Raw genomic sequence first — 46,896 nt, 5'->3', positions numbered from 1 at the left:
CGCGATGAAATTGCGCTGGAAGGCGTGGGCGCCATTACTCAACGCAAAAAACATTCAATACGGCCTCCTGCTGCCAATCCTGCTCTACTGCGCCGACGAACTGGCTATCCCCGCCGGGCCGCCGCCCAAAGGCATCGACATAAAATCGTACCTCAAGACCGCCTATCACGACATACCCATCGTCGTGCCAGCAATCAGAGACTTCTGGATGCCCCAGCGCGTCGCAGAGACATCACGGTAAAGTCCAGCCCCATGCAGTGGGGGCCTCGCATCGGTTACAGTTGATCCCGGCCCGGCTGCGCGGGCGCGTCGCCCTCGGGCTCAACGGCACCTATTGGCTGGGGGCGGTGATCGGCGCCGGGATGAGTCTGGTCCTGCTCAACCCGCATTGGTTGCCGGAGAATCTCGGCTGGCGGCTGGAATTTGGCATCGGCGCGGTGATCGGGCTGGGGGTGCTGGCGCCGCGCCGGATCATCCCTGAGAGCCCGCGCTGGCTGATCACCCATGGGCGCGCGCAGGAGGCCGAGGCGCTGATGCGCGAGATCGAGGCACGGACGGACAGCGCGGGGCCGGAGGATCTGCCGAAACTGACACTGCAGCCGCGCAAGAGCTTCGGGCTGGGCGTGATCCTGCCGGTGCTGCTGCGCACCTACCGCGCCCGCACGGTGCTGGTGCTGGCACTGATGGCGGCGCAGGCGTTTTTATATAATGCGCTGTTCTTCACCTACGCGCTGATGCTCACGCGCTTCTACCACGTCCCGCAGGGGCGCGCCGGCTTGTATCTGTTGCCGCTGGCGGCAGGGAATTTTCTCGGGCCGCTATGGCTGGGCTGGCTCTTTGATACGCTGGGGCGGCGGATCATGCTGGCCGCCACCTATATCCTCTCCGGCGCGCTGCTCGCCGCCACCGGCTACGGGTTTCTGCACGGATGGTTCGATGCGACGACGCAGACCCTGGCCTGGGCGGCGATCTTCTTCATTGCCTCCTCCGCCGCCAGCGCCGCCTATCTCACCGCGAGCGAGCTGTTTCCGCTGGAAATCCGGGCCCTGGCGATCGCTTTGTTCTACGCCTTCGGCACCGCGCTGGGGGGCGTGCTGGCACCTTTGGTCTTTGGCCGGCTGATCGGCGACGGCTCGCCGCTGGCCATTTGCGGGGGCTATCTCTTCGCCGGGGCGCTGATGGCCGGGGCTGGCGTGCTGGCGGCGGTCCTGGCGGTTCCCGCCGAGGGGCAATCGCTGGAGGCGCTCTCAACACCGCTCTCCGCCACGGCTGCCGACTGAGCTTCTTGGCAGGAGGCTACCCCCTGCGTTCAGGCCTCGGCGCCCATCAAACGGCATTGGGTCTCGAAGGAAAACAGCGCCTCCAGCGTCATCCCCGGCCGCGTCTCCGCCTTCGGCACCGCCCAATCGCGCCCAACGCCGAAGCGGCGCAAGGACCGCCGGGCCGGGCCGAAGCGCGCCGCCAGCCTGGCGAGGCTGGCCGCCGAAAGCCCGGGCGCCTGTTCGCCCAGAGCGGCGGCGAGCGCCGCGATCTGCGCCAGCTGCGCCTCTGTGAGCGGCAAGGCCAGCCGCGCCGCGTAGAAATCCCGCAGCGCATCGCCCGGCGCGCGCGCGATGTTCAGCCGCTTGTCATCGAATTCATCCAGCCTCAGCCCGGTGACATGCCGGAAATCCGAAAGGCTGGAGCCGCCGATCAGCGCCTGATAGTCGCGCAGCACCACCCGCCCGGGAAAGCCGCGCCGCAGCCTGGCGGCGAGGCGGGCATAGTCGAACTGAAACCGCCATTCCCGCAGATCGAAATGCCCGGCGGCGAGGATCTGCGAGATCACCAGCCTCGCCTCCTCGGCGATGCCGGCCTGGGTGAGTTCGAGATAGAGCGAGCGCAGATAGGCGCAGGGTTCGCGCAGATAGACCAGCAGCGCGATCTCATGCCCGGCCAAGGCGGGATGGCGCGTGAGCGGCGCGAATATCTCAGGCCGGTCCAGGAAGGTTTCAAAATCCTCCGCCGAGATGATGGCGTGGCCGCCATGCGCGGCAATCTCGCGCGCCGCCTCGTCGATAGTGCCCCAGGCGCTGTGATAGCGCCTGTCGCGCATCAGCTGCCAGGCAAGATTATGCTGCCCGGCCGCACTCACCGGCCGGCCGGCGCGCACGAACAGCACGCCCTGGCCCAGCAGCGCCTGTTGCTGCGCCGCCAGCGCCTCCTGCAAGGCGGTGGTGCCGGTTTTGTGCAGCCCGGCATGGAGCAGCAGCAGCGGCCGGCGCGCGGCGGTGAAAAGCGGCGCCGCGCGGCGTGGTCCGAACATCAGCGCCGCCTTACAGATCCGCCGCGACGCGGGCGATCACATCGTCCCACTGGAAGGGCACGCGCTGCCGGTAGAGGCGCATGTTCGGATACCAGGGCGTGTCCTCGCGGTGCAGCAGCCAACGCCAATCCGGCGCGTAGGGCAACACGATCGAGGTCGGCACGTTGCTGGCCCCGGCGATATGCGCGACCGAGGTATCGATCGTCACCAGCCGGTCGACATGCTGCAGGATCGCCATCGTATCGAGAAAATCCTCGATCTCCGGGCCGAGATTGACCAGCGGCGCGCGGCCGAAATAGCCGCCGGCCTGGGCGATCTGGTCGCCCTTCTGCACGGTCAGGATCACCACATCATCGCGCGCGAACAGCGGGGCGAATTGCGAAAGCTTCAGGCTGCGCTTCTTGTCGTTCTTATGGGTCGGCCGCCCGGCCCAGACCAAAGCGATGCGCTTCTTGCCCTTCGGCGCCAGCCGGTCCAGCCGCGCGCGCCACTCTTCCACCAGCGCCGGCTTGGCCGCCAGATAGCCCGAGGGCGGAATAGTCTCGGTGGTGGTGCCGGCCAGGCGTGGCAGGCCGGAGAGCGGGATATAGGCGTCGTAATCCCCGGCATCGTCCCAGCGCGTCACCACCTTGCCGATATGCGGCAGCTGGCTGAGCAGCGGCAGCAGCTCGCCCGAGCAGGCGATGATCGGCTGCGGCGCCAGCATCGCCGCCCAGGGGATGTAGCGGCCAAACTGGATGCAATCGCCAAAGCCCTGATCGCCGATGATCAGCAGCTTGCCGGGTGCGAGCGGCTGGCCATCCCATTGCGGCTTCTCGGTCTTGGGCAGCATGCCTTCGGCCTGTTTCAGCTTGAAGCGCCATTCATAGCTGTCCCAGCCTTCCTTCAGCTTGCCGCCGAGCAGCAGCGCCTCGGCCTTCTCAAAATGCGCCTCGGCGAATTCAGGGTCGAGCGCGATCGCCTTGTCAGAGACGGCGACGGCCTCATCCAGCTCCAACCGTTCATAATGGATCAGCGCGCAGTTGAAATGGCTGCGCGAATCCTCGGGCGAGAGCTCGATGGCGCGTTTGGCGGCGGCCAGCGCATCGTCCAGCCGGCCAGCGCCGCGGTAGATCTCGCAGATATTGCGCGGATAGAGGGCGACATCCGGCGCCAGCGCCTGGGATTTCTCCATGCGCTCGATCGCCTCCTGCACCCGCCCGCTGCGATAGGCGACGATGCCGGCGAGCTGCAGGATATGCGGATGCTCCGGCATCGCCGCCAGCATGCGCCTGGCGAGATCATCGGCCTCGGGCAGCTTGTTGGCTTGTTCCAGCTTGGCGAGCTTGTCCAGCGCATCCGCCAGCTTCATCACCACCTTGCCGTTTTCCTGCGCAGCACTCATGGCGTCGGCTCCTCATAGCCCAGCTCTCGCACCCAGGGATCAAGGATCGCCGCCACCTCGCTGAAGAGTTTCGGCAGCGCCTGCTGATAGGCCTGGTAGCGGCCGGCGGCGTTGGGGTGCACCGGGCGGCGCAGCGCGAAATGCGCCGGCCAGGGTTCGGGGACAGCGCCGTTATTCAGCCCGAAGCCGCCGGGCAGATCGCTCTCGGCGCCGATGAAATCGAGGATTTTGCGCACCTCGCCATCCGGGTCGCGCACCAGCTCTTCGTAGCGCACCGGCAGATAGCGCAGCGTCAGCTCGCCGCGATAATGTTTGAGCATCTGCGCCTGCATGTCGAAATAGCGCGCCAGGGCGGGCAGCCCGGCATGGGCGTTGGTCTCCAGCCTGCGGTCCTGGGCAGCGTTGGCGAGCACGAGGTCGTAAGGATGGCGCAGCACATGGATGATCGGCGCCTCGGGATAGAGCAGCTTGATCAGCCCGAGATGCCAGACATTGCCCGGGGCGCGGTCGGTGATGAAGCGCACGCCGGGGCGGGCCAGGGCGCCGCGCGGCGCCTCATACAGCGCCCGCAGCCGGTCAGGCACCTGCGCCGCGTCGCCCACCAGCACATTGTCCAGGGCCTCCGGATAAGGCTGGTTGCCGAGCATGCCGGGGATCGCGTCGATCAGCCGGGAGATGGGTGCAAGCTCGTCCCCCGCCGCGAATTGCGGAAGCTGGGCGAGCAGCTGTTCCAGCAGCGAACTGCCCGCGCGCGGGAAGCCGAGCAGGAACACCGGCATGAACGCCCCCGGCCCGGCCTTGGGCAAAGGCCGCAGCCGGTCGCCGGTGAAATAGGCCTTGTCGCGCGCGATCTGCGCCTGCAGCGCCTCGGGCTGGAAGCTGAGCCCGCCGCGCTCGCGCTGGATGTTGCGGGCGGCGGCGATGGCGTTGATCGCCTCCTGCGGCTGGCCGAGCTGCATGTAAGCGCGGCCACGGGCGAGTAGCTCGGGCGGCACCATCGGCTCGGCCGGGTTCAGCCGGTCCAGCACCGCTTGCGGGCGGTCCTGCGCCAGATCCGCCATCACCCGCAACAGGCGCAGCATCTTATCCTCGGGCCAGCGCGCCAGGGCGCCATCCAGCACCGCCTCGGCCTCGCCCCGCGCGCCCAAGGCGAACAGCACCTGCGCCTTGCCGCCGGTGCCGCGCATATTATCCGGGCGCAGCGCCAGGGCCTGTTCATACAGCGCCAGTGACTCGGTGAGCCGGCCCTGCTGTTTCAGGTTCCAGGCCAGATTGCCCAGCACCATGCCATCCTCGACCGGGGACAAAGCGGCCGCCTTGCGATAGTGTCGCTCCCCGGCCTCCAGCGCGCCGGTTTCGGTGAACACCACCCCCATCACGTGATGCGCCTGGGCGGCGCGCGGTGTGGCTTTCAACACTTCGGCCGCGAACGGAATCGCCGCCTCATACCGCGCCTGGCCGATCAGATATTGCGCATAATGGCCATTGGCCTGGGCCCGCTGGCCGGCATTGCCGGGCAGGCCGGCCAGCCTGGCCCCCAGCGCATCCGCCGCCTTGCCGCGCTTCTGCGCATTGCGGATTTCAAACAGCACGCGCAGCGCGATGCGCTGATTGGGGGCCGCATCCAGCACCGCCAGCGCCAGCGCCTCCGCCTCTTCATATTTCTTTTCGTTGAAAAGCTTGGTCGCTTCCTCGGCCTTGGGGGTGAGCAGCGCCAGCGCCGCCTCGCCCGGCCATTCTGCAGAGTCCGACTGGCAGCAGCGCAAAGCGCGCAATCCACTTTCGCATGGGCAAAGCCCGTTCTGATCCCGCACCCTGCCCACCGCCTCAAAGCTGTTCCTTGCCCCTTCATTTTACAGGCTTTCCACCCTGCCGCAACGCCGCTCCGGACTGTAAAAAAACTGTCTTTTCAACGATCTATGCAACAGCCATTCATTCTCAAATGTGATAAATTTCTTGACGCGCGGCGCCGTGCGCGTCAGATGAGCGGTTGCTAAACGGAGTGTTTCAATGCGTGAATTTTCCCAGCTCTCGGAGCGCGAGATCCTCGCGCTCGCGATCAGCAATGAAGAAGAGGATGGGCGCATCTATCTCGACATCGCTGAGCGCATGCGGGAGGATTTTCCCAGCACGGCCAACATCTTCAAGGAGATGGCGGCGGAGGAGAGCGAGCATCGGCGCATGCTGCTGGATCTGTTCCAGGAAAAATTCGGCGAACATATCCCGCTGATCCGCCGCCAGGATGTGCGCGGGTTTTTGAGCCGCCCTTCGATCTGGCAATTTCCAAAGCCGAACATCAATGATGTGCGCAAGCTGGCCGAGGGCATGGAGCACGAGGCGCAGCGCTTCTACCGCAACGCCGCGGCGCGCACGAGCGATGTGTCGATCCGCAAGCTGCTGGGCGATCTGGCCGATGCGGAAGCCGAGCACGAGCACCGCGCCGACGAGCTTTCCGCCCAGAACCTCACCGCTGATACCCGCAAGAGCGAGGATGAGGAAGCCAAGCAGCAATTCATGCTGCAATATGTGCAGCCCGGGCTGGTCGGGCTGATGGATGGCTCGGTCTCGACCCTGGCGCCGATTTTCGCCGCGGCGTTCTCGACGCATAATCCGTTCTCGGCCTTTCTGGTCGGCGCGGCGGCCTCGCTCGGGGCGGGCATCTCGATGGGCTTCGCCGAGGCGCTCTCGGATGACGGCTCGCTGACCGGGCGCGGCACGCCCTATGTGCGCGGCATCGTCACCGGCCTGATGACGACGCTGGGCGGGCTGGGCCATACGCTGCCCTTCTTGATCCCGAACCTGCATCTGGCGCTGATCGTGGCGATCATCGTGGTGGCGGTGGAGCTGGCCACGATCTCCTGGATCCGCTGGCGCTTCATGGAGACCTCGCCGATCCGCGCGACACTGCAAGTCGCGCTGGGCGGTGTGCTGGTGTTCGCGACCGGCGTGCTGATCGGCGCGGGGTGAACGTTTTTGGAGGGGTGGTGGCAACGCGGTTGCCACCACCCCAAACGGTTTTGCCGCTTTTTGAAAAAAAGCGGCACCAAAAAACGTTTGGTTTTTAAAGCTGCAATACCCAGCCGGTGTTCCAGAACGCCGCTTCCAGCTTCGTCGCCTGGGTGAAAATCCCCTGCAACTGCGCCGCCCGGCCCTGCGCCCCGCAGGCAGCCCCCACCCGGTCGATCATCGCCAAGGATGACGCCACCGCTTCGAGATAGTCCGCGCCGGTATAGGTCTCGATCCAGGGGCGGTAAGGATTATCCGCCTTGGCCCGCGCCGCCGCCTCGGCGCCAACCTCGGCATAGCCGGCGATGCAGGGCGCCAGGGCCGCCAGCAACGCCAGCGCGTCGCCGCTATAGCCCACCTCCAGCACGTAGCGCGTATAGGCCAGCATCTCCAAGGACGGTTCGGCGGCGCGCATCTGCGCCTCCGTAATCCCCCAGCCTTCGCAATATTTTACGTGCAACGGCATTTCGGTTTCGATCAGCGCCTGGGCAGTGGCGAGGGCCGCCTTGATATCCTCCAGCGCCTCCAGCTTCGCCGCCAGCAGCGCGTAGGCGCGGCCATATTGGATCAGGAAGAGATAATCCTGGATCAGGAAATTCCGGAAGGCTTCGGGTTTCAGCCTGCCCTCGGCCAAAGCCTGCACGAAAGGATGGCGCACATACGCGCCCCAGGCGGCGCCGGCCCCTTCGCGCCACTGTGCGAACAGCCGCGCCATGTTCAGGCCGGCTCGCGCGCGTAGGTGATGATGGAGAGATAGGTCATCGGCTTCACCAGCAGTTTTTCCGGCCCGTGCGGGGCGGCGCTGTCGAACAGCAGCGCGTCGCCAGGGGTGAGATGGTAGGATTGATCGCCATGGCGATACAGCACCTCGCCGGTGAGCATATAGATGAATTCCGTGCCCTCATGCTGGAAGGCGGGATAAGGGGCGGCGTCACCGCTCAGCGTGATCAGATAGGGCTCCACCACCACATTGCCGCCCAGCGCGTGGCCGAGCAGCGCGTATTGATGCCCGGCCTTGGAGCCGCGCCGCTCGATCACCACGCCGGTGCCGGCTTTCACGAAGGAGCAGTCCCGCTTTTCCTCGAAGGTGGAAAAGAAGGTGGTGATCGGCACGTTCAGCGCCAGCGCCAGCGATTGCAGCGAGGCGAGCGAGGGCGAGATCTGCCCGTTTTCGATTTTTGAGAGCATGCCGCCGGAAAGATTGGCGGCGGCGGCGAGTTCGGAGACGGTGATGCCGACACGCCGGCGCAGCTGGCGCACCTGCACGCCGATCGCCTGTTCCAGCGTCAGATCCGAGACGGCGGCGGCGTTGCTGCCGGTGCTGTAAGGCTCGGCGATGTCGGCGGGCAGACCGGCCTGCGCCAGCGCCTCCGGCAAGGGAGCCTTGATGATCTGGGCCTTTCGGGCGCTGGGCTTGGCCTGGCTTCGCATCTTCTCCCCCTCCTGCACCTGTTTGTCTTAGGGGGGCGGGGCAAAAAAGGCCAGAAGGTTCAGGCCGCGCAAGCAAAAGCCTTTTGCTTCCTGCTGTGAAGCGCCCCCGTGAAGTCACAAAAATTTTTGGGGGTGTGGGGGCTTTTTGCAAAAAGCCCTCACGTCTTTCGCCGCTGTTTGCAAAAAGCGGCACCAAAAAACTTTTATAAATTTTCCAGCCGCTTCGCCGCCGTCAGCGTGTTGCGCAGCAGGCAGGCGATGGTCATCGGCCCGACCCCGCCCGGCACCGGGGTGATCATCCCCGCCACCTTATCGGCCCAGCCGAACTCGACATCACCCACCAGCTTGGTCTTGCCCTCAACGCCGGACGGCACGCGGTTGATGCCGACATCGATGACCACCGCACCCGGCTTGATCCAGTCGCCCTTCACCATCTCCGGCCGGCCCACCGCCGCCACCAGAATATCCGCGCTGCGGCACAGCCCCGGCAGATCCTTGGTCTTGGAATGCGCCATGGTCACGGTGCAGTTCTTCTGCAGCAGCAGCTGCGCGATCGGCTTGCCGACCAGGTTGGAACGGCCGATCACCACCGCGTGCAGCCCGGTCATGTCCTCGATCCTGTCTTCCAGCAGCAGGATGCAGCCGAGCGGCGTGCAGGGCACCAGCCCCGGCAGCCCGGCGGCCAGCCGCCCGGCATTCACCACCGTCAGCCCGTCCACATCCTTCTCCGGGGAGATCGCGGCCACCACCTCATCCGCGTTCAGATGCTTGGGCAGCGGCAGCTGCACCAGGATGCCATGCACCTTCGGGTCGTCATTCAGTTTTCGCACCAGCGCCAGCAGCTCGGCCTGGGCGGTGTCGGCTAGCAGTTTATGCTCGAAGGAGGCCATGCCGACCTCCACCGTCTGCTTCGCCTTGTTGGCGACATAGACTTTCGAGGCCGGGTCCTCCCCCACCAGCACCACGGCGAGGCCGGGCTGATAAGGCAGCGTGGCGACCTCCGCCGCGATCTGGGCGCGCAAATTGGCCGCGAAGGCCTTACCGTCGATGATCTCAGCCAATTTACGTGTCCTCTCGGGTTGGGGCGGTGCTGCGCGCCCTTCTATCGGAAACGCGCGCCCACCGCCAAGCCAGGGCGCTCAGCTCCCGAACACCACCGTCTTGCTGCCATTCAGGATCACCCGGTCCTGCAGATGGTAGCGCACGGCGCGGGCCAGCACCCGGCGCTCAATATCGCGCCCCTTGCGGACCAGATCATCCGGCGTGTCGGCATGGGAGATCCGCTCCACATCCTGCTCGATGATCGGGCCTTCATCCAAATCCGCGGTCACGTAATGCGCGGTGGCGCCAATCAGCTTCACCCCGCGCTTATGCGCCTGGTGGTAGGGCTTCGCCCCCTTGAAGCCGGGCAGGAAGGAATGGTGGATATTGATGCAGCGCCCGGAGAGCTTCTGCGCCAGCGCGTCCGAGAGGATTTGCATATAGCGCGCCAGCACCACCAGCTCCGCCCCGCTTTCCTTCACGATGGACCAGATCTGCCCTTCCTGTTCCATCTTGGTCTCCTTGGTGATCGGCAGATGGTGGAAGGGGATGGCGCCGAAATCCAGCCCGTTATAGGCCTCGCGCGGATGGTTGGAGATGATGCCGACCGGCTGCATCTCCATCTCGCCGATGCGCCAGCGATAGAGCAGATCCTCCAGGCAATGGTCGAATTTCGAGACCATCAGCAGCACTTTGCGCGGGGTGGAATGGTCGGAGAAGCGCCAGGCCATTTTGAAGCTCTCGGCAACCGCGCCGAAGCCCTCGCGCAAGGGCAAAATATCCGCCCCGTCCACTAAAGTGAAAGCGATGCGGGCGAAGAATTTGCCGGTCTCGACATCGTCGAATTGCTGGGCCTCGCGGATATCCGCGCCCTTTTCGAACAGATAGGTGGAGACGGCGGCGACGATCCCCGGGCGATTGACGCAAGAGAGGGTCAGCACGAACTGCGATTTGGACATGTTGGATTCCTGAATGAGGGGAAGGGCGAGGGAGGCGCGCGCCGCGCTGCCCTCAACCTCGCCCTGAATGCTCTGCCGCTTGCATGAGGGCGTGATGTAGCGCCCCGGCGTAGGAACGCAAACAGGCCAGGATGAAATGCTCCCCCTCCCGCCAGACCCGCACGCCGATATGGCCGGCGAGGGTAATGGCGACATCATCCGGGGCGAAGCGGGCAATATCGATCGGCAGGAGTTTTTTCAAAATCTCGATCTGGTGCGGGCCGGAGAGGCTGAGCAGGCAGAGCCCGTCCGATTGCGCGGTGATGGCGGCAAGGCCGGTGGGGAGGTCCAGCTCGCCCAACACCAGCCATTGGCCGGGGCCGTTCCAGATTATGTCCGCGCCCTGGTGCGAAAGGCGCTTGGGCGTGGCCGGCAGGCTCACCCCCAAAGCCGCTTCCAGCGCCGCCGGGCCGGATTTGAAGGCGGCCAGGCTGCGCACCCGCCGCTGCGGGGCCAAAGCGATGAAAGGGTGCGCCGGCACGGCCGGGTCGAGCGCGTCAAGCATGCAAACGGTGGCCTTCCGGGTCGAGATGCACGGGATGGGTGACGATGGCGGTGAAATCCCCGCCGCGCAAAGGGTCATAGACGCGCAGGGTCTCGCCATGCCGCGCCGGGCCGTTTTCCAGCAGCGCCAAAGCGATGGAGCCGAGTGTCGGGCTGCGCGCGGCGGAGGTGACATGGCCCTGGTCGCTCGCCGCCACGGCCGGCGCGCCCACGGGCAGCAGATGGCTGCCGGCGCGGATGATGTCCTGCGGGTTGACCGGGCGTAAGCCCACCAGGGTCTGGCGGATCGGGGCGGTTAAAGCCGGGCGCGCGGCCATGGCGCGGCCGATGAACTCTTTCTTCTTCGAAAGCAGCTTGCCCATGCCCAGATCATGCGCGCTGGTCTGGCCGTTCAGCTCCGGCCCGGCCGGGTGACCTTTTTCGATGCGCATGATGCCCAGCGCCTCGGTGCCGTAGGGGGCGATGCCGAATTCCGCGCCCGCCTGCATCAGCGCCCTGGCCAGCGCATCGGCCTGGCGGGAGGGCACCGCAAGCTCATATGCGCGCTCGCCGGAGAAGGAGATGCGGAATAGCCGCGCCGGCACGCCCCCGCATACCGTGAGCTCCATGCAGGCCATATAGGGAAAGGCCTCGTCCGAAAGATCGAAGGGCGAATCGACGATCTTCGCCAGTGTCGCGGCGGATTTCGGACCCGCCACGGCGATCTGCCCCCATTGGTCGGTGACCGAGATCAGCGAGACATCCAGCTCCTTCCAGATCACCTGGGCGCAGAATTCCAGATGCTGCATCACCCGCGCCGCGTTGGCGGTGGTGGTGGTCATCACGAAATGCGTCTCGCCGAGGCGCGCGGTGGTGCCGTCATCCATCACGAACCCATCTTCGCGCAGCATCAGCCCATAGCGGACCTTGCCGACTGGCAGATTGGCCCAGCTATTGGTATAGACGCGCTCCAGGAAAATCGCCGCGTCCGGGCCTTGGATGTCGATCTTGCCCAGCGTGGTGACATCGCAGATGCCCACAGCGTTGCGCACCGCATTCACCTCGCGCTGGGCTGCGGCCAGCCAATCCTCGCCGGGTTTGGGGAAATATTGCGCGCGCAGCCAGAGGCCGGTTTCCACGAAGACCGCCCCCAGCCCGGCCGCCCATTCATGGGTGGGGGTAAGGCGCGTTGGCTTGAACTCCTTGCCAGTATGCGCCCCGGCCAGCGCGCCGATGGCAACCGGCACGTAAGGCGGGCGAAAGCGCGTGGTGCCGGTCTCGCCAATGCCCTTGCCCAGCGTCTGCGCCAACACGCCGATGGCATTGACATTGCTGGTCTTGCCCTGGTCGGTCGCCATGCCCAAAGTGGTGTAGCGCTTGAGATGCTCGACGGCGGCGAAGCCTTCCTGCTCGGCCAGCTTCACATCCTTCACCGTCACGTCGTTCTGCAGATCCAGGAAGGATTTGCCCGGGAAGAAGCCGGAGTGAAACACCGGCTGGATATTGGCATTCAGCCCCTGCCCCGCCGCCTTGCCGACGACGCTCATGCAAGGCGGCAGGCTGCCCGGCACGAAAGCGGCAATCGCCGCATCCCAGACCGGCTTGCCGTCGAAATGCGAGGTCAGCGCCAGATTGGGGTTGAAGCCGCCGGAGACGGCGATGATGTCGCAAGGCAGCGCCAGATCCCCACCTTTGGCGAGACGGATTTTGGCACCGGAAACACCCTGCCAGCCGGTGGCGCGGATGATCGCCGCCCCGGCATAGACCGGCGCATTGGCGGCACGGGCGGCTTCATGCACGACATCGGAGCTGGCAGGGCGCGCATCCACCACGCCGGCGATGTTCACCCCGGCCTGATGCAGCACCGGGATCAGCCCGGCCGCGTCATCATTATTGAGATAGAGCAGGATGTTGCGGCCCGGGGCGACGCCATAGCGGGTGACGTAATCCCCCACCGCGCGGCTCAGCATCACGCCGGGCAGATCATTATTGCCAAAGGCGATCGGCCGCTCCAGCGCGCCGGTGGCCAGCACGCTGCGCCCGGCGACGATGCGCACCAGGCGCTGGCGCGGGGCGTTGGAGGATGGCAGATGGTCGGTAAGGCGCTGCAAGGCGGCATAGGTGCCGCCATCATAAACCCCAAACACCGTGGTGCGGGCGAGGAATTCCACACCGGCCGGCAGATCAATCGGTACTAGCGGGGCGTTTTCATCGCATAGGATCACGCGCTGGCCGGTGGCGGCGGCCTGCGTGGCAGCTTCAATTCCCTCCGCCCCGGCACCGATCACCAGCACATCGCAAAATTCCGTGGTCTTTTCGTAAATATCCGGGTCCGGCAGACCGGCATTGCGACCCAGCCCCGCCGCGCGGCGGATCATCGGCTCGTAGAGTTTCTCCCAAAAACTCGCCGGCCACATGAAGGTCTTGTAGTAGAACCCCGCCGAGAGGAAGGGCGAGAGCAGATTGTTCACCGCCAGCGGATCATATTTCAGCGAGGGGCCGCGATTCTGGCTGGCGGCTTCCAGACCTTCGAAAATCTCCGCCATGGTGGCGCGGGTGTTCGGCTCGCGCCAGGCGCCGGCGCGCAGCTCCACCAGCGCGTTCGGCTCCTCGGAGCCCGAAGCGAACACACCGCGCGGGAGGTGATATTTGAAGGACCGGCCAACGAGTTTCACGCCCGACGCCAGCAGCGCTGAGGCCAACGTGTCACCGGCAAAGCCGGTATAGGCTTTGCCATCGAAATGGAACTTCACGGGGCTGGCGCGATCCACCAGCCCGCCTTGCGCCAATCTAAAGCCGGTCATGGCAGGCGCACCGAGAGGATTTCATGGGTTGAGACATCGCGTTCCACGATCAGCCAGGCATGGCACCCGGCGCTGTGATACCAATATTCCTTGCGCGGGCCTTTGAGATTATCGCGCAGATAGATGTAGTCCGCCCATTCCGGCGTCGGCGTGGCGCCGCCATCGGTCGGTCGGGTGCGTTCGGCGTCCTGGGTGTAGGTGAATTCCTCCAGGCCACGATTGCCGCAATGCGGGCAGGTGATGCGCATTAATGCAGATTCGGCTGCGCGCCGACTCCCTTTTCGTCGATCAATTTGCCCTCGGCGAAGCGCGCCAGCCGGTAGGCGCCAGCGACCTCATGCGGCGCCCCGCGCGCGATCAGATGCGCGAAGCAGAAGCCCGAGGCCGGTGTCGCCTTGAAGCCGCCATAACACCAGCCGGCATTGATGAAGAGATTCTCCACCGGGGTTTTATCGATGATCGGTGAGCCATCCATGCTCATATCCATCAGCCCGCCCCAGCTGCGCAAAAGCCGCGCGCGGCCGATCATCGGCATCAGCGCCATGCCGCCCTCGCACACATCCTCGATCACCGGCAGATTGCCGCGCTGGGCGTAGGAATTATAGCCGTCAATATCCCCGCCAAACACCAAACCACCTTTGTCTGACTGGGAAATATAGAAATGCCCGGCGCCGAAGGTGATCACCGTATCGATCAACGGCTTCAGCCCCTCGCTCACGAACGCCTGCAAGGCGTGGCTCTCGATCGGCAGACGCAGCCCCGCCTTTGCCGCCAGCAGCGAGGAAGCACCCGCCACCGCCATGCCGATCTTGCCGGCGCGAATGACACCGCGCGTCGTCTCGACCCCGACGGCCTTGCCATCTTCCTGCAAAATGCCGAGAACTTCGCAATTCTCGATGATGTCGACCCCGCGCTGGTCAGCGCCGCGCGCATAGCCCCAGGCCACCGCATCATGGCGCGCCGTGCCGGCCCGGCGCTGCACCAGCGCCCCTTGCACCGGAAACCGCGCATTGTCGTAATTCAGGTAGGGCAGCTCGCGGCGCAGCTGCGCCCGGTCCAGAAGCTGCGCATCCGCGCCATGCAGCAGCATGGAATTGCCGCGCCGCGCATAGGCATCGCGCTGCGCGTCGGAATGGTAGAGATTATAGATGCCGCGCTGGCTGACCATCGCGTTATAGTTGAAATCCTGCTCCAGCCCTTCCCAGAGCTTCATCGAGAATTCGTAGAAGGGCTCATTGCCCGGCAGCATGTAGTTGGAGCGGATGATGGTGGTGTTGCGGCCAATATTGCCGCCGCCCAGCCAGCCTTTCTCCAGCAGCGCGATCCGCCCGACCTCCGGGTGGTTCTTCGCGAGATAATAGGCCGTGGCCAGCCCGCCGCCGCCGCCGCCAATGACGATGACATCATAGGACGGCGCCGGCGCGGCCTTGCGCCAGGCTGGTTTCCAGCCGGTATGGCCACGCAGCGCCTGGGTGAGGACAGAGAAAGCGGAGTATCTCATCGGGGCAAATAAATTTCCTGCCAGTTAAACAGAGTGATGCACAAGAACTATTTTGCTGTCAAACCCTGATGACGCGGATCAGATCTCCAAAATTCCCGGCTCATAGGACGCCACCGCCTCCGGCTCCTCTTTGGCATAGCCGCGCGGCGCGGAGACCACCCAGAAACCGTGGCTGAAGGTCTCGTGCCGATGATGGGTATGGCCATGCACCCAGAAGCCCGGGCTGTAGGGGGCGAATTCCGCCAGCAGATCGGACCCATAGGCCGGGCCGATCGCCCCGCCCCGCCGGCCGAGGAACGCCGCCCCGGGGGCGTGGTGGGTGACGATCATCCGCACCGTCTGCGGATCATCCTTCTGCAGTCGCGCCAGCTGGGTATGCAGCCAGGCGCGGGCGGCGAAATGCATCTCCATCGTCTGTTTCGGCCGCAGGCGTTTGCTGCCGGCATTGATCAGCCGGTAATCATTCATTCGCTCGCCGGCATGGGCGCTGGAGAGGGCGGGGTCGTGATTGAGATTGAAATCCGTCCAGAGCGTGCTGCCCAGCACATGCAGGCGCTGGTCCTGTTTCTCGAAGGTAAACAGCGCATTGTCCAGCAGCCGCACCCGCCCCTGCGTGGCCGCCGCGGCCTTGACCATCTGCGCGCCCAGCGGCTCCAGATTATGGAAGTAATATTCGTGATTGCCGGCCACCAGCACCACCGGCACCTCAAACCGCTTGGCCAGGCTGTCGGCATAGGCGACGCTGAGCAGACCGTTATGAATGTCGCCCGCCAGCACGATCAGATCCGGCGCCGGCACGTCCTTCAGCGCCGGGCGGGCCTGCAGAGCCGGGCGGCGCAGCATCACGTCCAGCAGATGCCGGCGATGCTCCATCTCCAGATGCAGATCGCTCATATACAGCACCCGGATCATGTCAGCGTCCGCACCAGCAGGACGGCACTGAGCAGGGCGAAAAACAAAGTCAGCCCCTGCCAGAGATGCAAGGAGCTGAAGGCGAAGCGGCGCAAGCGCGGGGGCTCGTCGCGCCCTTCGGCCAGGCCCAGCTGCAGCAGCTGCGCCAGCGCCCCGGCATCGGCCAGCCGGTCCTCCGGGCGCACCGCCAGCCCTTGCGCCAGCGCCTCGCCCAGCCAGGAGGGCAGATCCGGGCGCAAACGCTGCAGCGGGCGCTTCTCATGCTGGCCATAGGGAAAGGCACCGCCGGCGAACATGCGGTAAAGGGTCACCGCCAGGGCGTAGAGTTCCGTGCGCGGATTGGCCTGGGTGCCTTTCAGCAGCTCCGGCGCCATGTAGCGGATGGTGCCGCCCGGCCGGGCGGCGTTGGCGGCGTCGATCCCCGGCAGATAAGCGAGGCCGAGATCCAGCAGCTTCACCTCCCCGGTTTCCAGCAGCATCACATTCTCGGGCTTGAGATCGCGATGCACCACGTCGATCGCCGCCAGATCCTGCACCGCCTCGCAGAGCCGGAAGGCGATGCCCATGCCCTCGGGCAGGCTCATCAAGGGGGCGCGATTCAGGCGCTTTTCCAGCGTTTCGCCGTGATAGAGTGGCATCACCAGATAGAGCGCGCTGCGCCGGCTGGCCGGTATGTCGATATATTGCACCACGCTCGGGCTGCGCACGGCGGTGCCGATCCAGGCCTCGCGCATGAAGCCGGCGGCGAAAACCTCGTCCTGCAACATCGAGGGCAGCGGCAGTTTCAGCGCCACATCCTGGCCGGAGAGCGTATCGCGCGCCGCCACCAGCATGGTGTAGCGGCCACGAAACAAAGTCTCGCCGATGACAAAGCCGTCCCAGTTATCGCCTGGGCGCGGGGCGGGGCGGATGGGCAGTTGCGCCAGAGCGGCGCGGGCGGCCTCGTCCTGCCCGGCAGCCGGCACGGCATGAACCCGCAGCGCCATCACCGCCTTGTCGTGAGCCGGCAGATGCGCCAGCGCCGCCAGCGCCGCCTCGGCCAGAGCTTCGGGCTTGTGCTGGGTCAGCGGCGCCAGCGCGGCATAGACGCCCTCCAGCGCCGCCAGCCCGGCGATGAGCAGATAGGCATCGCCCGGCTGCGCCTCCTCCTCCGCCAGATCCAGCGCCAGCTCTGGCTCCAGCCCCAGCGCCCGGGTGGGCATGAAGGGCGCGGCCTCGGGCGGGCGGATATGCGGGTGCAGCAGCGGGCTCAGCACCTGGCCGCGCAGCCGGTAGATCTGGCAGGCGCCGAGCTGGGCGACGAAAATCCTTGCATCCTGCAGCAGCAAGGCCGAGAGCGAAACCGGGGTAAGCCCGCTCTCCCCCTGCAACTGCCCCGCCAGCCAGCGATTGACCGCCGCCAGCGCGCCGGAGGCCGCCTTGCGCGGGGAAAAGGTGCGCTTGGCGCCGAAATAGCCTTCCGCGAAGCTGGCCACGGCGGTCTGCACCGCATCGCGCCCGCCGCTGGGTTTGGCCCGCTGATCCGCGTGGGCGCGGGCGATCACCGCCAGCGCCCCGCGCCCCGGCACGCCAAAAGCCGCGCCCTCATACAGCGCATAGAAATTCCGCGACGACGCCCCTGCCCCTTGCAGGCTGGCGGCAAATTCCGTGCCCAGCGACCAGCCAGAGGCTGGCGGCGGTTCAGCCATGCCGGCTGGCCGCCGGCACCCACAGCGTATCCGCCCCGCCCATGCCATTGGCGGCGCGCGCCAGCACGAACAGCAGGTCCGACAGCCGGTTGAGATAGGCCAGCACCAGCCGGTTCACGGGTTCATCCGGGATCTCCAGCAGCGCCACCACCGCGCGCTCCGCCCGGCGGGCGACGGTGCGGGCGAAATGCAGCCGCGCCGCGCCGGCGCTGCCGGCGGGCAGAATGAAGGAGGTCAGCGGCGCCAGCTCCGCGGTGACGGCGTCGATCCGCGCCTCCAGCCAGGCGACCTGCGCCGGCACGATGCGCAGCGCCGCCCCCGGCGCTTCATCCTCGCGGATCGGCGTGCACAGATCGGCGCCGAGATCGAACAGATCATTCTGGATGCGTGCCAAGATCGCATCGATCGGCCCCGCCCCCTCCAGCCGGGCCAGGCCGATGGCGGCATTGGCCTCGTCCACCTCCCCCAGTGCGGCGATCCGCGCCGAGGATTTCGCCACCCGGGCGCCATTGCCGAGCGAGGTCTCGCCCTGATCGCCGCCTCTTGTATAAATCTTGTCCAGCTTCACCATGGCCGGACTGCACCATGCCGCGCGTGCGACTTCAAGGGCCCGAATCGGGCGAAAAAGCTGGGAGAAAGCGTAGAGGCCGAAAAATAATGGATAAAATTTAATACATTACGTATAAAGAATATTATGATTTTGGAAATACTATAAAAATAGTCCCTTATCGATTTGTTCATAAATTTTTTGCCGAATCTATTTTTTGCGTCAAACCTCCCGACACTCCCCAGCGCATTTAAAGGGTTTGGGGCATGTTCCTCCGGGCTGTCTCCAAATTTTAGGCATTTTTCAATAGCCTACCTCACATATTCGTGTGCGGGAAATGTCCGCAAAATCGCTGCTGACGGATTTTCCTCAGCACGCTAACCTTCAAGAGATGATAGGGCCACTGCTCATCGCGACGAAATCTTTCGTCATGGAAGCAATCCTCTTTCTGCAGCGTATGAGGGATTCTACCTTGTCTAACACCGTTTCGGTCTCCGGCAACACGACCAGCACCTTCAATGGGCAGAGCCTTAACGTGGTCTCGGGCAATCCCACCATTTATGGCAGCTCGAACTCGGTCGTCAGTTCGGCAAATGGTGTCGGCATCTATCTCGCCGACAATCAAAATGCCGTGACCCTGTTCGGCGCGCATGACACGCTCTCCGCCGGGCTGTATCAGTCAGGCGGCTCCAACGGCGACAGCCTGCTGCTGGTTGGCAACAACAACACCATCATGGATGGTGGCTTCGGCAATGGCGGCGTCACCATCAATGGCAGCTACAATAATTTCGTCTCGCAGCAACGCATCGAAACGACCAACGTTCTCGTGAACGGCTCGAACGATACCGTTTCGGCGATGTATGTGTCCGGCAATTTCGTTATCAATGGCGATAATGCCCTTATCATCGCGAATAATGGCAATTTCACCATCAACGGCGCCAACGATACCGTGCGGGTCGCCAATGCCACCAGCATCATCGTTGCCGGCAGCAACGATACCGTGATCGACCAGGCGCAGGTAGGCTCGTCCCTCCCAATCAATCTCATCTCCGGCGCTGCTGCCGCCGCGTCCGATACCACCGCCGGCTCCGCCATCACCGTCACCGGCGCGAATGACAGCGTGACGGCGCTGAACAACAACAACAGCATCACCGCCACCGGCGACAGCGTCAGCGTCTCGCTGCAGAGCTATGGCAACAGCGCCACCGTTTCGGGAAACAGCAGCAACGTCACCGCGCAGACCTCTTCGGAGAGCATCAGCATCTCCGGCGCCAACAGCACCGTGAGCACCGCCGTGCCGATCACCGCGAGCAGCGGCTCCACCAGTATTGCCGCCACCACCGTATCGATCGCCAGCAGCGTCGCCGCCTCCACGACCTATAATAACGGCTCATCCAGCATCGTTGACACCACGCCGGGCTCCGGCGCCAGCACCGTCAATGTCACCAGCGGCAGCGGCAGCGTCGTCGCGACCGCCGGCGGCACCTATAATGACAGCGTTGGCGGCAATGCCTATACAATCGGTGGAGGAACACTGGTTAACCTCACCGCCGGCGGCGACACGATCCGGGTCACGGATGGCGAGCAGATCACCCGGGACACGCTGGCGGGCACGGCCTCGGTGGCCAACACCGTGATTCTCGGCTCGGCCGTGAATATCGACCTGACCGCCAACGGCACCATCGGGCGCTATGATGTCGTCAGCGTCACCGGCAGTGGCAGCTCCGGCATGCTCTATGGCAATATGAACGACACGCTCTATGCCGGCGGCAGCAACAATCTTTTCGCGGTCACAAAAAATACCAGCGTCGCCGGCAATGGCGGCAGCTTGCTGGTGGCGACGGGCAACAACACATTGTCGGTCTGGACCGGCAGCAACACCATCGACGCCTCGGGTGGCGCGAGCCTCTATGTCACCTCCAGCGACAACACGATCAGCGGCAGCGCGATGAATCTTGCCCTGCAGGGCGGCGGCAATAGCGTCAACCTCACCGGCAACGCCACCGTCTCGGACGCCAACCCCTGGGCTTATGGCATCGCCAGCGGCGCCGAAACCGTGCAAAACCAGTTCACCGTGCAGAGCGGGCAGTTCAATCTGGGTGGCCAGGACCAGCTGCTGCAGACCGGTGGCAGCGCCGCCGTCACCCTCGCCGGCGGCGGCAATGCCACGCTGAACGGCAGCCAGGACAGCATCACCGCCACCGACCAGGCCTATGGCGGCAACAACATCGTGCTGACCGGCGCCAATGACAGCGTCAGCCTGATCAATGTCGCGGGCAGCGCCGCCACCGTCTCCGCCGCCCTCGGCGCCTTCGTGAAGGCCAGCGACGATACCGGCAGCAAGATCGGCGCGGTTAATGATAACAGCAATGAATCGCTGGTCTTCATCGGTGGCAGCGGCTCCTCCAGCACCGTGCTGGCGGCCGGCAGCAACACCGCCGTCACCCTGTTCGGCGGCCAGAGCAACCACAACATCGTCTCCGGTGGCAATGCGGGGAATAACAGCCTGAATGGCGGCGGCGGCACGGGCGATCTGTTCAGCGCCGGCGGCAATAACGACGTGCTGATCGGCGGCGGCGGCGGCTATAACACGCTGGTCTCGGCGGCGGGCAATGAAACTCTGACCGGCGCGGGGCTCGGCAATGATCTGTTCTCCATCACCGGCGGCGGCGGCACCGATCTCATCGGCAATTTCAGCGGCCAGATGGTGCTGGGTGCGGGCCTCTCGGTCAGCAGCGAGACGGTCTCCGGCGGTTCGATGAACCTGGTCCTGAATGACGGCACGCATCTGATCCTCTCCGGGATCGGCGCGATCCATCAGAGCGGCAGCGTCATCACCGCCGCTTAAGGATCAAAAGTTTTTTGGTGCCGCTTTTTTTCAAAAAAGCAGCGAAAACGTTTGGGGTGGTGGCAGAGACGTTGCCACCACCCCAAACGTTTGTGGGAACTTTTTGAAAAAAGTTCCCACCCCTCAAAAACTTTTGCTCATTTTTAGGCTTTTATGCGTCAGCCGCCACGATAGCTGGGGGTGGGATTGGCGGCGCAGAGGCGCTGCCAGTTTTCCAGGATCAGCCGGATCTTGGCGAAGACGATGCCGACATCCGCAAATTCCCGCCGCAGCCGCGCCCCAAGCGCCAGGCTGCGATGCGAGGGCTCGCCCGAGATCAGCCGCGCCCCGGCGGAGACGCGCAGCGCCCCCATCTGCCCCGCCCCTTCAGGCTGCGCCAGCGGCACCGGCTGGCCGATATGGCAGATCCTTGCCGCGACTTCTCCCGCCCGAGGCAACACGCCGGAAAGATCCGTGTTCAGCCAGACATAGACCTGCCGGGCCTCGGCCGGGGTCAAACAGCGCCCGGGGGCGTGCGGGGCGGGCAGCGAGAAGGTGAAGATGCTGGGCAGGCGCTCCCAGGGCTCGTCCGCCGCGGTGCGGGCAATCGGCGGGGCGGGCAGCAGCGCCAGGCCGGGTGTGGCGTCGATGCCCTGGCGCACCGCCGCGCCGAACGCCTCTATAATGTCAGCGCGACGCTTCGGAGCAACACGCAACAGCGCCCGCATCTCCGCCAGCGCCGCGTGCCAGCGCAGCGCCAGCCCGTAATTGCCGCCCGCCGGCAAGCCCTGCGCGGCAAAGGCGCCGGGCGGGAATTCACCCTGGTTGAAATAGGCGGCCAGCCCGGCTGGCAGCCGCGCCGTGCCCAGCCGTGCCGCCACCGAAGCCGGCAGCAGCGCCGCCCCGGCGAAAGGCGGGCCGGTGAAGAATTTCGAGCCGGTGACCAGCACCACCGCCTCCAGCGCGAGATAGGCGCGCACCGAAGACGGGGAGAGCCGCGCCTGGCAGGCATCGACGACAATATCGAACCCCGCCCCGTACCGCGCCCGCAGATCCGCCAGGAAAGCCGGCGATGGCGCCAACAGGCCGGTCTTGGACAGGTCCAGCCCGTGCAGGATCACGCGCCGCCCTTGCGCCAGCGCGGCGGCCAGCACGGCCTCGATCTCCGCCTCGACCTCGCCTTGCGGGCGCACCGCGCCGGACGCGCTGCGCAGCGCGATATTGGCCAGGGCGGTATCGGGGCGAAAACCTTCGATCGGCGCCTCGAAGGTGACATCATGGCCCAAGGCGGTGTCCACTGCGAAATGCTGGCCGCGTGCCGCCATCGGCACGCCGCGCCCGGTTTCCTCCGGGGCGATCAGGATGTTGAGGATCGGCTGGCCGGTGCCGGCGAGATGGGTCAAGGCGAGGGCCAGCAGCTCGGTATCGGTGCCCGAGGCGGCGAGCACGATCTCCTCGCCAGGGCGCAGCCCGTAAGCCCGCCCCAGCCCGCGCCGGACCGCACCGATGCAACTGGCCAGGGCCCGCTGCGGCGCCATGCCGCGCAGCAGCGCCGCGCTCACCTGCAGCCGCGCCTTGTCCGCCGCGATATAGCCGCGCTCGGAGGAGGAGGAGGCGGTGGAGGACGCAAAGGTGATCGCCCAGGGGCGCGGCCTGTGGCTGCAGCCATAGCCGTTGAGGGCGGTTTTCGGGTCGCGCGCCAGGCGGATATCGCCGCCGGTCTCCATCAGCGCATCGGCGGTGCCGAGCCAGGACCAGAGCCCGTGCAGCCGCCCGGCCTCTTCGGCGGAGAGATCGAAAAGCTCGGCGAGGCGCGTCGGGCCGGGGGAAATGTCGCTGGCCATCGGCGCCAGCCAGCCGGGCAGCAGCGCCTGGGCCTGCGGCGGCAGCGCGGCGCGCTCGGCCTCGCCGAACAAGGCGGCGGCGCGGGCGGCGGCGGCGCGAGCGAGGCGCGGCGGCACCTGATGGGTGGCCAGCCACAGCGTCTCCGCCTCATGCCGGTGGGCCAGCGGCAGCAGCGCCGGATGGGCCACGGAAAAGGCCGGAAGCGAGGTGGGCAATGCGGCGAATTCGGCTGTGCTGAACGCTCCGGGGCGGCGCGCGGGGGCCGGCAAGGTCGCGAGGGTCATATCGTCTCCGCCAGTAAACGCTACCGGCCATAGCGCACCTGCCCCCGCGCCGCCAAGTTTGCGGCAAAAATCGGCGCCAGCCGGACCATTTCGGCCCCAAGACCATTGTGCCACGGAATGGCGCATGACAGGATGAGGTGGCTTGTTTCCCAGGCCGCCGGGGCGACCCGGCCCCGCAACCGGTTCAGGAGCGCCCGCCAAAAAAGGCGGCGAGACGCGATGAAGAAGATCGAAGCCATCATCAAACCCTTCAAGCTCGATGAGGTGAAGGATTCGCTGGGCGAAGTGGGGCTGCAAGGCATCACCGTCACCGAGGCGAAGGGCTATGGGCGCCAGAAGGGCCATTCCGAGACCTATCGCGGCGCCGAGTATGTTGTTGATTTTCTTCCGAAAGTGAAAATCGAGATCGTCTGCGACGACGATCTGGTCGAGCGCGCGGTGGAGGCGATCATGAACGCGGCGCGCACCGGGAGGATCGGCGATGGCAAGATCTTCGTCTCCGAGATCGAGGAGGCGATCCGCATCCGCACCAACGACAAGGGCAGCGCGGCGCTGTAGGGAAGGGCTGGCCGGAGGAGTTTTTTGCTTTTCCGGCCCCTGCTTTGTCAAAATAGAGGTTAACATTTTCCGCCGGAGCGTCTAAGGACGGGTCCGATTTTTTGTGCGGAGCAAGAGACCTTGGCGACGATGTATACCGAGACGGTGAAAACCGTCCGGCACTGGACGGACCGGCTGTTCAGCTTCACGACGACGCGCAATCCGGGCCTGCGCTTTCTCAATGGACAATTCGTGATGATCGGCCTGCCCATCAATGGGCGGCCGCTGCTGCGCGCTTATTCGCTGTGCAGCGCCAATCATGAGGACCAGCTGGAGTTTTTCTCCATCAAGGTGCCGAACGGCCCGCTGACCCAGCATCTGCAGAAGCTGCAGCCGGGCGATGAGATCATCGTCGGCGGCAAGCCCACCGGCACGCTGGTGCAGGACAGCCTGACCCCGGGCAAATATCTCACCATGCTCGCCACCGGCACCGGGCTGGCGCCGTTCGTCTCGGTGATCAAGGATCCCGAGGCCTATGACCGTTATGAGAAGCTGGTGCTGGTGCATGGCTGCCGCGAGGTGGCGGAGCTGGCCTATGGCGAGAAGGTCGTCGCGGATCTGCTGGAGGACGAGTTCTTCGGCGAGCTGGCGCGCGAAAAGCTGCTTTACTACCCGACCGTGACCCGCGAGCCCTTCCGCAACCAGGGCCGCATCACGGACCTGCTGGAGCAGGGCAAGCTGGAGGCGGATCTCGGCCTGCCGACGTTCAATAAGGAAGATTACCGGGTGATGCTGTGCGGCAGCCCGGAGATGCTGGCGCAGTTGCAGGCGATGATGGAGGCCCGCGGCTTTGCGGAGGGCAGCCATTCGGTGCCGGGCCAGTATGTGATCGAAAAGGCGTTCGTGGAGAAATAACCTCCGCGCTGCTGAAACACCCCGCCCGGGTACAGCCCAGGCGGGGTTTTTGTTGGAAAAATTGCAAAAGTTTTTTGGTGCCGCTTTTTTCAAAAAAGCGGCGAAAGCCGCCCGGTCCTATGCACCGCCAGCGCCCCCCAGAATGCTCAGCTACAAATCCCGTCCTTCATCCCGAGCTGGGTGCAGAAGGCCAGATGCGACGCCGGATCATAGAGCACGATGGCGATCCGCCGCCCCGCCCCTTCCACCACGCTCGGCTCGCCCAGCGTCTTGGTCTTGGCAAAGAATTCTTTCGCGGTGCCAGTATTCTGCCCGGCATGACCATAGACCACCCAGACCCGCTTGCCCGAAGCGACCGCCTGCTGGGCCTGGGCAAGGTCGCCGCCGGCATGGGCCAGCACCGTCGCCCTCGCGTCGGCCGGCAGATAATGCTGCAGGATCGGCAACGCCCCGTCATCGGAGAGATAGAGCATATCTCCGGGGGCTACGTCATTGGCCAGAATCTGCGCGGCCACGTCCCAGCGCGGCTTGGTCTCGGCGGCGTAGTAAGGCAGCGCGTTGACGAGTAGCAGCGCGCCCGCCCCCACCACCGCGGCCCAGGCCACGCCCGGCGCGCGCCGGTCCAGCAGCGCCGCGCCACCAATCCCGGCCACGATCGCGAAAGGCGCCGCGCTCCAGAGCAGATAGCGCGGCAGGAAAATCGGGTGCTTCAGGGAAATCAGCACGAACAGCACCGGCAGGAACAGCAAGGCCACCGCCAGCATCGCCATCACCGCCGGGCGGCGGCGCAGCTTCCAGCCAGCGACGCAGAGTGTGGCGAGCAGCGCCGCATCGATCAGCCAGATCACGCCCGGCGTCGCATCGCGGGAGATGAAGCGGAAGGAAACCCAATCCGCCACATGCATGAAATAGACGCTGCCCAGGCTGTACCAGAGGCGCGCCGCGTCCAGCGGCGGAATCCAGCCCAGCGCGTTGGTCACGCTCTCGGTCTGGAAATGCAGCATGACCAGATAGAATGGCGCGGTGAGGGCCAGGATGGCGGCATCCGCCAGGGCGAGATTGCGCAACAGCCCCCGCCGATGATCGCTGAACCCCAGCAGGCAAAGGAAGATCAGATTGGCGGCCAGCCACCAGGGCAGCGCATCACCCAGCACATCCAGCGCCGCGACGGTCCCCAGTACGAAGCAGAGCCAGCCCGCCTTGGCCTGGCGCCAGTTGCGGCTGGCCGCCGGCAGATCCAGCGTCAGCCTGGTGACGCCGTAGAGCGCCACCAGGATCAGCGTCATTTCCATGGTGTAGGAGCGCGCTTCCTGGGCGAAGGCCAGCGCCATCGGCGAGAAGCCCAGCACCAGGGCCGCCAGCACCCCAGCCAGCCGCCCGGCGATGCGCGCCGCGATCAGATAAACCAGCATCACCGCCGCCGCGCCGAAGAGGGCCGAGGGCAGGCGCAGCCAGAATTGCGGATCGCCGAAATGGGTCAGCGGCGCCAGCATCAGGAAGAAGCTCGGCATGTGATGATTCTGGAAGGAATTCACCATCAAGGCGCCCGGCTGCAGCGAGGCGCGTTGCAGGGTGAACATCTCATCCAGCCAGAAGGGCCGGCGCCCGAGATCGATCACCCGCGGCAGCAGCGCCAGCAGGAAGATCCCGGCCGGCCAGGCGAAGCGCGCGAACGATGCCGCGCGGTTCGCCTGGCTGGAGCCGGTCTTGATCTCGGGTTTGACAGTAATGCTCACGCGCTGACCTGTGTTTGAGACTGTGACGGGGACGACGGCCCCTGCAATTGCGACTCAGGCGTCGGCTCGGGCCGCCAATCGCGGAAAAAGGCGCGGCCAATGGCCCCTGCGAGCTCCTGCAGGTATATTTGTACGAGGTCCAAATAATCGTGCAGACCCGTGGCTAAAATATGGCTGAGCTTGACCTCCAACAAGAGCTCGCGCAGCATCTCCACCCGCTCCAGCGCCTCCGCGCCGCGTGACAGGCCGAAATGCCGGCGCAGATCATCCAGATGCGATTCAATCCGGCGCACGCAGAGCAGCGGCGAGCGCGGGTTGGAGGGATCGCGCAGCAGGAACTGCACCACATCCTCCGGCGCGAATTGCGCCCGGGCCTGACGCTTGAAGGCGTGATAGCCGGCGGCGGCGCGCAAAATCGCGTTCCATTGCGTCAGCTCCGCCACCCGCTTCTCCTCCCCGCCGCGCGGCAGCAGGGCGGTGAATTTGATGTCCAGCATGCGGGTGGTCTGGTCGGCCCGCTCGATATAGCGGCCCAGCTCGTAGAAATACCAACCCTGGTCCCGGTAGATGGTGCCCTGGGTGATGCCGGTATGGGCCTGCACCCCCTCCTTGATCCGGGTGCAGAGCCGCGAGAGCGCGTCCCCCTCCAGATCCTCCGGCGTGATCCGGCTGACAAAGCGGTGAAACACGTTGAGTTGCTTCCACATCTCCGTGCTCATCAGCGGCCGCAAGGTGCGGGCGTTGGTGCGCGCATCCTCCAGGCTGGCGGGGATGGAGGTGCTGTTGCCCTTATCCAGCAGATAGAAGCGCTTCACATGCGTCGCATCCGCCGAGAAGCCGCGCTCCAGGAAATTCTTCTCATCGGCATTGATGCGGATGAGCCCGAACCAGGCCTCGGTCTCGAAGCCGGGGCTCTCGAAGCTCTGCGTCACATCGATCAGCCGCGCCATGTTTTCGACGCGCTCCAGATAGCGCGCCATCCAGAACAGCCCCTCGGCGTCGCGGGCGAGCAGCCCGGGGTCGCGCATATGGGTCATGGCGTGTCTCCCTTCGTGGGGTCGTCCTTGCTGAAATCCTCGGCCAGAACCCAGGTATCCTTGGAGCCGCCGCCCTGGCTCGAATTCACGATAAGCGACCCCCTTTTCATTGCGACTCGTGATAACCCGCCGGGCAGCACCCAGCTTTCCTTGCCGGTGACGATGAAGGGCCGCAGATCCAGATGGCGCGGGCCGATGCCCTCTTCCGCCAAAGTCGGGCCGACGGAGAGGCCGATCATCGGCTGGCTGATCCAGTTATCCGGGTCGGCGGAGATGGTCTCGCGCACTTTCTCCAGCTCCTCCTTTGAGGCGCGCGGGCCGATGGTGATGCCGTAGCCGCCGGATTCACCCACCGGCTTGGTCACCAGCTTGTCGAGATTCTCCAGCGTATATTTCAGCCCTTCCGGCTCGCGGCAGATATGGGTCTCGACATTCTGGATCAGCGGCTCCTCATCCAGATAATATTTGATGATGCGCGGCATATAGGCATAGACCGCCTTGTCATCCGCCACCCCGGTGCCGACAGCATTGGCGATGGCGACATTGCCGGCCTTCCAGGCGCGGATCAGCCCGGGCACGCCCAGCATGGAATCCGGCCGGAACACTTCCGGGTCCAGGAAATCGTCATTCAGCCGGCGATAGATCGTGTGCACCGGCTTCAGCCCGGAGATGGTGCGCATGAAGACGCGGTCGTTCTCGACCGTCAGATCCGCCCCCACCACCAGCGGCACGCCCATCTCGCGGGCCAGGAACACATGCTCGAAATAGGCGGAGTTGTAGATGCCCGGCGAGAGCAGCACCACCTGCGGGTCCGCATTGTCGCCCGGCGCCACCTCGGCCATCGCCGCGCGCAGGCGCCGCCCGTAATCATCCACCGGCTTCAGTTTGATGCCGGACATCAGGTCCGGGAAGGTGCGCAGCATCAGATGCCGGTTCTCGATGACATAGGAGACGCCGGACGGGGTGCGGGCATTATCCTCCAGCACCCGGAAATCCCCCGCCTCGTCGCGGATGATGTCGATGCCGCAGACATGCACATAGGTGCCGTGGGGGACCGGGAAATCCTTCATCTCCGGGCGGTAATTGGCGTTGCCATAAACCAGCTCGCCGGGGATGATGCCATCCTTCACCACATGGCCCTTGCCGTAGATATCGCCCAGGAACAGGTTCAGCGCCTTCACACGCTGGGCGCAGGCGCGCTCCAGCAGATCCCATTCAGGCGCGGTTAATACACGCGGGATACAATCAAAGGGCAGGATTCGGTCGATCGCCGTGGCGTCGGAATAGACCGTGAAGGTGACGCCGAGATCGATCAGATCGGTTTCGGCGGCGGAGGCGCGGGCGCGCAGCGCTTCCAGCCCGATGCCCTGCAGCCGCTCGGCCAGCCATCGCGGCACCGGGCCGGCATCGGCGCGCGGCGTCGTCAGTTCGCAAAAGAAACGGCCTGGATCATATTCGGGCCATAAATGCTGAAAAATGTCGCTCAAACCAAAGCCTCCGGCGCGCCTAGGCGGAAAAAATGATGATGGAAAAAGCGATGGGTCGTCAGGGTATCAGGTTCGGAGTGACAGGCCGGAAACAGCCCGTGCTTGCGCGCGAAGAGCACCAACCGGGCAGAAGCCGCCCAGCAATTCAGCACGCATCACCTGAGATTTGGCGCCGATCCGTCATGGTACATTGTAAATCTGCCTTCAAAACATCCATGTCCGCAAGGTGCCTCCCTGGCTGCGGGATTTAGACTTCATGACAGTTATGCAAGCATCGGACCAAGCACGCCCCGCCGCCGCGCCGCGCCGTTTCCCATGGCGCGACCAGACCGACCGGGCTTGCAATCAGGGACAGGTAGGCACCCGTCCTACACTCTGTTAATCCTGTCGAAATGCAAATTTTGTCACCCTACGATGAAACACTGGACCGACAGGGACGGCTGAAAAGCCCCTGGTCGCCGGTTTTGTCGGCCGTGCGCGAAATGGGCATGATCGAGCTGGAGCGGCGCTGCGCGGCGCTGGGCCGGCAGGTGGGGCTGGCCGCGCCGGCGCTGCTGCCCGCCGCCCGGCCTTACGACCCGTTGCCGGCGCTGCTCACCGCCTCGGAATTCGCCTGGCTGGAAGAGGCGGTCAGCCAGCGCGCCGAGCTGCTCTCACAGGTGATGGAAGATCTCTACGGCCCGCAGAGCCTGATGCGTCTGGGCCGGCTGCCGCCGGCGCTGGTGCTGGCGGACCCGTTCTTTCTGCGCGCGCTGCATACTGGCGGGCCACTACCGGCACCGCGCCTGGGGCTGTATGCGGCGGATGTGATTCGCGGCACCGATGGGCGCTTCAAGCTGCTGCGCGACCATACCGGGACCATTCCCGGTCTTGGCCACGCGCTCACGCTGCGCCGCCTGGCGAATGGGGTGCTGCCTGAATTATTCCGGGCCGGGGCGCTGCGCTCGCTGCGGCCGGCGCGGGAGATTCTGGTGGATCAGCTGCAGCGCCGGGCCGAAGGCGGGCTGGTGGCGGTGCTCTCCGGCGGCGCGGCCGCCCCGGGGCTGCCGAATGGCGACGATGCGCTGCTGGCGCGCGCGCTGGGCGTGCTGATGATCGAGCCGGCCGATCTCGCCACCCGCAACGGCGCCTTGCATATGAAAACGCTGAGCGGGCTGCTGCATGTCGCAACACTGGTTCGCGGCCTGTCGGGCATCGATCTCGACCCGCTGGAGCAAGGCGGCCGGCCAGGGGCGGGCATTCCCGGCGCCTTCGGGGCGGTGCGGGCCGGGGTGCTGAACATGCTCAACGCCCCCGGCAGCAAGCTGCTGGAGTCGCAGGTGCTGCACCCTTATCTGCAGGAGCTGTTCGAGCCGCTGCTGGGGGCGCCGCACAAGATGCAGCAGGCCGAGCCGGAAGATGTGGCGCTGGCCTCGCAAGCGCCCTTCCTCGCCCCTGATGGCGTGCTGACCAAGGCGCCACTCTGTTTTCGCATCTTCTCCTGGCATGACGGGCTGCAGTGGCAGGTGCTGCCGGGCGGGCTGGGCCTGGCGATGGATGCGCAAGCCGGGCTGGGGCTGAAGGATCTCTGGGTGTTCGACGGCGAGGAATCGCGAATGATCTCCGGCGCGCCCCCGGCCGAGCCGCCGGAGAAGGTGAAATTCCTCGCCGCCGCGCATCTGCCCTCGCGGCTGGCGGATAATCTGTTCTGGCTCGGCCGCTCGGTGGAGCGGCTGGAGGCGGCTGCGCGGCTGCTGATGCTGGCCCTGCCCCGGCTGGAATCCGGCACCTCGCTGCCGCGTGACATGGCCGAGCGCGGGTTGATCTCGCGCTGTCTCGGCCAGGCCGGGCTGCTGCCGGCGGATGTGGCGGGCTCCGCCCTCTCCGGCCGGCTGCTGCGCCAGACGCTGGCGCGCCGCCGCCCGCTGGCCGGGCTGGTGAAGGAGGTGGCGCGGCTGGTGGATGCCTCCTCCGAGCGGCTTTCGCCCTCGATGCTCGCCACCGTGCGGCTGGCGCTGCAGCAGGCCAATGAGGCGCTGCCGAACGAGGAAGCGGCCTTGCCGGTGATGCTGAATTTCGCCGCCAGCTTCGCCGGCATCGCGGCGGAGAACATGTCCCGCGATGGTGGCTGGCTGTTCCTGGAAATGGGCCGCCGGCTGGAGCGCGCCGAGACGATGGCGGAGACGCTGGCGATTTTGCTGGACGGGCCGATCCCCCGGCTGGAGCCGGGGCTGGCGCTGGGCATCGAGCTCGCCGATTCGGTGCTGAGCTATGAGCTACGCCATGCCGGCATCATCGCCCCCGGCCCGGTGCTGGCGATGCTGCTGGCCGATGGCTCCAACCCGCGCGCCCTGGCCTTCCAGTGCAACGCGCTGCGCGCCTGCCTGGAGCGGCTGGGGGCGGATGACGATGCCGAAACCGCAAGGCTGCTGCAGCATGAGCTGGCCGATCTGGCCGGCGGCGGCGCGGCGCTGAGCGCCACTTTGAGCGCCATGGCGGCGAAGCTGCGCACCCTGTCCGACCGCGTGCAGCGGCGCTTCTTCACGCTGCTGCCCGCGGCGCATACGCTTGAGGATGAAGAGATCTTGGAAGCGGCACAATAACTTGCCACAGTCCGCCGCGATATGACCCTGTACCGCCTGAACCACGCCACCGCCTATGATTACGCCGAACCGGTGGTGATCGGCACGCATTTCATGCATCTGCTGCCGCGTTCGCGCCCCGGCCAGATCATCCGCGAGGCGCGGCTGGAGATCTCGCCGCTGCCGGACAACCGGCGCGATGAGATCGACCATTTCGGCAATTTCACCACCAGCGTCTCGCTGACCGGGGCGCATAAGCAGTTCAACGTGACGCTGAGTGCGACGATCGAGGTGGAGCAGCCCTTGCCGCCGGCGCACACGCCGCGCTGGGAGGCGATCGCCGCCTGGGCGCTGCATGAGGTGGAGGTGGCGGAGTTCTGCCTGCCGAGCGACCTCGCCAGACCGGTCGGGGAGATCGCGGATTATGCCGCGGTGAGCTTCCGGCCGGGGCGGGACATGCTGGAGGCGGTGCTGGAGCTGAACCAGCGCATCTTCAATGAGATGACCTACAAGCCTGGGGTGACCAATAATTTCACCACGGCGCTGCAGATTTTACGCACCCGCACCGGGGTCTGCCAGGATTATGCGCATTTCATGCTGGCCTGCCTGCGCGCGCTGGGGCTGCCGGGGCGCTATGTGTCAGGCTATCTGCGCACGCTGCCGCCGCCGGGGCAGGAAAAGCGGCGCGGCGCGGATCAGAGCCATGCCTGGATCGGCGTCTGGCTCGGCCCGGAAATCGGCTGGGTGGATTTCGACCCGACCAACAATCTTCTAGTCAGCAATGAGCATGTGACTCTGGCCTGGGGCCGGGATTTCAACGATGTCTCGCCGCTGCGCGGGGTGATTCTGGGCGGTGGCCGGCATTCGCTGAGTGTCGGCGTGGATCTGGAGCCGGTACTGACCTAGTAGTTTGTTTATAAACAACTTTTTTGAAATTATAAAAATTTTTTGGTGCCGCTTTTTTTCAAAAAAGCGGCGAAAAACGTTTGGGGTGGTGGCAACGGCGTTGCCACCACCCCAACGTTTATGGGGACTTTTTGAAAAAAGTCCCCATACCCCCAAAAACTTTTTCTAATTTTACCAGCGGGCGTCAGGAATACTGCTCAAAAACCCCGCCAGCCCCGCCGCTGGCCGCGCATCAGCAGATAGCCGGCAAACCCCAGCACCAGCAGCACCGGGATCATCAGGAAGGCGGTCCAGACCACCACCGCGCCGACGCCAAGCGCCACCGCGAACGCCAGCAACCGCAGCGCGATCTGCGCCAGAGAGGGTTTAGACGGCTCGACGAAGTGCCCATCGGGCGTCATGTCGAGCACCGGGCCATTTTCTTTTGCCATATGACAGATCTAGGGCAGAGATGCGCGCCGTTCAACTGCGCGCCATGGCAAGGGGCCCTGCTTGCGGCTAAATGTCAGCCATGCAGGAAGATGATCTGTTCGGCCCGCCAGAGGCTGCCATGCCGGCCAATCCGGGCAGCCAACCCTTGGCGGAACGGCTGCGCCCGAAGGCGCTGGGCGATGTCGCGGGCCAGGCGCATTTGCTGGGGCCGGAGGGCAGCCTCACCGGCATGCTGGCGCGCGGCTCGCTGGCCTCGATCATCCTCTGGGGCCCGCCCGGCGTGGGCAAAACCACCATCGCCCGGCTGCTGGCGGATGCGGCGGGGCTGCAATTCCGGCAGATCTCGGCGGTGTTCTCCGGCGTCGCGGACCTCAAGAAAGTGTTCGAGGACGCCACCCGGCTGCACCGCGCCGGCCGCGCCACGCTGCTGTTCGTGGACGAGATCCACCGCTTCAACCGCGCCCAGCAGGATGCGTTTCTGCCGGTGGTGGAGGCCGGGACGATCACGCTGATCGGCGCCACCACGGAAAATCCCAGCTTCGCGCTGAATGGCGCGCTGCTCTCCCGCGCCCAGGTCTTCGTGCTGCGCCGGCTGGACGATGCGGCGATGGAGGAGCTGCTCAGCCGCGCCGAGGCGGAGATGAGCCAGCCTCTGCCCCTCACGCCAGGGGCGCGCGCCAGCCTGCGCGCCATGGCCGACGGCGATGGCCGCGCTTTGCTCAACATGGCCGAACAGCTTTTCGCTTTGCCCCCCGGCACATCTCTGGATGAAACCGCCCTGGGCCAGCTGCTCTCCCGCCGCGCCGCCCTTTATGACCGCGACCGCGAAGAGCATTACAACCTCATCTCCGCCCTGCATAAATCCATGCGCGGCTCGGATGCGGATGCGGCCTTGTACTGGCTGGCGCGGATGTTCGCGGGCGGGGAAGACCCGCGCTATATCGCCCGGCGCGTCACCCGCTTCGCCGCCGAGGATATCGGCCTGGCCGACCCGCAGGCGCTGGTGCAGGCCCTCTCCGCCTGGGAGGCCTATGAGCGGCTGGGCTCGCCGGAGGGGGAGGTCTGCATCGCCCAGGCGGTGGTGTATCTGGCCACCGCGCCGAAATCCAACGCCGTTTATAAGGCCATCGGTGCCGCCAACCGCGCCGCCAAGGAAACCGGCAGCCTGATGCCGCCGATGAACATCCTCAACGCCCCCACCAAGCTGATGAAGAACCTCGGCTATGGCGAAGGCTACCAGTACGACCACGACACCGAGGACGGCTTCTCCGGCGACAACTACTTCCCCGAAGGCATGGGGCGCCCGGATTTCTACCGGCCGGTGGAGCGTGGCTTTGAACGCGAAATCGTCAAGCGCCTCGCTTATTGGCAGAAATTGCGCGAAGAGAGGCAATGACCACCGAGATACAAGTCCCCGAGGCCGGCGCCGAGATGCGGCTGGACCGTTTCCTGCGCCGCGAAGTGCCGGGCCTCACCCAGGGCGTGCTGCAAAAATTGCTGCGCACCGGCAAGATCCGCCGCAATGGCAGCCGTGCGGAGGCGAATGACCGGCTGGCGCTGGGCGATGTGCTGAGCCTGCCCGAGATCGCCCCGCCGACCGACGCGCCCAAGCCCCGCCAGATCGTCAAGATGGATGAAAACCGCACCAAGGAGCTGGAGCGGATGGTGATCTATCAGGATGATTCGGTGATTGTCCTGAACAAGCCGGCCGGGCTGCCGGTGCAGGGCGGCTCGGGCATCGCCGTGCATGTGGACGGGATGCTGGATGCGCTGCAGGGCGAGCATCCGGAGCGGCCCAAACTGGTGCACCGGCTGGACCGCGACACTTCCGGCGTACTGGTCATCGCCCGTTCGGGCAAGGTGGCGGCGAAGCTCTCGGCGGCGTTTCGCGGCCGCGATGTCGAGAAAACCTACTGGGCGCTGCTGGTCGGGCTGCCGGATGCGCTGGAAGGGCGGATCGATCTGCCGCTGAAGCGCATCGATCTCGGCCAGACCTCCCGCGCCGAGCCAGCCTCGCGCAAGGATAAGGAGGCGCAGAAGGCGATCACCGATTATCGCATTCTGGACAAGGCCGGGCGCAAATTCTGCCTGGCGGAGCTGAGCCCGCATACCGGGCGGATGCACCAGCTGCGCGCCCATTGTTTGGCCCTGGGCACGCCGATTCTGGGCGATGAGGTTTATGGCAGCGCCTATCATGAGCATTTCGCCAACCAGCTGCATCTGCATGCGCGCCGGCTCAGCTTTCCGCACCCGGAAGGCGGCCTGCTGAGCATCGAGGCGGAGTTGCCCAAGCATATGGTGAACGGGCTGAATTATCTTGGCTTCCCGGCCCCGGACGCGGCCAAACCCCGGCGCAGCGGACGCGGCGCCGTCTAAACCCAGGCGCGGCGGGCGCGGCGCGGCCCAAGCCTTTCCTATAAATTACAGTCGGTTAACGGCCGAGGGGGTGGAAAACCCCTGGCTTTGCTGTCACATATTAAAGCATGCGCCGGTGGACACGCCCCCTTCTGTGCCTCTGCCTCGTCCTCGGCGGCAATGCCGCCGAGGGGGCCGATCCGGTGAATTACAATGTCAGCTTTGCCCCGTCCGGCGATGGCGGGCTGGACGGGCTGATGAAGCAGACCTCCTCGCTGGTCTCGTTGCAGAAGAAGCTCCCCCCTGCCCCGTTCGCGCTGATCGGCCGGGCGCGCACGGATGAGACGCATTTCATCACCGTGCTGCATGCGCTGGGCTATGATGCCGGCACGGCAAAGATCACCATCGACGGCATGTCCCTCAATGATCCGGCGTTGCTCGATCATCTCACCCGCCTGCCCCAGGGCAGCCAGGCCAAGGTCGCCATCTCCACCCAGAAAGGCGCGCTGTTCAACCTCGGCCAGGTGAACATCACCGGCCTGCCGGCGGGCTTCAAGCCGCACCCCGGCATCCGCACCGGCCAGCCCGCCACCGCCGCGCCGATTCTCGCCGTACCGGCCAAGCTCACCACCGATCTGCAAAATGCCGGCTATGCCTTCGCCGAGGTGGCGCCCCCTTACGCGGTGGCGAATGAGGCAACGCATACGCTGAATGTGAGCTACAGCGTCACCCCTGGCCCGCGCGTGGATATCGGCGCGGTCAGCTTCTCCGGCCTCACCCGCACCGATCCGGCCTTCCTCGCCCGCCATATCAGGCTGCGCCAGGGCCAGCCATATTCCGACAAAGCGGTGCAGCAGGCCCGCGATTCGCTGCTGGGGCTGGGGGTATTCTCCTCCGTGACCGCGGTGCCGGCGATACAGGCGGTCTCCGGCCAGGTGCCGATCAGCTTTCATGTCACCGAGCAGAAGCTGCACGCGGTCACGCTCTCCGGCGCCTATGCGACGGATCTGGGTGTCTCCATCGGCACCAGCTGGGAGAATCGCAATCTCTTCGGCCATGCCGAGACACTGACCCTCTCGGTCGCCGCCAACGGGCTGGGCGGTACGGGCACGACCGCACCTGGCTATGACATCAAAGGCGTGTTCACCAAGCCGGATTATTATGTGCGCGGCCAGACGCTGACTCTCTCCGCCGAGGGGCTGCAGCAATCCCTCACCGCCTATCGGCGCACCGGCATCATCATCGGCGGCTCGCTCTCGCGGCCCATCACCGCCCATACCGCCATCACCTACGGCCCCAGCTTCACCACCGAGCGGGTGGACCAGGAAGGGGTGGCGCGCAGCTATTTGCTGGCGCAATTCCCGATCAATTTCACTTGGGACACCAGCAACTCGCTGCTGGAGCCCACGCGCGGCCATAAGCTCTCCCTCACCATCACCCCGACCATGCCGGTGGTCGGCACCCCGCATGATCCGTTCGTGATCCTGCAAGGCACCGGCTCGGTTTATTTCCCGGTCGAGCGCAAAGCCTGGGGCGTGGTGGCGCTGCATGGGGTGCTGGGCAGCATCCAGGGGGCGAGCCAGTTTGGCGTGCCGGCGGATCAGCGCTTCTACGCGGGCGGTTCGGGCACGGTGCGCGGCTATACCTACCAGACCATCGGCCCGCTTTTCGCGGACGACACGCCCCAGGGCGGGCTGGCGCTGGATGCGATCAATCTGGAATTCCGCCAGCATATCACCAAGAGCATCGGCATCGTGCCGTTCATCGATGCCGGGCAGGTCAGTGCGGGCTCTGCCCCGTTCAAGGGCACGCTTCGCGTCGGCGCCGGGCTGGGGGCGCGCTATTACACCTCGATCGGGCCGATCCGGGTGGATTTCGCGCTGCCGCTGAAGCGCACCCCGGGCAGCAGCGCCTTCGGGCTCTATATCGGGCTCGGGGAGGCGTTCTGAACCATGCGCTGGGTGAAACGCATCCTGATCGGACTGCTGGGGCTGGTGGTCATCGTCATTCTGGCGATGGTGGGCGTGGTGGTGGCGCTGAATTCCGCCGGCGGGCGGGCCTTCGCGGTGCGCGAGATCAATAAATACGGCGCCGCTTATATCCAGATCGGCCAGCTGCGCGGGCATTTCCCGGCGGACATCAATATCACCAGCTTCGCGGTGAAGGACCCGAAAGGCATCTGGTTCTCTGGCCGGGATGTGACACTGAAATGGTCGCCCTTGCAGCTCTTGCGGCGCAATCTCGCCGTGCGGCTTTTGAGCGCGCAAAGCCTGGATGTTGCCCGCGCCCCCGCCTATCCAGCCAGCAAGCGCAAAAATTCCGGCAACAGCCAGTTGCCCAGCTTGCGGCTCAACCTCGACCGGCTGGAGATCGCCGCGCTGCATGTGGCGCCATCGCTGGCCGGTGAGGATGTGACGCTGCATGTCACCGGGCAGACGCATCTGCGCGATCTCCAGCATGGCGACATTGCGCTGAACGCCACCACCGAAAGCGGCGATGCGGATTACGCCCTCACCGGCACGCTCGACCCGCGGAATGTGGCGATGAAGCTGCATGTGCAGGAGCCGCCGAACGGGCTGATTGGGCATTTTGCCGGCCCGCAAGTGCGGCTGCCGTTGAAATTCGACGTCATGCTGAACGGCCCGCGCGCCCATGCCGCGCTGCAGGCGGCGCTGGCGCTGGGCGATGCCCGGCTGAACGTGACCGGCACGCTGGGGCTGGACCAGACATCCCCGTTCGCGGATGTGGTGCTGAGCGTGCCCGCCTTGGCCCCGTTCGGCACGCTGGCCAGGCAGCCGATCAGCGGCCAGACCCAGCTGCATCTGGTGGTGGAGCCGACCGCGAAACAGGATGGCGCGACGCTGGCGCTGCAAGGCGATGTCGCGCTGAACCAATCCCCCGCCGGGCTGGATAAATTCCTTAATGGCGAGACGCATCTTTCGCTGCTCGCCAGCCTGCAGGGCCACAAGGTCACCATCGGCCAGCTCTTGCTGGATGCCCCGCACGCGCAGATCAACGGCCATGGGGTACTGGACAAGCAGCAGCTCGACCTGACCACAGATGCCAAGCTCAACGACCTCGCAACCCTGCTGCCACGGCTGCAGGGCGCGCTGCAGCTGCATAGCCATGTCACCGGCACCATGCAGGATTTCGCCACCAAGACCGCCATCGACGGCCAGGTCAGCGTGCCGAACGTACCGAGCGGCCCGTTCCAGCTCACCCTCACCGCCCAGCATCTGCCGAAAGCGCCGCAAGGGACTCTTACCGGCAGCGGCACGCTGGCCGGATCGCCCTTGAATATCGATGCCCGCTTCACCCGCCAGCAGGATGGCGCCGCCAGCCTGAACATCGCCACGCTGGACTGGAAATCACTGGCGGCGCAGGCGGATCTGGCGCTGGCGGCCGGCGCCAAGCTGCCCACCGGCAGCGCGCATCTGGCGCTGGGCCATCTCGCGGATTTCGATGCCTTCACCGGCATGAAGCTGCATGGGGCGCTGCAGGCGGATTTCGTCGATCAGGGGCAACAGAACCTCTCGCTGCAGGCCACCGCCAAAAATATCTCCGGCGTGCCGTCGATCGGTGCCGCCAACGCCACGCTGGAGGCGCAAGGCACGCTCCAGGCGCTGGCGGTGAAGCTGGATGCCAGTGTCGCCCGGCTGATGGGCGCGGCCGCCAAGCTCGCCCTCACCGGCACGCTGAATATTCCCGCGCAGAGCGCGCATCTGGCCAGCCTGACCGGCAATTGGCACGGGCTGAACGCGAAGCTCAACGGCCCCGCCGACATCGAAGCCAAGCCGGAGATGGCGGTGCGGCATCTGGACCTCTCCGTCGGCAAGGCCGCGATCGCACTGGACGGCACCCTTTCCCCGACGCTGAACGCCAAGGCCAGCGTGAAAAATCTCGATCTGGCGCTGGCGAAATTGTTCGTACCCAGCGTGAATGCCGCCGGCATCGTCAATCTCACCGCCAATGTCACCGGCACGCCGAAGGCGCCCGCCGGGCAGGTGGCGCTGACTGCCACCGGCCTGCGCTATATCGACAAATCCACCGCTGGCCTGCCCGCCGCGAGCATTTCCGGCACCGCGACGCTGAAAGGCGACAGCGCCGATGTGAACATCAAGGCCCAGGCCGGGGCGGATGCGGCCATCACCGCGCGCGGCACCGCCCCGCTCTCAATGACCGGGCCGATGAAGCTGGCGCTGAATGCAAAGCTCGATCTGGCGATGCTCAATCCGGCGCTGGCGAAGATGCACACCAAGCTCAGCGGCACGCTGAGCACCAGCGCCCAGCTCTCCGGCACGCCAAAGGCCCCCGCCGGGCAGGTCAGCCTCACCGGCCGCAATCTGCGCGACGAGGCCGGCCCCGCCGCCGCCCTGCCCGCCGCCAGCCTGGATGCCAAGGCCAATCTGCAAGGCCAGCGTGCCGCGCTTGATGTGGCGGTGAAGGCCGGACCGGATGTGAACCTCACCGCCCGCGGCTCCGCCCCCTTCACCAGCACTGGCGCCATCAACCTGGCGGTGGCCGGACGGCTGGATTTGAAGCTGCTCGACCCGATCCTCGCCGCGAACGGCAATCTGGTGCGCGGACGGATCGACACCAATCTGCGGATCTCCGGCACCGCCAAGGCCCCGCGCGCCAACGGCACGCTGCAACTGGCCGATGGCAGTGTGCAGAACATCGCCTCCGGGCTCAACCTCACCGCCATCACTGCCAGCGTGAACGCCGCCGACAAGCTGATCACCCTGCAAAGCCTGTCCGCCACCGCCGGCCAGGGCAAGATCACCGGCCATGGCAGCATCAATCTCGGCGCGCCGAACCTGCCGGTGGATATTGCGCTGAACGCGGACCACGCCACGCCGATTTCCTCCGATCTGGTCAACGAGACGCTGAATGCCGCGCTGCGCCTGCAGGGCGATCTGAAGGGCAACGCCACGCTCGGCGGCACGGTCGATATTCTCAAGGCCAATATCAACCTGCCGAAATCGCTGCCGCCTTCGGTCGCCAATCTGCCGATCCATAATGGCAGCGCGCCGCCGCCCAAACCCAGCAGCGCCGCGCCCCCCGCCCCGCCGATCCGCCTTGCGCTGGATGTCCGTGCCAGGAACCAGATCTTCATTCGTGGCGACGGGCTGTTCGCGGAGCTGGGCGGCAACATCCATATCGGCGGCACGGCGGATAATCCGCAGCCCTCAGGCGGCTTCAAGCTGATCCGCGGCACCTTCTCGCTGACCGGCACGACGCTGCAATTCACCTCCGGCAAGATCGATTTCAACGGCGCCGGCTTCATCCCGGTGCTGGATCTTGAGGCGACGACGCCGACCAGCACCAACGGCACCGCGACGCTGGTGATCGGCGGTACGGCGGCGAAGCCGAAGATCACTTTGACCAGCTCGCCGCCAATGCCGTCTGACGAAATCCTCTCTCAAATCCTGTTCAAGCAGAGCGCCTCCAGCCTGTCGCCGTTCCAGGCAGCCTCGCTGGCGGTGGCGCTGGCCCAGCTCACCGGTGTCGGCGGGGGGTTCAGCCCGGTGGATTCGGTGCGCAACGCGCTGGGGCTGGACCAGCTTTCGGTGGGCTCCGACAGTGCCGGCAACCCCGCCGTGCAGGCCGGACGCTACGTGGCGCCGGGGGTTTATGTGGGCGCCAGCCAGGCCACGTCCGGCGGCGGCACCTCGGCGAAAGTGCAGATCAATCTCTATAAGGGGCTGAAGCTGCAAACGACGACGGGGCAGGACAGCACGGGTAATAATGGCAGCTCGGTGGGGCTGACCTACCAGTTCAATTATTAGCCTCACCGCGCCGGGCCAGCACACCCTTCAGGGAGATGCCCAAGTAGGTGCCCAGGGGGCGAGAGACAAAGCGGGCAAGCGCAATGCCGCGTGGGAGGCAATGCGAAGCCGCGTGCCCGGGATCTGCGAAAACACTCTCAACCCGGACCTGGACGCCAGCGCCAGCGCCGGTGCGGTGCCTTGCCCGTGGGCGAAGAAAATCACCGTATCGGGCGCTTGCGGCTGGGGGTACCAAAGGATTTGCGAGCGCTGAAACCGCCCCGGCGCCAGGGCGACCACCGCGCCATCCGCCGCCACCCGCCCGAGCGTCGCCTGGCTCAACAGCTCAATCGCCCGGTTGGTCCGGGCCTGCATCGCCAGGCTGGGTGGTGAGAGGAAATCCCCCGGGAAGCGCAAATTTTGCGGATTTTGCATCCCCCAAAGCCCGACAAAGGAGCAAAGCAGGATCGTCACAAAGGCACGTTTGGCCTGAACCGGCGTGGTGACGTGGCGCGCCTGCAAGCGGAGCGCGAACCCGTGGCCGAGCAAGGGCCATACCATCCCGAGCACCAACGGAAACGGATAATAATTGCTGAGCGTTCCGGCATAGGGGCTGCGGGCCATCAGATTCAGGGCCAGCCAGGGCAGGCAGGATATGAAGCCGGCCACGATGGAGGGGGCCCGCCAGCGCTCCGCCAGGATGATCGCCGCGATGATCGGCAGTACGAGATAGAGCCGGTAGATCAGCCAGAATGTGAGGCGCGTGGCGATTGTTACCAGACTCACAGGCGGAAAGACGCCATGGCCGAGATAAACATCATCCAGCGCCGCCGCGTTTGGGAAGATGGCGTGCTGAATGGCGAGAATAGAGGCGCTCCAGACCAGTGCGGCCACCGCGTAACCGGCGAGCGGGCGCAGCCTTTCCCATGCCACCCCCTGCATACGCAGCGCCCAGATGCCGCAGGCCAGCAGCAACCCGAGATGAATGCCGGCATCCTCGCGGGTGCTCAGGCAGAGCGCAAAAAAACAGAGCGCCGCCCCATGGCGCCGGCGCAGCAGGCAGGTGAGAAACGCAATGCCGCTGGCCACGATGAGCAGTTCGAAATGCGGATTGCAGCTTGCGGCCAGTACCATCCCGTTGAATGCAAACAGGATCGCCAATCCGGCAGCAGACCAGCGCCGCATAGGCACACTGCGCAGCAGCGCGTATACCGCCAGGGCCATTCCCCCCTGCACGCAACCGAGAAACAAGGAAAAGAACTGTTCGCGTGTGACCGGCAGCAGCCAGGAGATGCCCGAGGTGAGCCAGAACACCAACGCCATATGGGTGGCGAGAAAACTGTCGCCGCGCCATACCAAGGGCAATGTAAGCCCCCAGCCATTATGCCACATGGCCGGGGCAAGCATGCCGGCATCCCCCCACCAGGCGCCGTTAATATAAAAGCTGCGCAGACCCAGCGTGAAAAACGCATAAGTGGGGATAAGGACAACCGCGATCGGCAGCCCCCATCGCCACAATGTCTCCGCCTTAGGTGCGCTCACGCGTCGCCGAGAAGGTCAGCTCCGGAAAATTCTCCTTCATCCGGTTCAGCTCCCAGGCATTGCGCACCATGTAGACCGGCGCGCCGTCGCGGTCCTCGCTCATCGCGCTCTTATTCACCTCGATGAAGAATTTCAGCCGGGCGCTGTCCTGCGAAAAAATCCAGCGGGCGGTGTCGAAGGGCGCCGGGTCGAAGCCGATCGGCACGTTATATTCCTGCTCAATGCGCGAGGAGAGCACGTCGAGCTGCAACATGCCGACGACGCCGACGATCCAGTCCGCCCCGGTCATCGGCCGGAACACCTGGGTGACGCCTTCTTCGGCCAGATCCTCCAGCGCCTTGCGCATCTGCTTGGCCTTCATCGGGTCGGCCAGGCGCACGCGGCGCAGGATTTCGGGGGCGAAATCCGGGATGCCGGTGAAGCGCAGCTTCTCGCCCTCGGTCAGCGTATCGCCCACCCGCAGCGTGCCATGGTTAGGAATGCCGATAATGTCGCCCGGAAACGCCTCTTCCGCCAGCGAGCGGTCCTGGGCGAAGAAGAAGATCGGCGCCTGGATCGCCATCGGCTTGGCCGTCCGCGAATGGGTCAGCTTCATGCCGCGGGTGAATTTGCCGGAACAGATGCGGGTGAAGGCGATGCGGTCGCGGTGCTGCGGGTCCATGTTCGCCTGCACCTTGAACACGAAGCCGGTCACCGGCTTCTCCTCCGGCGCCACCTCGCGCACATCCGTAGCCCGGGGCTGCGGCGGCGGGGCGTTGGCGACCAGCCCTTCCAGCAGCTCGCGCACCGCATAATCCTTCAAGGCCGAGCCGAAATAAACCGGCGTCAGATGCCCTTCCTCGTAGGATTGCGCATCGAAGGCCGGATAGGCGGCGCGGATCAGCTCCACATCCTCATCCAGCTGCGCCTGCTGGTCGGCGGGGATGGTGAAGCTCTGCGCCGGCCCGTCCTCGCCGGGCTTCTTCGCGGAGACCAGCTGGTCATTGCCCAGATTATAACAGCCCTTGAACAGCCCGCCCGAGCCGATCGGCCAGACCATCGGGCAGATATCCAGCTGCAGCGTATCGGCGATCTCATCGAGCAACGCGAACGGGTTCTGGCTCTCGCGGTCGATCTTGTTGATGAAGGTGGTGATCGGGATGTTGCGCAGCCGGCAGACCTCGAACAATTTCTTGGTCTGCAGCTCGATGCCCTTGGCGGCGTCGATCACCATCACCGCGCTGTCCACCGCCGTCAGCGTCCGGTAGGTGTCCTCGGAGAAATCCTCATGGCCAGGCGTGTCCAGCAGGTTGAACACCGCCCCGCCGAACTCGAAGGTCATCACCGAGGAGGTCACGGAAATACCGCGCTGGCGCTCGATCTTCATCCAGTCCGAGCGGGTCTGGCGGCGGTCCTGGCGCGCCTTCACCATCCCCGCCTCGCGGATCGCGCCGCCGAACAGCAGCAGCTTCTCGGTCAGCGTGGTCTTGCCCGCATCCGGGTGAGAGATGATCGCGAAGGTGCGGCGCGGCGGGATGCCGGAGATGCTCTCGCTCTGGGGAAGGGGCTGGTCCATCGCGGCGATCTAGCAAGGTTTCGCGCCGAAACCAACCGCGTCCGGCGCTACCAGGGTACGATCTTGCCGCGATAATCCAGGAATTCGTGCCCGCCGCTGCCGGCGCGTGATTCCAGCACATCCGCCATGCCCTTGGCCGAGGTCTCGACATCCAGCGGCGCGGTCTCGCCGCCCATATCCGTGCGCACCCAGCCCGGATGCAGATTGACGATGGTGAGATATTCATGCGCGGCGGCGAAGGCGCGGCTGAGCCGGTTCAGCATCGCCTTGCTGGCGGCATAAAGCGGGCTGGCATCGTTGGCGTTCAGCTCCAAACTGCCCAGCGCCGAGGACATGAAAGCCAGCACCCCGGTCTCGGGCTTCAGCAGCAGCGCCAGACGCTCCGCCAGGCGCAGCGGCGCGATGGCATTGGTCATCATCAGATGCGTGATTTCCTCGGCGGTGACCTCGTCCAGCCCCTTGTCGCGCGGGCCATAAATACCGGCATTCAGCACCACGAGGTCGAACACATGGCCCTTCATCCGCGCCAGAAACGCCTCGGCCATATTCGGGTTATTGATGTCCAGCGTGTCGAGCGTGAGTTGCTGGTAATATTCCTCCAGCCCGGCGCCGTGAATCGCGGTGCGCACCGTGGCGGTGACATGATAGCCCCGGCGCAGAAACTCCTTGGTCAATCCAAGCCCCAACCCCCGCGAGGCGCCGACGATGAGCACCTGCTTTCTTTCCGGCTTCGCGGCCATCGCCACTCCTTGCGTTTTGCGTCCGCCATAGAAAAGGCCCCGAACGCCGGGCGGCACAAGAGGCGCATGCGAATAAGAGCTTGGCAAAACATGATTTCCTCGTTAGCGTCAGCGCCCATGACGAAACCACTCACCCGCGCGATGACCATCGTAGCCGCCAATATTATTGGCGGCGTGCGTATGCGCGCGCGGGCGCGGCACGGTTAGCGGGCTTCCCAACCCCGACCGTCCCCAACCCCGCCCACACGCAAGGCGGGGTTTTTTCTGGAAAACGCCCTGCCTCCCAACCCAAGAGGAGCTTTTCCATGTCGCCCCTGGCCTGGCTGCCGTTTCTGTCCCTCTGTGCCGCTGCGCTCGGCTTTGCCGCGGCCAATGCGCGGGCGCGCATGCTGGCGCGCCGGCCGGCCGAGCCGCCGCCGCGCGGCTTTCGCCCGGTGGTGATTGAAGGCGGCAAGGCGCAGATTCCGGCCTGTGCCGAGGAGGCCATGCCATGATCAGCATCCGCCCCGCCTGCGCGGATGATGCCGTCGCACTCAACCGCATCTATAACCAGCCCAGCGTGCGCCGCTTTACCTGCGCCCTGCCCTTCACCAGCCTGGCGCGGACGCAAGCCGTGCTGGCGGATGAAACGGCGACGCATGCCCGGCTCGTCGCCTGCGGGGCGGATGGGCAGGTGCTGGGCGAAGCCAGCCTGCGCCGCGAAGCCAACCCAAGGCGGGCTTATGCGGCGACGCTGGGGATCATGGTGGACGAGACCGCGCAGCGCCAGGGCATTGGTAGCGCCTTGCTGGCGGCGCTGCTGGATCTCGCGGATCACTGGCTAAATCTGCACAAGATCGAGCTGACGGTATTCGCCAACAACGAGGCCGCGATCGCCCTTTATAAGCGCTTCGGCTTCGTCACCGAGGCGGTTCTGCGCCATGAGGCGATGCAGGAAGGCGTGCTGCGCGACGCGCTGGCGATGGGGCGGCTGCGCCAGGGCCTGCCGCGCGATGCCAGCTTGGCCCCGCCGCGGCCGCCCCAGGCGCCGCGCGCCCCCTTCAGCCTGCGCGCGCCGCACGCGGATGACCTGCCGGGCCTGGCCGCCTTGTGCAGCCTGCCCGGCATCTGCTTTGGCACCACCGGCCGGCCCTTCATGACGCCGCAGGATGTGGCGCATCTCGCCGCGCCGGAGAGCAGGGCGCATGCCATCCTCGCTCTGTCCGGCGAGGTGGTGGCGGGGCTGGCGGTACTGACACCGGGACGCGGGCGCCATCTGCATGCAGGCACGGTGGAGTCGCTGCTGGTGCATGATGCCTATCAGGGCCAAGGCATCGGGCGCGCCTTGCTCTCGGCGGTGCTGGAGCTGGCGGATTGCTGGCTGGGCCTCAGCCGGGTGGCGCTGGCGGTGCTGGCGGACCAGGACCATGCGATCCGGCTTTACGAATCCTTCGGCTTCGAGGTGGAAGGGCGTTTCGCCGCGGATATTTTCCGGGGCGGCGCCTATGCCGACTCACTGGCCATGGCGCGGCTTCGATGACGCCTTATATTGAGGGCTGAAAGGAGTGCCCGCATGAGCACCGCGCATTACAAAATCGTCCCGCACGATGGCGGCTTCGCCTACACGCTGGATGGCAGTTTCTCCGAGAGCTTCAAGACCCATGAGGCGGCGTTGAAAGCCGCCCGCCGCGCCGCGCAGGAGCAGCGTGTGCCCGGCGAGACCAGGCTGATCCAGTATCAGAGCGAGGATGGCGCCTGGCACACGGAAGAGGCGCTCGGGATCGACCGCCCGCAGACGGATGTGAAGGGCTGATCAGGCGGCGCGGCGCACCGGAACGGGGAGCGAAGCGCCGTCCCCCACACGGGAAATGCGCAACCGCGCCGGGTTGTAACGGCGCGGCGCCCTGAAGCTGAAACCGGCGCGGCCGATGCCGATGCCGGCTTGTTCGAGATCCGGCCGATGGTCGCAGGCCAGCACCGTGCCCAGCCTGGTTCGTCCGGCATAGATCTCCAGCATCTGCGGCCAGAGCGGTGAGGCGATATCCTGCGCCCAGCCGGAGACCATGCGCCCATCGGCAATGTCGATACAGCCACGCAGCGCCCCGAAGCCCGGCGGCGGCGGCAGAAACGGGCGCAGCGCGGCGGCCAGGCGGGGGCCGGCGAGGAAGCGCGGGGCGCACAAGCTGAGCGCGGACGGCGCCTGCCAGCCCGGATGGGCCGCCAGAAACGCCGCGCCATTGTCAAACTGCGCGCGCAGGTCCGGCCCGTCGGCAAAGCTCTCGGCCCAGAC

At 65.7% G+C, this 46,896-nt stretch carries 38 protein-coding genes (1 of these 38 only partly in view); 15 read left to right on the top strand and 23 right to left on the bottom strand.

What is annotated here, in order from left to right; genetic code table 11:
* On the top strand, window positions 1–241 hold a 241-nt coding region (locus T331_RS20150; RefSeq protein ID WP_026440308.1), incomplete at its 5' end, for a hypothetical protein.
* A gap of 16 nt (window positions 242–257) precedes the next feature.
* Window positions 258–1,280 carry an MFS transporter gene (locus T331_RS18340; RefSeq protein WP_244876957.1) on the top strand — a complete coding sequence of 341 codons (1,023 nt, stop codon included), beginning with the start codon at window positions 258–260 and terminating at the stop codon, window positions 1,278–1,280.
* Between the two features lie 29 nt (window positions 1,281–1,309).
* Here T331_RS18340 and T331_RS0112815 read toward each other — a convergent pair whose 3' ends face one another.
* From T331_RS0112815 to T331_RS0112805, 3 genes are read right to left on the bottom strand one after another with little or no spacing between them, the layout of a single operon-like run.
* The gene (locus T331_RS0112815) at window positions 1,310–2,305 is read right to left on the bottom strand and encodes a hypothetical protein (RefSeq protein ID WP_026440307.1); all 996 of its coding nucleotides are present in this window, start codon (window positions 2,303–2,305) and stop codon (window positions 1,310–1,312) included.
* 10 nt (window positions 2,306–2,315) lie between these two features.
* Window positions 2,316–3,689 carry a tetratricopeptide repeat protein gene (locus tag T331_RS0112810; RefSeq protein WP_026440306.1) on the bottom strand — a complete coding sequence of 458 codons (1,374 nt, stop codon included), beginning with the start codon at window positions 3,687–3,689 and terminating at the stop codon, window positions 2,316–2,318.
* Window positions 3,686–5,464 (bottom strand): tetratricopeptide repeat-containing sulfotransferase family protein, encoded by a 1,779-nt coding sequence (locus T331_RS0112805; RefSeq protein ID WP_051622364.1) that lies wholly within the window; start codon window positions 5,462–5,464, stop codon window positions 3,686–3,688. Before T331_RS0112805 ends, T331_RS0112810 begins: the two co-directional genes overlap by 4 nt.
* Window positions 5,465–5,699: 235 nt before the next feature.
* On the opposite strand from T331_RS0112805, the gene mbfA reads away from it, so the two are divergent.
* The gene (gene mbfA, locus T331_RS0112800; protein ID WP_008492343.1) at window positions 5,700–6,656 is read left to right on the top strand and encodes an iron exporter MbfA; all 957 of its coding nucleotides are present in this window, start codon (window positions 5,700–5,702) and stop codon (window positions 6,654–6,656) included.
* Between the two features lie 94 nt (window positions 6,657–6,750).
* Here mbfA and tenA read toward each other — a convergent pair whose 3' ends face one another.
* The 11 genes from tenA to T331_RS0112745 all read right to left on the bottom strand — a co-directional run bounded on the left by tenA (window position 6,751) and on the right by T331_RS0112745 (window position 18,124).
* The gene (gene tenA / locus T331_RS0112795) at window positions 6,751–7,410 is read right to left on the bottom strand and encodes a thiaminase II (RefSeq protein ID WP_026440304.1); all 660 of its coding nucleotides are present in this window, start codon (window positions 7,408–7,410) and stop codon (window positions 6,751–6,753) included.
* Between the two features lie 2 nt (window positions 7,411–7,412).
* Window positions 7,413–8,126: a helix-turn-helix domain-containing protein gene (locus T331_RS0112790; protein ID WP_008492341.1), complete on the bottom strand. Its 714-nt coding sequence runs from the start codon at window positions 8,124–8,126 to the stop codon at window positions 7,413–7,415.
* 203 nt (window positions 8,127–8,329) lie between these two features.
* Window positions 8,330–9,232, bottom strand: coding sequence for a bifunctional methylenetetrahydrofolate dehydrogenase/methenyltetrahydrofolate cyclohydrolase FolD (folD, locus tag T331_RS0112785; RefSeq protein ID WP_456049068.1), 903 nt, complete (start codon window positions 9,230–9,232; stop codon window positions 8,330–8,332).
* Between the two features lie 33 nt (window positions 9,233–9,265).
* Window positions 9,266–10,126 (bottom strand): formyltetrahydrofolate deformylase, encoded by an 861-nt coding sequence (gene purU / locus T331_RS0112780; protein WP_026440301.1) that lies wholly within the window; start codon window positions 10,124–10,126, stop codon window positions 9,266–9,268.
* Window positions 10,127–10,178: 52 nt separating this feature from the next.
* On the bottom strand, window positions 10,179–10,670 hold the full coding sequence (locus T331_RS0112775; protein ID WP_026440300.1) for a sarcosine oxidase subunit gamma: 492 nt from the start codon (window positions 10,668–10,670) through the stop codon (window positions 10,179–10,181).
* The gene (locus T331_RS0112770) at window positions 10,663–13,452 is read right to left on the bottom strand and encodes a 2Fe-2S iron-sulfur cluster-binding protein (RefSeq protein WP_026440299.1); all 2,790 of its coding nucleotides are present in this window, start codon (window positions 13,450–13,452) and stop codon (window positions 10,663–10,665) included. Before T331_RS0112770 ends, T331_RS0112775 begins: the two co-directional genes overlap by 8 nt.
* Entirely contained in the window at window positions 13,449–13,700 is a 252-nt protein-coding gene (locus T331_RS0112765; RefSeq protein ID WP_026440298.1) for a sarcosine oxidase subunit delta, read from the bottom strand. The genes T331_RS0112770 and T331_RS0112765 overlap by 4 nt, the downstream gene beginning before the upstream one ends.
* Entirely contained in the window at window positions 13,700–14,953 is a 1,254-nt protein-coding gene (locus T331_RS0112760; protein WP_026440297.1) for a sarcosine oxidase subunit beta family protein, read from the bottom strand. Before T331_RS0112760 ends, T331_RS0112765 begins: the two co-directional genes overlap by 1 nt.
* Before the next feature lie 78 nt (window positions 14,954–15,031).
* On the bottom strand, window positions 15,032–15,865 hold the full coding sequence (locus T331_RS0112755; RefSeq protein ID WP_026440296.1) for a metallophosphoesterase: 834 nt from the start codon (window positions 15,863–15,865) through the stop codon (window positions 15,032–15,034).
* Window positions 15,862–17,553, bottom strand: a complete 1,692-nt coding sequence (locus T331_RS0112750) for a bifunctional protein-serine/threonine kinase/phosphatase (RefSeq protein ID WP_026440295.1) — start codon at window positions 17,551–17,553, stop codon at window positions 15,862–15,864. Before T331_RS0112750 ends, T331_RS0112755 begins: the two co-directional genes overlap by 4 nt.
* Window positions 17,546–18,124 carry a cob(I)yrinic acid a,c-diamide adenosyltransferase gene (locus T331_RS0112745; RefSeq protein ID WP_026440294.1) on the bottom strand — a complete coding sequence of 193 codons (579 nt, stop codon included), beginning with the start codon at window positions 18,122–18,124 and terminating at the stop codon, window positions 17,546–17,548. Before T331_RS0112745 ends, T331_RS0112750 begins: the two co-directional genes overlap by 8 nt.
* A gap of 448 nt (window positions 18,125–18,572) precedes the next feature.
* Here T331_RS0112745 and T331_RS0112740 point away from each other — a divergent pair, with 448 nt between their 5' ends.
* Entirely contained in the window at window positions 18,573–20,948 is a 2,376-nt protein-coding gene (locus T331_RS0112740; RefSeq protein ID WP_155992712.1) for a beta strand repeat-containing protein, read from the top strand.
* A gap of 158 nt (window positions 20,949–21,106) precedes the next feature.
* On the opposite strand, the gene T331_RS18335 is transcribed toward T331_RS0112740, so the two are convergent.
* On the bottom strand, window positions 21,107–23,056 hold the full coding sequence (locus tag T331_RS18335; RefSeq protein ID WP_051622363.1) for a hypothetical protein: 1,950 nt from the start codon (window positions 23,054–23,056) through the stop codon (window positions 21,107–21,109).
* Between the two features lie 219 nt (window positions 23,057–23,275).
* Between T331_RS18335 and T331_RS0112725 the strand changes: the two genes are divergently transcribed.
* Window positions 23,276–23,614, top strand: coding sequence for a P-II family nitrogen regulator (locus T331_RS0112725; protein ID WP_008492327.1), 339 nt, complete (start codon window positions 23,276–23,278; stop codon window positions 23,612–23,614).
* A 120-nt stretch (window positions 23,615–23,734) separates the two neighbouring features.
* Window positions 23,735–24,508 (top strand): ferredoxin--NADP reductase, encoded by a 774-nt coding sequence (locus T331_RS0112720; protein WP_026440291.1) that lies wholly within the window; start codon window positions 23,735–23,737, stop codon window positions 24,506–24,508.
* 146 nt (window positions 24,509–24,654) lie between these two features.
* Here the strand turns inward: T331_RS0112720 and T331_RS18330 are convergent, their stop codons facing one another.
* The 3 genes from T331_RS18330 to T331_RS0112705 are packed head-to-tail and all read right to left on the bottom strand — an operon-like array spanning window position 24,655 to window position 28,768.
* A complete protein-coding gene (locus T331_RS18330) occupies window positions 24,655–26,244 on the bottom strand; it encodes a glycosyltransferase family 39 protein (protein ID WP_051622362.1) in 1,590 nt (529 codons plus the stop codon).
* A complete protein-coding gene (locus T331_RS0112710) occupies window positions 26,241–27,281 on the bottom strand; it encodes an alpha-E domain-containing protein (RefSeq protein ID WP_008492322.1) in 1,041 nt (346 codons plus the stop codon). The genes T331_RS18330 and T331_RS0112710 overlap by 4 nt, the downstream gene beginning before the upstream one ends.
* Complete coding sequence (locus T331_RS0112705; RefSeq protein ID WP_008492321.1) at window positions 27,278–28,768, bottom strand: circularly permuted type 2 ATP-grasp protein; 1,491 nt, start codon at window positions 28,766–28,768, stop codon at window positions 27,278–27,280. The genes T331_RS0112710 and T331_RS0112705 overlap by 4 nt, the downstream gene beginning before the upstream one ends.
* A 482-nt stretch (window positions 28,769–29,250) precedes the next feature.
* On the opposite strand from T331_RS0112705, the gene T331_RS0112700 reads away from it, so the two are divergent.
* A complete protein-coding gene (locus T331_RS0112700; RefSeq protein WP_244876958.1) occupies window positions 29,251–31,350 on the top strand; it encodes a circularly permuted type 2 ATP-grasp protein in 2,100 nt (699 codons plus the stop codon).
* A gap of 21 nt (window positions 31,351–31,371) precedes the next feature.
* Window positions 31,372–32,235 (top strand): transglutaminase family protein, encoded by an 864-nt coding sequence (locus T331_RS0112695; protein ID WP_008492319.1) that lies wholly within the window; start codon window positions 31,372–31,374, stop codon window positions 32,233–32,235.
* A 197-nt stretch (window positions 32,236–32,432) separates the two neighbouring features.
* On the opposite strand, the gene T331_RS0112690 is transcribed toward T331_RS0112695, so the two are convergent.
* Complete coding sequence (locus T331_RS0112690; RefSeq protein ID WP_026440289.1) at window positions 32,433–32,666, bottom strand: hypothetical protein; 234 nt, start codon at window positions 32,664–32,666, stop codon at window positions 32,433–32,435.
* Between the two features lie 80 nt (window positions 32,667–32,746).
* Between T331_RS0112690 and T331_RS0112685 the strand changes: the two genes are divergently transcribed.
* From T331_RS0112685 to T331_RS18325, 4 genes are all read left to right on the top strand, one after another.
* On the top strand, window positions 32,747–34,063 hold the full coding sequence (locus T331_RS0112685; RefSeq protein ID WP_407637432.1) for a replication-associated recombination protein A: 1,317 nt from the start codon (window positions 32,747–32,749) through the stop codon (window positions 34,061–34,063).
* A complete protein-coding gene (locus tag T331_RS0112680) occupies window positions 34,060–35,043 on the top strand; it encodes an RluA family pseudouridine synthase (protein WP_026440287.1) in 984 nt (327 codons plus the stop codon). The genes T331_RS0112685 and T331_RS0112680 overlap by 4 nt, the downstream gene beginning before the upstream one ends.
* Before the next feature lie 107 nt (window positions 35,044–35,150).
* The gene (locus tag T331_RS0112675; RefSeq protein ID WP_026440286.1) at window positions 35,151–36,971 is read left to right on the top strand and encodes an autotransporter assembly complex protein TamA; all 1,821 of its coding nucleotides are present in this window, start codon (window positions 35,151–35,153) and stop codon (window positions 36,969–36,971) included.
* 3 nt (window positions 36,972–36,974) lie between these two features.
* Window positions 36,975–40,811: a translocation/assembly module TamB domain-containing protein gene (locus T331_RS18325; RefSeq protein WP_026440285.1), complete on the top strand. Its 3,837-nt coding sequence runs from the start codon at window positions 36,975–36,977 to the stop codon at window positions 40,809–40,811.
* Window positions 40,812–40,838: 27 nt separating this feature from the next.
* Here the strand turns inward: T331_RS18325 and T331_RS0112665 are convergent, their stop codons facing one another.
* From T331_RS0112665 to T331_RS0112655, 3 genes are all read right to left on the bottom strand, one after another.
* Window positions 40,839–42,197 (bottom strand): glycosyltransferase family protein, encoded by a 1,359-nt coding sequence (locus tag T331_RS0112665; RefSeq protein WP_211248725.1) that lies wholly within the window; start codon window positions 42,195–42,197, stop codon window positions 40,839–40,841.
* A gap of 121 nt (window positions 42,198–42,318) precedes the next feature.
* On the bottom strand, window positions 42,319–43,887 hold the full coding sequence (locus T331_RS0112660) for a peptide chain release factor 3 (protein WP_051622361.1): 1,569 nt from the start codon (window positions 43,885–43,887) through the stop codon (window positions 42,319–42,321).
* A 47-nt stretch (window positions 43,888–43,934) separates the two neighbouring features.
* Complete coding sequence (locus T331_RS0112655) at window positions 43,935–44,627, bottom strand: SDR family oxidoreductase (protein ID WP_026440282.1); 693 nt, start codon at window positions 44,625–44,627, stop codon at window positions 43,935–43,937.
* A gap of 305 nt (window positions 44,628–44,932) precedes the next feature.
* Between T331_RS0112655 and T331_RS0112650 the strand changes: the two genes are divergently transcribed.
* Genes T331_RS0112650 through T331_RS0112640 form a run of 3 tightly spaced genes read left to right on the top strand, consistent with a single transcriptional unit; the run spans window position 44,933 to window position 46,419 of the window.
* Window positions 44,933–45,121, top strand: coding sequence for a hypothetical protein (locus T331_RS0112650; protein WP_008492308.1), 189 nt, complete (start codon window positions 44,933–44,935; stop codon window positions 45,119–45,121).
* Window positions 45,118–46,146, top strand: coding sequence for a GNAT family N-acetyltransferase (locus T331_RS19230; RefSeq protein ID WP_051622360.1), 1,029 nt, complete (start codon window positions 45,118–45,120; stop codon window positions 46,144–46,146). The genes T331_RS0112650 and T331_RS19230 overlap by 4 nt, the downstream gene beginning before the upstream one ends.
* 33 nt (window positions 46,147–46,179) lie before the next feature.
* Window positions 46,180–46,419 carry a DUF2188 domain-containing protein gene (locus T331_RS0112640; RefSeq protein WP_008492304.1) on the top strand — a complete coding sequence of 80 codons (240 nt, stop codon included), beginning with the start codon at window positions 46,180–46,182 and terminating at the stop codon, window positions 46,417–46,419.
* Here T331_RS0112640 and T331_RS0112635 read toward each other — a convergent pair whose 3' ends face one another.
* Window positions 46,420–46,896: the 3' end of a Hint domain-containing protein gene (locus tag T331_RS0112635; RefSeq protein WP_026440281.1), read on the bottom strand. Its footprint extends 2,298 nt past the window's final position; 477 of the gene's 2,775 nt are visible here — the last part of the coding sequence; its start codon lies off the right edge, out of view; its stop codon occupies window positions 46,420–46,422.

This window comes from Acidocella facilis ATCC 35904 (assembly GCF_000687875.1).
Taxonomy (GTDB): Bacteria; Pseudomonadota; Alphaproteobacteria; order Acetobacterales; family Acetobacteraceae; genus Acidocella; species Acidocella facilis.
This window is presented reverse-complemented; position numbering and strand designations above follow the sequence as displayed.

Bases quoted from the DNA above. Each gene is read 5' to 3' on its own strand.
- T331_RS0112815 (WP_026440307.1), bottom strand. From the start codon at position 2,305: ATGTTCGGACCACGCCGCGCGGCGCCGCTTTTCACCGCCGCGCGCCGG.
- T331_RS0112810 (WP_026440306.1), bottom strand. From the start codon at position 3,689: ATGAGTGCTGCGCAGGAAAACGGCAAGGTGGTGATGAAGCTGGCGGAT.
- mbfA (WP_008492343.1), top strand. From the start codon at position 5,700: ATGCGTGAATTTTCCCAGCTCTCGGAGCGCGAGATCCTCGCGCTCGCG.
- tenA (WP_026440304.1), bottom strand. From the start codon at position 7,410: ATGGCGCGGCTGTTCGCACAGTGGCGCGAAGGGGCCGGCGCCGCCTGG.
- T331_RS0112790 (WP_008492341.1), bottom strand. From the start codon at position 8,126: ATGCGAAGCCAGGCCAAGCCCAGCGCCCGAAAGGCCCAGATCATCAAG.
- purU (WP_026440301.1), bottom strand. From the start codon at position 10,126: ATGTCCAAATCGCAGTTCGTGCTGACCCTCTCTTGCGTCAATCGCCCG.
- T331_RS0112775 (WP_026440300.1), bottom strand. From the start codon at position 10,670: ATGCTTGACGCGCTCGACCCGGCCGTGCCGGCGCACCCTTTCATCGCT.
- T331_RS0112770 (WP_026440299.1), bottom strand. From the start codon at position 13,452: ATGACCGGCTTTAGATTGGCGCAAGGCGGGCTGGTGGATCGCGCCAGC.
- T331_RS0112765 (WP_026440298.1), bottom strand. From the start codon at position 13,700: ATGCGCATCACCTGCCCGCATTGCGGCAATCGTGGCCTGGAGGAATTC.
- T331_RS0112760 (WP_026440297.1), bottom strand. From the start codon at position 14,953: ATGAGATACTCCGCTTTCTCTGTCCTCACCCAGGCGCTGCGTGGCCAT.
- T331_RS0112755 (WP_026440296.1), bottom strand. From the start codon at position 15,865: ATGATCCGGGTGCTGTATATGAGCGATCTGCATCTGGAGATGGAGCAT.
- T331_RS0112750 (WP_026440295.1), bottom strand. From the start codon at position 17,553: ATGGCTGAACCGCCGCCAGCCTCTGGCTGGTCGCTGGGCACGGAATTT.
- T331_RS0112745 (WP_026440294.1), bottom strand. From the start codon at position 18,124: ATGGTGAAGCTGGACAAGATTTATACAAGAGGCGGCGATCAGGGCGAG.
- T331_RS18335 (WP_051622363.1), bottom strand. From the start codon at position 23,056: ATGACCCTCGCGACCTTGCCGGCCCCCGCGCGCCGCCCCGGAGCGTTC.
- T331_RS0112725 (WP_008492327.1), top strand. From the start codon at position 23,276: ATGAAGAAGATCGAAGCCATCATCAAACCCTTCAAGCTCGATGAGGTG.
- T331_RS0112710 (WP_008492322.1), bottom strand. From the start codon at position 27,281: ATGACCCATATGCGCGACCCCGGGCTGCTCGCCCGCGACGCCGAGGGG.
- T331_RS0112700 (WP_244876958.1), top strand. From the start codon at position 29,251: ATGGGCATGATCGAGCTGGAGCGGCGCTGCGCGGCGCTGGGCCGGCAG.
- T331_RS0112695 (WP_008492319.1), top strand. From the start codon at position 31,372: ATGACCCTGTACCGCCTGAACCACGCCACCGCCTATGATTACGCCGAA.
- T331_RS0112690 (WP_026440289.1), bottom strand. From the start codon at position 32,666: ATGGCAAAAGAAAATGGCCCGGTGCTCGACATGACGCCCGATGGGCAC.
- T331_RS0112685 (WP_407637432.1), top strand. From the start codon at position 32,747: ATGCAGGAAGATGATCTGTTCGGCCCGCCAGAGGCTGCCATGCCGGCC.
- T331_RS0112680 (WP_026440287.1), top strand. From the start codon at position 34,060: ATGACCACCGAGATACAAGTCCCCGAGGCCGGCGCCGAGATGCGGCTG.
- T331_RS0112675 (WP_026440286.1), top strand. From the start codon at position 35,151: ATGCGCCGGTGGACACGCCCCCTTCTGTGCCTCTGCCTCGTCCTCGGC.
- T331_RS18325 (WP_026440285.1), top strand. From the start codon at position 36,975: ATGCGCTGGGTGAAACGCATCCTGATCGGACTGCTGGGGCTGGTGGTC.
- T331_RS0112665 (WP_211248725.1), bottom strand. From the start codon at position 42,197: ATGCTTGCCCCGGCCATGTGGCATAATGGCTGGGGGCTTACATTGCCC.
- T331_RS0112660 (WP_051622361.1), bottom strand. From the start codon at position 43,887: ATGGACCAGCCCCTTCCCCAGAGCGAGAGCATCTCCGGCATCCCGCCG.
- T331_RS0112655 (WP_026440282.1), bottom strand. From the start codon at position 44,627: ATGGCCGCGAAGCCGGAAAGAAAGCAGGTGCTCATCGTCGGCGCCTCG.
- T331_RS0112650 (WP_008492308.1), top strand. From the start codon at position 44,933: ATGTCGCCCCTGGCCTGGCTGCCGTTTCTGTCCCTCTGTGCCGCTGCG.
- T331_RS19230 (WP_051622360.1), top strand. From the start codon at position 45,118: ATGATCAGCATCCGCCCCGCCTGCGCGGATGATGCCGTCGCACTCAAC.
- T331_RS0112640 (WP_008492304.1), top strand. From the start codon at position 46,180: ATGAGCACCGCGCATTACAAAATCGTCCCGCACGATGGCGGCTTCGCC.